The organism is Myxococcus sp. CA051A, from assembly GCF_013336705.1.
In the GTDB taxonomy this organism is placed as follows: Bacteria; Myxococcota; Myxococcia; order Myxococcales; family Myxococcaceae; genus Myxococcus; species Myxococcus llanfairpwllgwyngyllgogerychwyrndrobwllllantysiliogogogochensis.
In genome coordinates, this window is record NZ_JABUMS010000005.1 from 229,922 (window position 1) to 287,592 (window position 57,671).

A 57,671-nucleotide genomic window follows, 5' to 3' on the forward strand; every position below is an offset into this window, starting at 1 on the left:
TCGTGCAACTCGATGGTGGAACCGAACGAGGTCAGCGCGTCCTTCGGCTCCAGCTTCTCGGTCAGGGACGTGTCGACCTCCATCCGGAGCGGTCCCTCGCTGGCGACGAGCGCCTCCGGAGGCAGGGGCAGCGTGAACTCGATGCGCGTGCGCACGCCGGCGCAGCGGCCGTACTCCAGCGCGCGCATCAACTCCTTCACCAACCCAGGCAGCCCGGGCACCACCTGGTCCTCGTTGGGCACCTGAAGGTGCGGCGGGATGTAGTCGACGGGGATGGTCAGCGTGCAGGTCGCGGGCGTTATCTCCGTCCAGTCGAGGCGCACGTCCGCGCGCGGCGTGGCTCGCACGGGCAGGGCCCACGCCACGGCGGCGTCCCGTCGTGTCTGGGACCAGCTCGTGAGGTAGGAGTGGACCTGTTGTTGATCCAGCGTGTCGTAGCGCCAGTGGTTCTCGCCCAGCGCCAGGTCGGGGACGTGCTGGTCCTCCTCGAACACGGAGAAGCGGGACTCGGGCGCATCGAAGCGCGTGAGGACGCCCGGGTCCGTCAGGGCGGAGAAGCGGGTGGGGTGCGTCCGGATGACGGGGTTCTTCACGGGGTCCACGGGAATGCCGTCGATGAAGGCGGCTCGCTCGTCGCGCAAGGTCAGCGTGGAGTTCAGGGGAACCCGGCCCAGGAAGATGAGGTCCAGCCCGGACTGCTCGTGGCGGAAGACGGGCACGGCGATCTCCTTCTCCGTCGCCTTGAGGGAGATGGCCGGCGATGCGACGTGGAGCCCTCCGTTCGTGGCGATCAGCCGCTGGCCCCCGCTCACGTTGCGGAAGCTCGCGCTCGAAGGCGTCGGGGGATTGTCCTCCAGTTCGACGCGAATGGTCCGGTAGGTGCCATCCGTGCGCGGCACGGAGAAGAGGCCGACCGCGAGCTTCCCCTCCCAGGTAATCACCGGTGGCTGCCGTGCCATGTAGACCAGGGACACGAGCCGGAGCAGCGCGCGCGCGGAGGCCATGCCGGTGCGGTGCAGCTCCACCACGGTGGCGACGCGCTGGCGGAGGTAGTCGGCGGACTCTCCCCGGCGAGGCAGCAGGTTGTAGAGCGCGGCGAGCTGCCCCAGCTCCGAGTCCGCCTTGTTCGCCAGCGACTCCGCGACGGGAAAGCCCCGCGCGAGCGCGTGCCAGCGGGAACGCATCAGCCGCGTCAGGCCTCCCTCCATCTGCTCCAGCTCCTGGGCGAGCGTGGAGAAGAAGAGGTTGAGCTTCGTTCCGGACTGCAGAACGGGCGGCAGGTAGCCCACCATGCGACGTCTGCGTTGGTCCGCGCTCATCCGACACCCACCAGCTCTGCCCCGCCGAACTGCAGCCGGACGTCGGCTCGCACCAGGAGCTGGGTGACCTGGGCGGGCACGACATGGGCGGGATTCGTCGCCAGGACGAGCGTCGCGGTGATTCCGGTCTCCAGGGTGACGTCGCAGCCCAGCAGCGCTTCGATGCGCGCCTGCGTCTTCAGGCTCTGCTGCAGGGAGTCGAAGGTGAGCTTCGCCTCGCGACCCATCTGTGCGTCCTCGGAGAGCCGCGCCGCGTACACGTCCAGGGCGCCTCGCAGCGCCTCGCGCACCTGCTCGGCCGTGCGCGCCTCGCCACTGGACAGCGAGACGACCAGGTCCAGCCGCCACGTCGGCGCGCGCAGGCGGGTGATGCGCGGCGGCTTGAGCTCCAGGTCGATGCGCGCGGCCTCCAGGGGCTCCAGCTTCCAGTCGCGGTTGGCGCCATACAGTCGGCCCGCCGTCTCCTTCACGAGGACCTTCTTGATGGGAGGTCCGGGGTCGGTGCCCCAGACATACGTCTCCACGGACAGCTCGTTCACCCTGCGCACCGCGGGGTTGCCGAAGAGCAGGGCCTCCAGCTTGCGGCGACTCACGGGCGCGCCCACGGGCAGCTCGTTCATGTGGAGCGCGAGCGTCTGCTGGAGCTCCCGGCGGAGCCGGTCGAACGTCACCTCGTCCATCTCCGGGTTGGTGGGCTCCACCTGGAAGTCCACCTGGAAGAAGACGGTCTTCGCGTAGCGGAGCCGGACATGGATGCCGGCGGCCTTCGTCTCCCGGATGGCGGACTCGACGCGGACCACGCCCTCGACGTCCGACTCGAAGTCGGTGTCGCCGACGAGGACATCGACGACGCCCGGAGGCGCGTCGGCGGGCTCCCTCACCGTGACTTGCTGCACGCCCTGCTGGCGCACGGCGGCGGCGATGGACTCCAGCGTGCCCTTCTCGCCATCCCGCAGCGCGGTGCGAGCGCGCGCGCGGAGGTTCTCGTCCGTCTCATCATCCGAGCCGCGCCGCAGGGGGGCCGGATTGGTGACGGCCTCGATTCCCAGGATGGGCCTGGGCATCAGCGTCAGCCGGAAGGGGTTGATGACGGGAGGCGCCTCGGCCGCGGCCCCGGCGTCATCCTGGATCTCCTGCACGGGAATGAGGACGCGCGTGTCGCCCTTGCGCAGGGTGGCGTCCTCGAGCGTCTCGAAGAGGGGGAGCGGCTTGCCGTCCGCCGCCAGGCCCGTCAACTGCCGTCCCGCGGGAATGCCGATGTCCTCCGGCGCGGGGGCGGCGCGGCTGAGCTCCACCTCGCCGGTGAGGCGACCTGCGCGTGCGCGCTTCAGGCCCAGCACGGCGACGACGTTGTCCAGCGCGGCGCCTTCCGCCGTGTCGAGGTAGCCGGAGCGGTGGGCCAGCTCCATCATCGCGTAGAAGGTCGCCATCTCCCGTGCGTAGGCTTCGGCCAGGGTTCGCGCCATGCCACCGGCGTTGGGGTCCGTTCCCGGCCCCATGTTCTTCAGCAGCCGTTCGACGATGGCGCTGAAGGTGGTTGTCTCGGGAGGGATGAGGCTCAAAAGGAGATCTCCCACATCATCTTCATGACCATGTTGGAGCCGCGATTGACCTCCTCGAAGCGGACCCGGTTGAAGAGGATCTTCGTGGTCTCCCCCAGGGTGACTTGAATGCCGGCCTCGGTGAGCGGCTGCACCGTGGCGTCGGTGATGGCGGGCAGGGTTGCCGTCACGAGGGCGCGCACCAGGCTGGAGCCGTCACCCGGGTCGATGACCTCCACCTTGGGCGCGGGGTCCTCGGCCTCGGCCGCCGGGCCCTTCAGCACGGTGTCCCCGGGCACTGGCGCCTCGGTGCCAGTGCCCACGACGATGGACCATTTGACGGGCAGCCCGTTGACCCGGCCCATCAGCAGCTCCGCCACCAACCGCTTGCCCGCGGTGGTGATGAGGTTGGGGACCCGGCGCCGCTCCATCAGGGAGCCATCCAGGTTGAGCAGCTCGAGGGTCAGCACTCCGTTCATGCCCTGCTTTTCCTTGCCGTTCATCACGCTCTCCCGAAGTCGTGTCCGTACCCGTTGCCCACGCCGCCGCGCTCAACCCAGGTCGAGCGCCAATCCCAGCTCCACCGCTTCACCGCTGATGGCCTTGATGCGGGCTCGCACATCCACCGCGCCCGGCACATCCGCCCGGGCCGTGACGCTCAACTGCGTCACCTCGTCCACGCGCGGGTCTTCCTTGATGGCCTGCCGCACGTAGCGGCGCAGCAGGTCCAGATTGGCGCGATCCAACGGCTCGCCGATGAGGTCCGCCACGCGGCTGCCGTAGCGCTGGTGGCCCAACTGCTCCAGGTGTCCCCGGTAGACGATGAGCCGCATCGTCAGGGCCTGGATGAGGTTGTCCTTGCCGCTCACCGTGGTGGCGCCGTCGTCCGTGGACCAGTCCAGGTCCACGCCGCCCGATTCGTTGAACTTCAGGCGCAGGTCCGTCTTGAGCTCGTCCGCCATCAGAGCAACCTCCCCGGGCCCGCCGTCGCCCCGGGCGAGCTGGGAATGCCCGGGGAGACCTTGAGGCGCGTCATCATCTGTGTGAGCGCGTTGGACAGCGTCTCGGCCATGGCGCCCGCGAGGTCCGGCGCGTTCTCGCCCCGGATGCCACCGGCCATGAGGAAGCCCAATGCAATCGGCTGGAGCATCGGCTTCGCGGGAGCGGCGCCCATGAGACTGCCGGGCGACGACGTCACGAAGCCCGCGATGGCGATTCCCGGCGCCACCATCACCTGGACGGTGAAGAGGATGAGGGCCTGCTCCACTGTCTGGGCAATCGCCTTCGCCAGCGCGTCCCGCTGCTCGCCGTTGATCTTGTTCGACGCGAGCAGGCCCTTGGCGATGGGCTCTATCTGCGACGCGCTGGGGCCCCCTGCCGGCGGTGGCAGCATCATCCCGGGCCCCGCGGTGCTGCCCGCGCCCGGTGGCGGCGGCGCGGCGGCGGGGATTCCCGGCGTCACCATGGCCATGGAGGCGAAGAGCGTGAAGGCCTGGCCGCAGGCGTCACCGAGCGCGGTGGCCAGGTCCGGAGCGTTCTCTCCCCGGAGGCTCGCGGACTGCATCGCGCTCTTCGCCAGGGCGCCTATTTCGCTTCCGCTCGGTGCAGGCATGGTTACTTGGCCTTCACGTCCTTGGAGCCCTTGAGCGGAGCGCCGGTGAAGTAGCACTTGTGGCTCATCTCGGTGATGACGCCACTGCCTCCCTTGCCCAGGTCGATCTTCCCGGACGCGTCCACCGTGCAGTCCGTGCACTTGAGCTGCACGTTGCCTTCCACCTCCAGCGACAGGTCCGTCTTGCCCTTGATGGTGATGACGTCGTCCTGCTTCACCGTCACCACCGTCTCGCCGGCGGTGATGACCACCGACTGCTCCTGGTCGATGGCGATGGACGTCTTGCCACCCGGTGGCGAGACGACGCGCCACTCGTCCGCTTCGTGAATGGGCGGGTTGAGCTTGTCCGAGTACAGGCGTCCGGTGATGACGGGGCGGTTGGGGTCGCCGTTGAGGTAGGTGATGACGACGAGGTCTCCGGCGTGCGGCGCGCTCACCATGCCGATGTGCGGCGTGGCGATGGGGACGCGGCGCAGCTCCAGGCCGCTCTCGCGCAGCTTCACGTGGCACTCGTGGTTGTTCGCGTCGCCGTCCGCGTGCGGGAAGGCGCTCGTCACCACTCCCAGGTCGCCCAGGCGCAACGACGCCAGCTCGTCCCGGATGATGGAGCGGATGATGGTGACCAGGTCGCTCACGTCGTGCCTCCCGCGAGCAGCGGCATGCTGCCTGCACCCAGCGAGAGAGCGGGTGTCGTGGGCGGCGGCGCGGCGAGCAGCGCCTCACCGAGCGCCTTGAGCGTCGCCTTGACGCCGATGACGGACTCGCGAAGGGACGTCAGGGACTGCTTGGGCAGATAGCCCTGGAGGATGACGACGGCGCCGGCGCGAATCTTCTCCAGGACCAGGTGCGCCGCGTGGGCCGCGCCGGCGAGCGGGGCGAGCGCCTCCATGCCCATGTCGCGCATCTCCTGCTCGGACTTGTCGCCAATGGCCTTCAGTCCCTCCAGCGCGGGGTCCAGTTTCTCCAGCAGCTCAGGGATGGCCGCGACCTGCTCCAGCTTGGCGATCCACCCGATGATGAGGTTCAGTGCATTGCCCAGCGCGTCGATGCCCACCTTCACGGGGGCGCCGATGCCGAACCTGCGCACCAGGCTGACGATGGCGTTCACCGTGTCCGTCTTGAGCAGGTTGTCCACGGCGATGACGAGTCGGGTGATGCTGTCGACGATATCGGCGGTCGTGCTCACGGAAGGTTCTCCAAGTCCTTGAAGGGTCCGAGCGGATCGAACCCGCCGATGGCCGCGCCCAGTGCGCCGGCTTCCTTGCCCACGGCCTGGAGCTTCGCGAGGAAGTCCCCGGCGCCCGCGATGCCCTTGACGATGTCGAGCGCGGCGCCCAGGTCCAGCCCGGTCATCTGCTCCAGGATGTTGATGCCCTCGGTGGCGAGCTTCTCGATGAACTCGCCCAGGCTTCCGGCCTGGCTGAGCGACTGCACGAAGCCGATGATGGCGCCGGGGTTCACCTTGCCGAGCGCGCCCAGCAGGCTTCCGAAGTTCTTCCCCGTCAGCGAGCCCTTCGTCCCGTTGACCACCGAGCCCAGCTCGTCCGGAGACAGGTGGCCGAGCAGGTCCGGGTTCGCGTCGACGGCGTCCATCAGCGACTCGGGGTTCTGGAGCACGCCCGCGGCGTCCGTGGAGCCCTGGGCCCAGGACTGCGCGTCGTCGGCCACCGCGTCGTTCACCGCGCCGACGCCCGCGTCCTGGGTGGCGGGGGGCTCGACGTACTCCTTGACGCGCAGGAAGAAGCTGAAGCGGTTCTGGTGTCCCGCGAGCTGGCGGACCTGGAAGTCCGCGATGAGGACGTCGGTGAGGTCCGCTCCGGCGATGGCGTCCGAGGCGAACGACATCGGCGTCGCCTTCATCTGCGCTTGTCGCAGTTCCTCCAGCGCCGCTTGCGGGTCCTCGCCAAGGAGGAGTCCTTCCATGACGACGGTGACGGGCTCACGGCCCAGGTCCTGGAAGACGGAGCCGGACTGACCGGGCACGCGCTGCTGCACGAGGTTGCGCGCGTCCTCGGTGTAGATCTGCGTGAGCCCGATGAGTTCGATTTTTCCGATGCGGACGGGCATGTCAGAGTTCCATCCGGGTGGTGAAGCCCGTGCGGGCATTCAGGGTGTGACGCACCGAGCGGACGCGAAGCACCTTCCCGGACAGCAGGGCCTCCACGGGATGGCCCTCCGGGATGTCGTCCACCTTGATCAAGTCTCCAGGCTTCACGGCGGGCGCTCCCAGCACCTCGATGAAGCCGTGCAGCGGACGGGCGGCCAGCGCGCCCACGCGGGCCTTGGCCTGGGCGGACGCGTCGGCGCCCGCGCGGACCGAACCGTCCTTCACTTCGCGCGAACTCTTTCCCGTGGAACCCGCCTGCACCTTGCCGCTGGTGCCCAGCGCGGCCTTGCCGTGGACGGAGGCCAGGTCGTCCACCAGCCAGTGCGCCTTCTTCTCGCCCTGGGAGCTGGCCGCGCCTTCGCCCCAGACCTCGAAGCCGTCGATGGCGGGGAGCGGCTTGCCCAGCTGCGTGCGCAGCACCTGGGCGTCGTAGGCGAACGTGTGGTCCGCGCCGCCCTGCTTCGGCGCCGTGAAGTACACCTTCCCCTGGCCGTCCGTGAAGACGTCGAAGCCGCACTGCTCCCCGAGCTGGAGGATGTGCCGCAGGGCGCGAGGCCCGCGGTGCAGCACGTAGCTGGGGAATGTCGGGCCGTCGTCGATGGTGCCCGACGTGCCGCCTGCCTTCTTCACCAGCTCACGGACGATGGAGCCCGCTGACATCTGCTCGTAGGCGCCCGACACGTCGAGCCGCGCGAGCTTCGCCAGGGCATCTCCGCCGATGACGATGGACGTGTCCGGCGCGGCGCGGGCTTCCAGCACCAGGCCGGTGAAGACGGTGACCGCGCCATCGCCGCCATCCAGGGCGATGGTGGTGGTTTCTCCAGGAGGCGGGAGCGCCGCGTCGGAGGGAACGAGCTCCACGGTGCACCGGCCGCCCGCGCCGTCCATGGTCAGCTCGCTGGTGATGGAGCGGATGAAGGCCTGTCCCTGGCGGGCCTTGTTGGAAGCCCGGAGGGAGCCAATCGTCACGGAGTATCCGATGCCGGCCATGGGCTCAGACCTCCAGTCCGTGACGGCGTGCCGTCTCGCGAAGGATGTCCACCAGCGCGTCTTCCAGCGTGCGCCGATCCATGCCCGCCGTCGCCGTCTCCGTGCCCAACTGCACGTTCACGTTGAACGTGTTGCGAACCGCCGCGTTCGCACCGGAGTCCACGGCGGGAGTCGAGGCGGGACGCGAGGAGCGCTCGACGGTAAGGGCCTCGTGGGTGACTTGCTGGGCTCGCTCCAGGACGGGCGTCAGCCCCTGGCTCACCTGGCGCACGACCTGGGATGTGGCCAGCGCGGCCGGTGGCACCGCGCGCTCCGGCTCGGGCGACGACGGAGGGGCCACGGGCGCGGCTTCCGTGGGCGGAAGGAAGGTGAGGCGGGACCTGGGTCGTGAGACGGCGGGCGCGGCGGGACGCACCACGGGCGTGGACTGCGCGACTGACCCTGGCGCCCGGAACGCGGCGGGAGTCGATGACAGCACGCGCATGACGGGCGGCGCGGACGGGAGGCTCGTGTGAGCCTCGACGGGTGCGGAGGGGGGACGCGGGGTGACCCCGACCGGAGTGCTCGCCTCGTAGCGAGGTGCGTCCGCTGTCACTTCGCGAGCCGCGGGCGGCACGTTCGAGGAAGCATCTTCGCCGCGTGCGGGCAGGGGACTGGCGCGCTGGAGCGTGGGGACGCTCTCGCTCGCCGAGGTCTCGGCGGGGAGCGGCATCGGTCGCATGAGTCGCACGACCTGTCGCTTGGGCGACCGGGGCTCGGTGGCCTTGATGGAGACGCGGAGTCCCTCGGACGAATCGCTGCTCGTGGCGAGCGACTCCGGAGGGGCACTCAGGGGGGACGAGCTGGCTGTTGATTCGACGCCATCGCTCGGAGTCCGAGCCGCGACAGGCGCTTCGTCCGTGCGCCTGTCCCCCATGCCCGAGCGCTTCGACGGACCCGCCGAGAACTCCGAGGGCAACGAAGTCGATGCGCCCGCGTGGAGGGTGGTGGCGTCGAACTTCATCGGGTGGCTCGCACCGGAGTTCACCGCGTGCGTGTCGTCGCCGGGAGCCATCTCGGAGACTCGCGCGTCGCTCGCGAGGGGAACACCGGCGCGCTTCCCGGACGAAGGCAGGTCGTGCGCCGGAGAGGAGGAATGACCCTCATCGGACGTGGGCGCACGACTCACGGACCTCGAGACCTCGGAAGCGGAGACCGGCGTCACCGCGGGCCGCGAGGGCGCGACGGACCGGGGAGCGATAGGGGCCGAAGGGACGCTGATGGGCTCAGGTCGAGCGACGAGAGGCCCGGAGGGGCGCTGTCCATGAGGACCCGGAGCTGCATCCACCTCGCCGCTGGACCGTGAAGGCGAGAGGAGACCGGTGGGCCGAGCCGTCGCCGGTGCCTCCACTCCGGGACGCACAGTGGTCGCATCGCTGCCGGAGGTCGGTGCTGACGCCTCGTCAGGTGAAGGCTCGCCTTGCTCCGAAGCATGAGGAGCAAGCTTGACGCCGAGCTGTCGGGCGACACCTTCGAGTGCTCGAAACGCCGGGCGGGCCAGTCGCGCGGTGAACTCGGTGGTGGTGAACGTCGTGCGCATCAGTCGTCCTCCACCTGAATGACCACCGCGTCGGGAAAGTCGGAGAGTCTCCTCGGCCGCGAAGTCGGGGCCGGGGCGGGAGCACCAGGCTCCGTGAGCTGCAACATCGCGAGCAGCCGGTCCACTTCGGCGGCGGGGGTTGCCCAGACCTGGGAAGGTGTCCACCCCAGGGCACGACAGAGCTTCAACGTCACTTCCGCGAGGACCCGGGCTTGTTTGCCCGAGGCACGCATCGTGCGGTCTTCATCGCGCTCGTCCCCCGCGTTGAGCGCGACCACGGCGTCCAGCAGCGCGGCGGTGCTGGCCCCATCCAGTTTCTCCAGGGGCTCCGTGGGAAAGTGCTCCACGACGGAGCTGGAGAGCATCGAGCGCAGGTAGCGCTCCAGGCTGAGTTCCCTCGAGCCATCGGGCTGCGACGTCAGGCTCTCTTCGAGCGCGCGGGAGCGCTCGGAGAACGTCCAGGGCCGCAGTCGGGCACGCACCGCCCCCGCCTGCACCCAGCCCGGTGGAAGCGTCCCGGGCGAAGGCTCCTGTGCCCCGCCCGAGGCCCACCACAACGCCAGGGGTGCCAGCTCCGCGTGGAGCGACTCCGGCACCCCTGAGTTCCGCAGCACGTCGGCGGCGAAACCGTCGGCGTCGAAGGCCAGTCCCGCGCCATCGAGCCTCGCATGAAGGTCGAGCGCCCGCAGGTGCGCCTCGAAGCTCCACGGATGGAGCGCGAGACGTTCGCCCGTGGAGCACTCCACCTCCAGGGGCCCGGAGTTGACTCCGGGGTGGAGGTGGAAGGTCCGGCCGTCGATCTCCAGGGAGATCGGCGCCGCACCGGACTCCGTGCGTGAGCTGGCGGGCGACTCCCTCACGGACTATTCCTCGCGGATGCGGGTCGCCGTGAAGGCGTACGTCGTGGCGGCGCTGCCGTGCGCGTCCATCTGGAAGGACTTGCCCTCGACGAAGCAGTCGTCGAAGGACAGGGTGCGCGTGTCGTCCGTGCCCTCGGTGCGCTTGAGGTTCGCCACGAGCTGGAACTTGCCGCGCTCGGAGAGCAGGGTGTCCAGCTTCACGGCCGCGGAGCGGATGACCAGCTCACCGACGACGGTGCGCAGGCCGAAGATGACGTCGACGCGCTCGTTGGACCCGATGGCGCGGATGTCCTCGCGCTCGGTGACCACTCGGAATGCGATGGATTGGAGGCCGTCCACGGCCTCTCCGTCGACGAGGATGCTGCTACGGTTGGCTGAGAATACCGTTGGCATCGGTGCGTTCCTTCATCAGACCTGGACCGTGATGGTCGCGTAGATGTAGTCGATGGCGCGGACGGGTCTGACGGCCATGTTGACCCTGACGATTCCGAGCGCGAAGTCCGCCTGCGAGGAATAGACCTCCACCTTGAAGGCGGGATCCTTCCCGTCGGTGGAGGGGACGATGGCGCCGTCCTTCTGCATCTGCACCAGCGCCTCCACCAGCTTCTGCTTCAGGGCGCTGCGCCCGTCGGCGTTGTTGAGCAACCCGATGAACAGGTCGCCCACCATCTTCAGCGTGCGCACCGCGCGGTCCGCCACGCGGCGGACGTTGATCTGATCTCCGTCCGTCGTCAGGCCACGCACGACGATGGTGCCCCGACCGCGCTCGGTGACGACGGGGACGACGAAGGCACGCAACAGCGCCTTCTGGTCCTCCACGCCCACCAGCAGCTCGTTCAGTCCGGAGACGCGCTTGAACGTGGGGGACTGGTGCGGCGCCAGGCTCCCCACCATGCCGGCGACCGCGCCCACCGTGCCGTGAGGCGCGACGAGCACGAACCGGTCGCTGACCAGGTTGGCGGCGAGCTGCGTGTTCTCCGCCATCGTCCCGGCGGGAGGAACCTGTCCGAAGCCGAGGCGGCCCTTGCTCTCGCTGCTCAGCGTGTTGCAGTGGCTGATGACGTCGCCGTAGATGCGCGTCAGCTTGGTCCGGTCGGAGAAGTCCTGCACCGCGGCCAGCACCAGGTCCACGTCCGGCTGGTCCTTCAGTCGGCCCAGCGCCGTGGCGTAGTCGTCCGGCGTGGCGTCCTTGCCCGTGGCCAGCGTGTACGTGCCCGCGGTGGGCCAGCCCACGCCCTTCGACGTGTCGATGCGGATGAACGACGAGGTGTCCAGCGACGAGGTCAGCGACGCGGAGTTGACGTTGCGCAGCACCTCCACCGAGCCGCTGGAGGGGTGGGTGACCTCCAGGTCGAACGACACCGACAGGTCGATGTTGTCACGGTAGGTGACCTTCAGCGTGATTCCGTTGGCCCACAGGCCTGGGACTCTCGCGATGAAGGTGGCGCCAAACTTATCGCCGACGTGTCCCGGCGGATATTTGCTGTTGTCGGCCGCGACGGCGATCGTCGCGGCGGTGCCCGCGGTGGCGGGCAGGGGGGAAATCACCAGCTCGGAGACGCCATTGTCCAGCGCCTGGCGCGCCTCCGGGAGGCTGTAGGCGCTCGCGCGCCCGGCCACCTCCAGGAAGCGAGACCAGCTGCTGGCTCGGACGACCTTGCCGTTGGCTGACTCCAAGAAGCCTGTGATTCCAAGAACCCCAGACGGTGCAAGCTGTTGGGGCAACACTTCCTTGACGACCGTGACCTGGACACCAGGAATGATGAGACCTGTGGCCATACGCTCCCCGACCCTCGCCAGCGAGGGGGTGGAAATCCCTGCTCCGGGTGCAGGTTCCCTGGACCGCGTGCCTGGGCTTGCGCCCACCCCTGATGGGGGACGGTCCTATTCATAGACACTGATTTGAGAAAAGCGTGCGCAGGGCCGTGACGACACGCTGGAATTCCTGGCGGCGAGCCATCACGCCCGCGACACACCAGGAGATGCGACAGACGACAGGGGTTGAATCAGGGATTGGTGGCGGGAATCTGCACACCCGTCTTGCGCAGCGCGGCGATGGTGGTGGCCGCCAGCGTGGAGAGCTCGCCGATGATGGCCTTGCCCACGTTGAGCAGCAGGTCGACGATGGCGACGATGTGCTCGACACCCGCGCCCACGAAGTCGACGATGATGTTCAGGAAGCGCTGTCCCGTCAGCGCCAGGTTCCGCGCGGAGTCAGGCAGCAGGTCCAGCGTGGAGTTCACCAGGTCTCGGCCCGCTTCCAGCACGTCCTTGATGGACGTGACGACCTGCGGATCCATCAGCGGCTTGATGAGACCTTCGACTTGTTTGAGCACCGAGCTCAGTACATTGCGTACCGGCGTCCAGATGACGGAAATCTTGTCGGTGATGCTCTTGAATCCCGTACCGCTCACGGCCAGATACAGTTTGTACAGCGCCTGTTCGACCTGGATGGCGATGTTGTCCACTGTAGCCAAAGCGTCGGAAACGTTCGCCGCTGCGTCTGCTGCCATGGATATGTCCCCCTCAAGTGAAAATGAGTGCGCTCATGCGAAACATGAACGCATGCGCACAGTATGTTAGCGAACACTCCGGTTTCAAGGGTTTATCAGGTAGGGCACGAAACAACGGTTCGGCCCTACCATTTCCGGGTTGTCATTGCTGACCCTGGCTCAAGGTGACGCAGGGGGTCGAGGGGCGCGGGGTGGATGAAGGGGAGGTGACCCCGCGCCCCTCTGAGAACCGTCGCTCAGGGGTCCGGCAGGAGGAACGGAATCCGGTAGGCGCGCGCGGCGGCGGGGAAGCCTCCGGAGGTTGCGGCGGCGACGTAGTCGGTGAGATTGGGGAAGGCATGGTCGCGATCAGCGACGCCGCCCAGCCCCAACCACGACGCCAGGGTAAAGCCGTATTGGTCCACGGAGAGTGAAGGCAACCAGCGGCCCTTGGCGTCGACGGAGTCCAGGTTGTTCACGGCGCCGGCGGACAGGTCCAGGTTGGGGAAGGTGCCGTGGAGGCGGCGGCCCTGCACCCGGTCTCCCAGGACGATGGCGTGGCTGCCCCAGCCGTGGTCGGAGCCCTTGTCTGAGTTCTCAGCCAGGGTCCGGCCAAAGTCGCTCATGGTGAAGAGCGTGGACTGGGGAGGATTCACGCCGAAGACGCCCTCGGTCTTCAGGCGGGTCATCGCCTTCTGGAAGGCGTCCAGCGCGAAGTCGACCTGGAGGAGCAGCGCCGTCTGCGTGGCGTCCTGGCCCACGTGGGTGTCGAAACCGCCGAGCCCCACGGAGAACATCTGTCGGCGCACGCCCAGCCCTCCGCTCGTGGACGGCACGGCGCCGGCGACCAGGTCGCGTATCACCTGGTAGAGCTGCGTGTGCAGCGTCCAGCCCGTCGCGCCTTGCGGCGGGGTGAAGTAGCCGTCGATGTCGAGCCGCGCCTCGTTGGGAAGCGCGTCCCACGCGGCGGCGCGCGCGGTGGCTCGCGCGGAGGCGAAGGTCTGCGCGGTGGTGAAGACACCGCCGTAAGAGGCCTCCAGCGTGACGCCCCGGTCCAGGGCCACGATGTCCGCGAGTGCCTCCGAACGCAGGGTGTTGAAGTCCGCGTCGGACGTCCCCTTCATCTCGAGCACGCCCGAAGAGGACACCATCATCGGCTGTCGCTCGGCGCCTCCGGAGTACAGGGCCTTGCCGCCGAAGGAGGTCACCTCCGGATAGTCACCGGGGTTGTGCGTGTGGAGGCGGTCGGCGGTGCGTCCGCCCCAGCCGGTGGCCTTGCCCTCCAGCGCTGGGGGCAGGTCCACGGTGGAGGGGTTGGAGATGCCGCTGGCCCAGGCGTCCTGCTGGTCGCTGTGCGAGAAGAGGTTGTCAGGGCGGGGCACATCGCCCAGCTCGTAGTTGACCTTGCGCATGGGGAGGGTGAGCGGCCCCACGTTGCAGACGAAGGCCGCGCGCTCCTGCTCGAACAGCGCCTGGAGCTTCTCCAGCGAGGGATGGAGCCCATAGGCGCCCGGCGCCAGGCCCACGGGGTTGATGGGCCGCAGGTCGTTCAAGGGGATGCCGAGCGTGGAGCGCGCGTCGAGATATTGCGCGTGGATGCCGGCGTCCCGGGGGACGAGGACGTTGTTGGTGTCATTGCCACCCAGCAGAAAGACACACACCGTCGCGCGGTAGCCGGCGTAACCGGACAGCGTCGCGGCGGCGGCGTTCCCGAGCCAACCGGGCATCGGGGAGGAGACCGCCAGATATCCCAGGCCCAGCGAGGTGCCACGGAGGAATTGTCGTCGTGAGAAGCTCATGGGCTACCTCTGGATCTGGAATTCGGGAGCGAGGGACGTGAGGTAGACGGCGAGCTTCTTCCTGCGCAGGGTGTCGCCGGCATCCGGGTGGGAGATGGCATTGAGGACGATGTCTCGCAGCTCCGGAGACATGGTGCCGTGCAGGAAGTAGCGGTTGAGCCACTGCACGGTGTCGCTGGAGTTGACGGGGAGGATGTCCAGGTCGATGAGGACGCCCGCGTTGGCCGTGGCCGCCGCGAAGAGCAGGTCATGCGTCACATTGGCGCGCGCGGTGACGGTGGCCGTGTCCAGGATGGCGAACTCGGGACCGAGCAGACCTCCTCCTCCCGGGGCGGGCGCGTTGGGCGGGTAGTAGCTGAAGACAGACGGAGGCTGGGGCACGTATTGCCCCATGGATTGGCTCCAGGAGCTCAGCTTCGCGCCGGGGTCCAACGTGCCCGTCGTGTCGAGCGTCCCCTTCAGGCCGCGGACGAGCGTGGTGACGTGGAGCGCGGGCGAGCGCAGGTGGCCGAAGGTCGCGAGCTGAGTGGCGGGAGGCACGGGGCCCCGGGCCTCGTCGTGCTGGAGGATTCTGCGGATCACCGCGCGCAGGTCTCCCCGGACGTCGCTGCCGTTGTTCTTGAAGATGTTGACCACGTCCTGCACGTACTCGGGGCTGGGGTTGCTGGTGACCAGATGCTGGATGAGATGCTTGCAGATGAACGGCGGCAGGTTCGGGTCGTCGAAGACGTTGTCGAGCGCCTCTTTCAGGTGCTGACGAGGCGTGCCGTTGGCGGTGGTCCACACGCCCCGGAGCAGCTCCTTGGACGTGCTGTTGTGGTTCACCGCGCAGTCCATCATCGGCGCCGCGTAGGTCGGCGGATTTGTCCGGCCGATGGTCGGGCAGGTGGGGCCGGCATAGGTCCAACCGGAGAGGGCGTGGGCGAACGCCTGGACCTGCGCCTCGGTGTAGGAGGGCGTCGTGCGGCCCAGGTTGTCGAGCACCGGGGTGCCGTTCTCATTCAGCTTGTGGAGGCCGAGTGTGAAGAGCTGGAGCATCTCCCGCGCGTAGTTCTCGTTGGGCTCGATGGGCTGGCCATTGGGCTTGAAGGCCCGGTTGTTGGCCATGTCCAGGTACGTGCCCATGGCGGGGTGCAGCGTCACGTCCTCCAGGAGCTGGCGGAAGTTGCCGAACGCGCGCTGGGACAGGAGGTTGAGGTAGCTGGCCATCGCCACGCGCGGCTCGGGCTCCGGCGTGGACATGACGTTGGGGATGCCGTTCTGGGAGACGACGAGAATCTGGCTCAGGGCGAAGGCGATGCGCAGCCGGAGCTGGTCCTGTCCATGGACGGCATGGAAGAAGAACTGCGAGCCCAGGTCCTTCGTCGCAAGGCCGTCGAAGGTGGAGCGCGGCGCGGCGAATTGGTCGGTGATGGCCTGACGGATGCCCACCGTCATGACGTGCTCGACGGTGTCGATGGGCGGCGTCGGGGCGCCAAAGGCCTGCCGGGGTCCGAAGGTCGCCTGCTCCAGGAAGCGCAGGGTGTTGGGCTCGGTGGGCGTCTCGAGGGGCTCGGCGTGCTGCTCCTGTTGTCCTGGCGCGTCGAGCGGTGGGGTATGGGAGGTGGGCGGGCCCTCGTCGGGTGCGCATGCGGCCACGCACACGGCGAGGGTGAGAGTGAGACGTCGAATCATCCGGAGGTACTCCTTCAGTTGGTTCGCGAAGGGGGAGAGGACTCCCCCGGGAACAAAAACACTGAAGTCCGGAAATAGTTGCGCTCCCCGGTGCGAATTCCGAAGGGCCTGGAGGGGCCACGGGGCCCGACTCCTCGGCCCATGGGGGCTACCAGGTGATGGCGTCCAGGTGGACGGTGCCCGTCCAGCCGCTGTTCGTCGTGAACTCGACACCGAGCTGGTAGAGCGGCGTCGTGCTGTTGGTGGGCAGGGCCACCGTCACGGTGTTCCAGGTTCCCGTCTGGAGGCTGCCCATCGCCGTCCAGCGCCCTGTGTAGCGCCAGCCGCCTGGCTCTCCTTCCAGTGCGAAGGGCTGGATGGCGGTGATGCCACTGCCGCTGGGAATCCAGACGCGGAACGTCACGGTTGCGCCGCGAGGGACGGGGGCGGTGAGGACGGACACGACGCCCGTTCCCGAGGTCCCGCTGAAGGGCACCGCGAGTGAGCGTGTCCCCGCCTGGGCTCGCGCCGTGGAGGACGTCGCGGCCTTGAGTGGAGCGCCCGACGACGACCAGCCCTCGGTGCTGGACTCAAAGCCGTAGCCGCGAGCCGCGCTGCCGCCGTCGCTCGTCCCGGCGTCGGTGCCACCCGAGCCGCCGTCACGTGTTCCGCCATCGCTCGTCCCGGCGTCAGTGCCACCCACGCCGCCGTCGCGCGTGCCGCCATCGCTCGTCCCGGCGTCAGTGCCACCCACGCCGCCGTCGCGCGTGCCGCCATCGCTCGTCCCGGCGTCAGTGCCACCCACGCCGCCGTCGCGCGTGCCGCCATCCGAGCCGCCGTCGCGTGTCCCGGCATCGGTGCCCGCGTCGGTCCCTCCACCCGAGCCGCCATCAGTGCCCCCTCCTGAGCCGGGGAGCGAGGTGCCCGTGGCGGGGAGGGTCAGTCCACCCGCGAGGAGGAACGGGGCCGCGTGAGTCTTGAGGTAGGGCTGTCCATCCGCGCCCAGGTCATTCGGATACGAACTCTGTCCGCCCGCGCCCGCGCCGAAGAGGAGCGCGATGACGCCCGTGTTGGCGAACTTGCGGCGGTGCGCGTCGCCGCTCGTGCCGAAGAAGTATTCGGTGCGGTTGTCGCGATAGCCCGCGCGGGTGCTTCCGTCGTTGTTGATGTTGCGATGCTGGGAGTTGCCGAGCGGAATCTGCCAGAGCACCCATCGCTTGCCGGTGGTCTGGTTCATGAGCGTCAACCACTGCGCGTAGCGATTGAAGGAGCGCGAGGAGATGGAGGCGTTGTCACTGGCATCCCACCAGACGTCCTGGGCCCGCGTCAGCTTGTAGAAGTCCGCGTCCCGGTCCAGCGGGTCTCCGACGAGCACGTCGTAGGTGGCGCCCGTCACGTTGGTTCCAAGGCCCATGGGTTTGAGGAAGTTGACGACCTTGTCCACCTCGGGCTGGAGCGGGTCGGTGACGGAGCAGCAGGAGATGTCCTTGCCGCTGGCCCACGCGGAGATGTGGATGCCGAGGATGACGTTGTTGGCGCCCACGGACTTGCGGAGCTGGAGGAAGGCGAGGCCCCAGCCGGCCACGGTGTTGGGGAGGCTCGCGAGCTCGGGCATTCCCGTGGCGGCGACCGCGGCATAGGCGTTGGGATTGGAGTTCGTCTGGAACTGGAGGAGCCCCACTGCGTCCGGTTCGATGTGGAGCAGCACCGGCTTGCCGAGCTCCTTCGCGCGCTGGAGCAGAATCTTCAGGTCGCCGAAGTAGCCGCGCATCGTGGCCGCGTTCTGCACCTTGGCGAGCGACTCGCCCTCACCACCGCCGGGCTCGGCGAACAGTTGGTAGAAGACGGGCGCGGGGAGGAAGCCCTGGGTCTTGGACTCATCGAGGAAGGCCTTCCCCCAGCTTCCATCGGGTTGCCCCCAACCCCAGTTGTCCACCCAGCCCTTGGTGAAGTAGCGGTAGCGCACGTCCCAGGGGACGCCGCTGTCTCGCATCCAGTTCTGACCTGCTTCCTCGAAGAGTCCCACGGCGAGGCGATTGGGCATCCCCGTGGGAACGGGGCCCTTCACACCCGGTGGTTGTGATTGAGCGAGGGCGGGCGACACGGCGGCTGTCAGCCACGCCAACGCCAGCACGGCGAGGTTTCGTCGGAGCGTTGGTTTCATGCCCCTGACTACAAATGGCTGCCAGTCGACAAACCGGTTGCCCGCACCCAGCGTCGGGACGCCTGCCCTCCGTACCGACGGGCGAGCCCCCGCATTCGCGGCCCAATCAACGAGCGACGGCCGTCATCCGCCGGAACCGCTCCTGGGCTCCGAGCGAGGAGTCATGCGCGAGGTTTCACGGGCCCGGGCAGGCAAGGCCAGGCTCGGGGGCATCCGAGTCCTGGTGCGCCAGGAGGCAGCGAAGGGCCTCCGGGTCCACGGCGTCCGCCAGGTACGTGCGTCGCCACAGCAGCGCGGCCACGCGCTGGGGCATCTGCGGGTCTTGCGCCACCAGGGCTCGGCGCACACCGTTTGCGCCCGTGGGCACGCTGGCCGCGGCGGCCTCGAGCTTCGCGACCTCGTCGGGACAGCCGTCGGGGCAGTTATAGAGAAACACCGCGTGCCCGTGCTCCAGGTTGTGGACGTAGAGGCAGCGAGACACGGGCTCCGCGTAGACCCCGCAGCGCGCCACGTTGCCGCAGTGCGGGCCGGAGTTCGGTGGATTCTCTCCGTTGCCGCAGGCCGGGCTGTCGCAGACGGCCAGGTGGCCTGACGACGTCTGCGCGGAGAGCGGGAAGCTGTACTGCTCGCAGCCGCGAAGTTCCCCGTCATCCGAGGAGTCGCACGCGGACAGCGACACGAGCGCGAGCAGCGAAGGGAGTACGACGAGGGCGTGTTTGAGTGGCACGGCCCTTGTCATATCCCATCAGCCCGGGAACGCGCCTCGCCGCTCCACGTCTTGAGCGCTCAGTCCTGGAAGGCCCACGGCCTCCGCGAAGCGGAGGAAGTCGGGCTGGGGCAAGCTCCCACCCGTGGCGTGGGCGTGGCCCGCTGTGAGCGCGTCTCCCAGCGCGGAGGGCGCCAGTCCCTGGAGGAGGGTCATCGGGTCTCGGGTCGCCTGGCTGCGCAGCGCGAAGTCCACGTGCCCTGGCAGGTAGCCCGTGTTGGCGGCGATGACCAGATGCTCGGGAAGGCGCTGCGCCCACCTCACGGCCACCAGGGGATGTACCAGGGCCTCGGAGCTGAACAGCAGGAGCGCCACGTTCGTCGCGATGCGTGGAGGTGTCTTCGCGCAGCGTTCGACTTCCCGACGCACTTCCAGGCGGCAGTCGCGCAGTTCGTCCACGCCGGGCACGTGGCCATCCGCGACGTCCTTCGCGTTGCGTGCGCGCAGGAGGACCTCCAGCGCCCTGGGTGCGGCGAAGCGCGCGGAGCGTCGTGCGGCGTTCACCAGGGACACCGTCTCCACCACGGCCTTGCGGTTCGCGCGTCGCAGCGCGTCCTTGAGGAACGGCATGGGCGCGTCGGTGCCGAGCGCGCCGGCCGTGCCGAGCACCGCGAGCCACTCCAGCGGCCCGGGCACGACGAGCGGTGACACGAGCACATAGGTGAGCAGGCTGGTGCTCGCGGCGGGCTCATGGCCGTGCGCGGAGAGGAGCCGAACCTCGGCGGGAAGCGGCTCGGTGTCTCGATGACGGTCCACGACGAGCGTGGGGAGGAGAGGTGTCGCCCGGCTGCCCATGGCGAGCACGATGAGGGCTTCGGGCGAGGAGGCGCGGACCCGCTCGAGGAACCCTGGCGAATGGGCATGCTCTCCCTTTCCCGGCACGCGGAGGGCGCCGGATGCACCCAGCGCTTCCAGCGCACGGACGATGAGCACGCCGGACGCGAGCCCATCCACCTCCGAGTGGGGCACGACGAGCACCCGCTTCCCGCGCTGTTGTTCCATGAAGCGACGGGCCTCGGTGAGTGCGTCCTCGGGCGCGGGCCAGGTCGGGTCCTTCGTGTGTCCAAGCAGCATGGCTTCAAAGCTGTAACGCGGCCTGGGGACTCGGGAGGGAGAGGGCAGGGGACTCGCCTGCTCCACGGGCGGGCCCTGGGGCGCGTGTCGTCCCTTTCGTCCGGGGCGCTCGATGGCGCTTTCGCGTTGCGTCAGCCGGTGACGAGGCCGGACGCCGACGTGGTGGGACGGGTGCGCAGGTGCCAGAGGGCCTACTTTCGGGATGTCATTGGCCGGCGGTTCCTCTACGGTCCGCCCCATGAAACGGACCCGACTTCCGCAGTCATTGCTGCGCTCGGCCCTCGCGGCCATGGTGCTGACCGCCGTCCCGGGCTTTGCCCAGGCGCCCGCCGCGAAGGCCACGCCCGAGGAGGCGAAGCAGTTCGCCGAGAAGGTGAACGCGGACCTCAAGCGGCTATGGACGAAACAGGCCACCGCCGAGTGGATCAAGTCCACGTACATCACCGATGACACCGAGCGGAACGCCGCCTACGTCAACGAAGAGGTGCTCGGCTACGTCAACGGCGCCATCAAGGACTCGCGCCGCTTCGACGGCCTGAAGCTCGACGCGGACACCGCGCGCATGCTGCACCTGCTGCGCGTGTCCCAGGCGTTGCCGGCGCCCTCGGACGCGAAGAAGCGCGCGGAGCTGGCGACGACGGCCGCGAAGCTGGAAGGACTCTACGGCAAGGGCAAGTACTGCGGCGCCGACGGCAAGGGCAAGTGCAGGGATTTGGAGGAGCTGTCGGACGTCATGGCGGAGAGCCGTGACTACAACGCGCTGCTGGATGCGTGGCAGGGCTGGCACTCCATCTCCAAGCCCATGCGCCCGCTCTACCAGCAGCTGGTGAGCATCTCCAACGACGGCGCCAAGGACATCGGCTTCAACGACCTGGGCACGCTGTGGCGCTCCGGCTACGACATGCAGCCCGCCGAGTTCGAGAAGGAGGCCCAGCGCCTGTGGGGCCAGGTGAAGCCCCTGTATGACGACCTGCATTGCTATGTGCGGGGCCGGCTGGCGAAGCAGTACGGCGCGGAGAAGGTGCCTTCGGGCAAGCCCATTCCGGCGCACCTGTTGGGCAACATGTGGGCCCAGGAGTGGAACAACATCTACCCCCTGGTGGAGCCGTTCCCCGGTCAGGCCAGCCTGGACGTGGACTCCGAGCTGAAGAAGCAGGACTACGACCCGCTGAAGATGGTGCGGCTGGGTGAGAAGTTCTTCACCTCGCTGGGCCTCAAGTCGCTCCCTGAGTCCTTCTTCGAGCGCTCCCAGTTCACCAAGCCGAAGGACCGGGACGTCGTCTGCCACGCCAGTGCCTGGGACGTGACGTACGAGAACGACCTGCGCATCAAGATGTGCATCAAGCCCACCGAGGAGGACCTCGTCACCATCCACCACGAGCTGGGTCACAACTACTACTACACGTACTATTACAACCTGCCCGTGCTCTATCAGGCCGGCGCGAACGACGGCTTCCACGAGGCCATTGGCGACGCGCTGACGCTGTCCATCACCCCCGCCTATCTCCAGCAGGTCGGTCTGCTGAAGGAAGTGGCGAAGAACGACAAGAACCTCATCAACCTCCAGATGAAGGACGCGCTGGAGAAGGTGGCGTTCCTGCCCTTCGGCCTGCTGGTGGACCAGTGGCGCTGGGAGGTCTTCTCCGGCCGCGTGAAGCCGGCGGACTACAACAAGTCCTGGTGGACGCTGCGACAGAAGTATCAGGGCGTGGCCGCGCCGGTGGCTCGTTCCGAGCAGGACTTCGACCCGGGCGCCAAGTATCACGTGCCGGCGAACGTCCCCTACACGCGGTACTTCCTGGCTCGCATCCTCCAGTTCCAGTTCCACAAGGCGCTGTGTGAGGCTTCAGGTTTCAAGGGCCCGCTGCACGAGTGCTCCATCTACGGCAACAAGGAGGCCGGAAAGCGGCTCCAGGCGATGCTGGAATTGGGCGCGAGCAAGCCCTGGCCGGAGGCGCTCCAGGTCGTCACTGGAACGCGGAAGATGGATGCGACACCACTGCTGGATTACTTCAGCCCGCTGCGTCAGTGGTTGAAGGCCCAGAACAAGGGCCAGAAGTGCGGCTGGTAGCCTGCTGAAGTGGACTTCCCGGGGAAAGGCCGCATAGATTCCCCGGGTCCTTTAGGGTTCGCTCGGTAGGACCGGACGGCGGATTTTCGCGTCCGTGACGAAAGAAGAAGAAATCGAATGGCTACTGGTACCGTGAAGTGGTTCAACGATGCGAAGGGCTTCGGCTTCATCACCCAGGACGGCGGTGGTGAGGACGTGTTCTGCCACCACACCGCCATCAACATGGATGGCTTCCGCACCCTCCAGGAGGGGCAGAAGGTGGAGTTCGAAGTGGCCCGCGGCCCCAAGGGTCTGCAGGCGCAGAACGTCCGCGCTGGCTGATTCCCGACGTCGTTCGCAACGACTTCCTGGATGCATCATGAGGGTCCGGCCTGCCAAGGTCGGGCCCTTCGTGCTTTCTGGTGCCTGCCCATGTCCTCTCCAAAGCCACGCTTCGTTTCCGCCGTCCGTTCCTGGCCTCTGTTGTTGGCATTGGGATGTGCCACCCCCGCACGGCCCCCTGTCATTGCGCCGAAGGAGTCCCGAGCCATGAAGCCCGCGTTCGACCTGGCGGCGGTGAAGGCCGGACTCGTGGCGAAACATGGGGAGGCGTCGCGCGAGCGCATCGAGCGGGGCGTCGATCAGGTCGCCCTGCAATGGCGGGCCGAGGACGGAGACCTGTCTGTCTTCGTGAGTGAGCAGTTCGTGTCGGACGCGCGGGTGTTGGACGCGACGTTCGCCCGGTTGGAGCGGCTGTTCGAGCAGTTGGATGGGCACATGCTCGAGCTGGGGCGCGAGACGCAGTGGTACACGGACCTGGACCTGGGGCCGCTGTTGCCGGTGGAGCCGTTGGTGGCGGCCTATGACCCGTCCTCGCACGTCACCGAGGACCTGTTCCGCGCGAAGGTCGCCTTCGTGGTGCTGCTCAACTTCCCGCTGACGACGCTGTCGGAGCGCACGGAGAAGGGGCCCACGTGGACGCGCAGGCAGTGGGCGGAGGCGAGGCTCGCCGGGCGCTTCAGCATGCGGGTTCCCGCGGATATCGCCCAGGAGTCCTCGCGTGAGGTGGCGGCGGCGAACCTCTACATCGCCGAGTACAACGTGTGGATGCACCACCTGCTGGACGAGCGCGGCGAGCGGCTCTTCCCGAAGGGGCTGCGGCTCATCAGCCATTGGAACCTGCGCGACGAGCTGAAGGCGGACTACGCGGACCCGCGAGGGCGCGGGAAGCAGCGCATGATCGTCCAGGTGATGGAGCGCATCATCACCCAGACGATTCCGGCGGCCGTCATCGACAACCCGAGGCTGGACTGGAACCCATACACCAACGTCGTCGCGGTGGCGCCGGCGGACACGGTGGAGGCGGATGCGCCATCGAAGGAAGCCAAGGCGGACGCGACGCGGGAGCAGGACGTGCGCTACGCGCGGCTGCTCGCCATCTTCCAGGCCGCGCGCAGGGCGGACCCGTTCGTGCCGGTGGCGCCCACGCGCATCGCTCGCGCCTTCGAGCTGGGTCGGGAGCTGCCCGAGGAGCGGGTGAAGGCGCTGCTGACGCAGGTGCTGGAGTCCCCGCTGGTGCCGCGTGTGGCGAAGGAGATTGAGACAAGGCTGGGCCGGAAGCTGGAGCCGCAGGACGTCTGGTATTCGGGGTTCAAGCCGGGAGCCCAGCGGCCGGAGTCGGAGCTGGATGCGTTGACTCGCAAGCGCTACCCGAGCGCGGAGGCGTTTGCGCAAGACATGCCCCGCATCCTTCGCGGCATGGGGTTCAGCGCGCAGAAGGCGGACTGGCTCGCGGCGCACATCCGCGTGGATGCCTCGCGGGGGGCGGGACATGCCCAGCAGGCGATGCGCAGGGGGGACTTCCCTCGGCTGCGCACGCGCGTGGAGAAGGAGGGCATGAGCTACAAGGGCTACAACATCGCGGTGCACGAGCTGGGGCACAACGTGGAGCAGGCCTTCAGTCTCTACGGCGTGGACCACACGTTGCTCACGGGTGTCCCCAACAACGCCTTCACGGAGGCGCTGGCCTTCGTGTTCCAGGCGCGGGATTTGGAGCTGCTCGGGCTGGGCAAGCCGGATGCGGCCAGCGAGCGGGAGCGGGTGCTCGGCGACTTCTGGCAGACGTGGGAGCGCTCGGGCATCGCGATGGTGGACATGGGCGTGTGGCACTGGCTGTACGCGCACCCGGAGGCCACCGCCGCGGAGCTGCGTGAGGCGGTGGTGTCGATCTCCCGCGACGTGTGGGCTCGCTACTTCGCGCCGGTGCTGGGGGGCGAGGGGACGACGCTGCTCGCCATCTACAGCCACATGATCAGCTACCCGCTGTATCTGCCGGACTATCCGCTGGGGCATCTCATCGCGTTCCAGATTGAGGAGCACCTGTCGCGCAAGGGGCCGCTGGGCGCGGAGTTCGAGCGGATGGCGACGTATGGCTCGGTGACGCCGGACGTGTGGATGACGCATGCGACGGGCGCGCCGGTGAGCGCGGAGCCGCTGCTGCGGGCGACAGAGGCCGCGTTGAAGGGGAAGCCGTAGTCCCACGCGGTGGTAGGCTGCGCGCCGCACATGCCCATCAAGCGTCGACTCAAGGAGCTGCTGGCCCAAGGACTGGTGAACGGAGGTCGGCGGCTCGGGCTGCTCGACGACCCTCGGCTGTTCCAGGTCTTCGAGCGGAGCGGCTACCACGTCACGCCGAACCACTTCTATCAGCCCATCCCCGACACAAGCTCGCTGCCGGAGTCGCTCTGGAGCGCGCGCTCGGAGCTGGTGGGCGTGGACCTGCGCGAGTCCAGGCAGCTCGAACTCCTGGAGCGCTTCTCCACGCAGTATCGCGACGAATACACGGCCTTCCCGCGCGAGCCCACGGGCGTCCCGCACGAGTTCCACCTGGACAACAGCGCGTTCGGGACGGTGGACGCGGAGCTGCTGTACTGCCTGGTGCGGGAACTCAAACCGCGCCGGCTCTTCGAGATTGGCTCGGGCTGGTCCACGCGGCTGGCGGCGCAGGCGTGCCGGGTGAATGAGTCACACGGCGCGCCCGCTTGTGAGCTGGTGGCGTTCGAGCCCTATCCGAGCGACGTGCTGCGCGCGGGCTTCCCCGGGCTGACGCGCCTGGAGCCGATGAAGGCGCAGGACATTCCATTGTCGGAGGTGGCGAGGCTGGAGGAGAACGACGTCCTCTTCATCGACTCGAGCCACGTGTTGAAGGTGGGCAGTGACGTCCAGGTGGAGTTCCTGGAGCTGCTGCCCCGGTTGAAGAAGGGCGTGGTGGTGCACATCCACGACATCTTCCTGCCGGCGGAGTACCCCAGGGCCTGGGTGCTGGAGCACCGGCGCTTCTGGACGGAGCAGTACCTGCTCCAGGCGTTCCTGTCCTTCAATGACAGCTTCGAGGTGCTCTGGGGCAGCAGCTTCATGCACCTGACGCATGCGGACCGACTGCGTCAGGCCTTCCCGTCGTATCGAGGCACTCCCGTGGACTGGCCCGGGAGCTTCTGGATTCGTCGGGTGAAATGAGCCGCGCGGCTTACCGCCGAGACGTGTCGCCGGGGATGTCCACCAGCTCCACGTCGAAGACGAGGACGGCGTTGGGCGGAATGCGCGAGCCCGGAGGAGGGCGCTCGCCGTACGCGGTGGCGCCGGGGCACGTGAGCTTCGCCTTGCCGCCCACCTTCATCCGCGCGACGCCCTGGGTCCAGCAGGCGATGACGCCGTTGAGAGGGAACTCGACGGGGATGCCGCGCTTGGCCGACGTGTCGAACACGGAGCCATCCACCAGTCGCCCTTCGTAGTGGACCTTCACGGTGTCGGTGACGCGGGGGCTCTTGCCGTTGCCCGCCTGCGTCTCGCGATAGATGACGCCCGTGGGCAGCTTCACCGCGCCGGGCTCCTTCGCCGCGCGCTCCAGCGCCGCGTTGCCGGCCTGGGACTGACGCGACTTCGCGAACGCCTGAATCTTGGGCGCGTACTCCTTGGGCTCGACGGTGGCAGTGCCGGCCATTCCGTCGGCGACGCCGCGCTGGAGGATGAGGACTTCTTCTGGCGTGAGGGCGAAGAGGGAGAGGTCCTTCCCCACGCTGACGCCGAGCGCGTAGATGGTCTTTCCGTCCTCGGAGAGTTCCCCGGGAGGAGGAGTCGGGGCCGAGGGAGCCTTCGCCGTGGGCTCGGACTTCTTCGCCGCGCCGCCACCCTGGGCGTGTGCTCCCGTGGTGCCAAGCACCAGGGCGAGTGTTGCCATGCACATCGTCGTTCGCATGCTTCCACCTTTCATCATGTGGGCTGGAATATAGGGCCCACGCGCTCGCGCCCAGCACGGAGTGGTGGGTCGTTTTCTTGCGAGTTCAGCACCTGCCTCTACCCTGCATCCAGGTTGCTTCAACCCCGGAGCAACCTGTTGCACGCAGCGGAGGCGACGGAGCGATGAGCGACAAGCGGAAGGCGAAGCGGGCGCCCCTCGACATCTACCTGAACAAGTACATGGGCGGCGTGCCGTACATGTCGCGGGCCGCGGACATCAGCCCGGAAGGGGTGAGTCTGGCACGGTTGATTGAACCCCAGCACGAAGCCAAGCGCGTGGGCCTCCAGTTCCAGCTCCCGGGCTCGGAAGAAATCATCTACGCGGAAGGCGAAGTCGTACGCGAGTGGGTGGAGCTGTCCACGGCCAAACGCGGCGAGCGCTCCGGCGTGAAGTTCACCCTCCTCACCGAGCGGCACCGGAAGATGATCGACGCCTACGTCGACCGTCACGGCCGCCCGGGCAGCGAGAACTGACGCGACGCGTTGCTCCTCGGAGGTTGTCTTGACTTCCAAGGAGGCGGGCTCCTTGAATGGGCAGCCATTCTGCCCTGGGACTACCCAAGGTATCGGGTGAGGACGGGAGGAGCTCCATGCGGCATTTGCGATGGGCGGTGTTGCTGGCCGTGCCTCTGTCGGCGTTCGGCCAGGGCAAGGCGGCGAAGCCCGTCCCCACCGTTGAGGTTGTCCGTCCGGTGGGGAGTGTGGGCGTGAATTGGGAGGGGCAGGTGCTTCGGGCGACCGGGGCGGGTGCTCCCGATTTGAAGGCGGCGAATCCGGGGCAGGCGCGCCTGGGGGCCGAGCGCTCCGCGAAGCAGGATGCGTCCAAGAATCTCCTCGAGCAGGTGCGCACGCTGCAGTTGAGCGCGGGGCGGAGCGTCGGCGACGAGATGGTGCGGAGCGAGGTGCGCGAGCGGGTGGAGACGGCGGTCCGTGGCCACAAGGTCGTCGCCAAGCGTTTCTTCTCGGACAGTGGCGTGGAGCTGGATGTGGAGGTGCCGCTGGCGGCGATTACGTCCGCGCTGGTGGTGCCCGCACCGGGAGCGACCATCGTCTTCAACAGCGCGGGCGCGAAGAAGTACACGGGCCTCGTGGTGGATGCGCGAGGGTTGGGGCTCAAGCCCGTGCTCGCGCCCCGGCTGCTGGATGCGGCGGGCAAGGCGCTCTATGGGGCGGGTGCGCTCGCGAGCGAGGTCCGCGAGTCCACCGGTGTCGCCGCGTGGTTCAACAGCCTGGATGCGGCGAAGAAGGCCGCGCTGGTGGGAGAGAAGCCCATGGTGGTGAAGGCCACCGGGTTGAAGGGCTCCGACCTGGTGCTCGCCTCGGATGACGTGAAGACGCTGGGAGAGGTCAACACGGGCTTCCTGGCCGAGGGCCGTGTCGTCATCGTCACGCAGTAGCGCGGATGCTGGCTCCCGAGGCCCGGTTCCGCGCGGCAGGGGACTTCGGTGGAAGGTCGACAGGGTGATGGGGTGAGTGGTGCGCGGGTGGGACGGTGGCCGAGGTACGGCGCGGGATTGTTCCTGCTGTCACTGCTGGGGTGCGCGGGGCAGCAGGAGCCCGACTCGATGGCGCGGGCGCGCGAGCTGATGGCTGGTGCCCAGGGCACGAGCGGAGACGTGGTGCTGCGGTGTGAGCCCGATGACGCCGAGGTGTATCTGGACGGCGTGCTCCAGGGCGCGTGCAGTGACTACGCCGGCAATCCCCGGGGGCTGACGCTGGGGACGGGCCTGCATCAAATCGAAGTGAAGAAGCAGGGGTACTGGCCCTATACGACGTACTACGAGCCCAGTGGTGCCCGGGCGAGGCTGACCATCCAACTGCGCTCCTCGGAGAGCGCGCCCGGGGGAAGCACTCCGTGACGGGTGTCGCCGGTTCGCGGCGGGGATGTCCAAGGGGGCTGCCTGCCGTTCATCCAACCAGGCGGGACCGCGCCACGGATGCCCTCGTGGTTTCCCTGGAAGCCTGGGCGATGATGCGCCGTGGGTCCGGGCCTTTCCGTCCGAACCCTGACGGGGCCTAAGCTGGACGCTTTCGGGATGCGCAATGACGGCTTGAAGAAGCCGTAATCCACGAACGATTCGTGGAAGAGGAGTGGGTCATCGGACGCCGCAACAACAAGAAGAGCAGCCCCGGGTCGGTGAGCCAGGCGCCGGTGCCTCCCGTGCTTCACTCCGTGAAGGAAGCGCCGTCGCCGCCGGTGGCAGCGGTGCCGGAGGTCGAGCTGACGGAGGTCGAGGCTCGTCGCATCGACCTGTGGTGGTCGGCGGTGATGGTGGGCTCGCTGGGATTGGTGTTCGCGCTGCTGGCGGTGTTCGGCGGCGTGGCGGTGCCGGTGCTGCTGGCGCTGTCCGGAGCCTACATCTTCAATCCGATGGTGACGGCCCTGGAGCGCAGGGGGTTGGATCGGACGCTGGGGACGACGGTGGTCTTCGTGGCGGGGACCCTGCTGATGGTGGGCGCGGTGCTCTATCTCGTCCCGGTGTTTCGTGACGAGGCGCTGAAGCTGCCGGACTTCTTCCGTCGCGCGAGCACGCAGGTGGTGCCTCGGCTGGAGGGGTTGCTGGGGCGCTCGGTGCCGGACCTGGTGCGGCAGCGCACCACGGAGTTGGGACAGCAGGCGTCGGACCTGGTGCAGAGCGCGGGCCCCGCCGCCGCGCGCCTCCTGGCGGCCTTCGCGGGCAACACGGCGCGGTTCGTCGTGACGCTGCTGGGGCTGGCGGTGGTGCCGGTGCTGGCCTTCTTCTTCCTGCAGGACTACCCGCGACTGATGGGGCGGCTGAAGGACCTGCTGCCGCGACGCGCGGTGGGGCTGGTGGGACGTCGCTTCGCGGAGGTCGACGAGGTGCTGTCCGCCTTCGTGCGCGGGCAGTTGACGGTGGGCGCGATGCTGTCGGTCATCTACGCCGCGGGCCTGTCGGTGGCGCGCATCGACATGGCCATCGTCATCGGGGTGATCGCCGGGTTTGGCAACATGGTGCCGTACCTGGGGACGGGGCTCGGAATCGTGCTCTCGCTGGTGGGGTTGATGCTGTCGTGGCAGGGGCCCTGGCAGCTGGGCGTGGTGGCGGGCACGTTCATCTTCGGCCAGATGCTGGAGGGCTTCGTCATCACCCCGCGCATTGTCGGAGAGAAGGTGGGGCTCGCGCCGGTAGCGGTCATCATCGCCATCCTGGCGTTCGGTGAGCTGTTCGGCTTCGTGGGCATCCTCCTGGCGGTGCCGGTGGCGGCCATCCTCAAGGTTGTCTTGAGCGTGGTGGTGCAGCGCTACCAGCGGACCTCGCTGTACACGGGCGAGGCTCGCTCGAAGTGATCGGCGTGGCGGTGTTGCTGGCGGCGGTGCTGGCGCAGGCTCCAGGCCCCGCCAGCCTGACGCTGCCCCACTATCGGCTCCACCTCCGGGTGGATGAGTCGGTGGATGCGGATGCCCTGCGCTCCCTCGCTGGTAGCGGGACGGTGCTGTGGCTGAGCACCCGTTCGAACATGTTGCGAGACTCGACGCTGGAGGCGCTCAAGAGCTTCCCCGAGGTCTATGTCCAGGTCCGTCCACCGCTCCTGGAGGCGCATGCGCGGCAGCTCGGGCGGGCACCCCGGGTGGGGCTCTGGGTGGATTCGTCGACGCTCGACGCGTCGGGCTGGCACCACCGGCTGGGGCCCAGGGCCGTGGCGGTGGAGGTCCGTGGGGTGCTCGATGTGGACGTCGCCAGTCGCGTGGCGGACGTGAGGCCCTCGCGGGTGGCGTGGTTTCCCGGGCCCGAGGATGCGAGCCTGGCGGGCTGGGGCGAGTTCGTGCAGCTCCCGGGTGCGAAGCTGCTGGGGCCCATCGCGCTGGGTGGGCGCGACGTGGCTCTCGGCGCGTGGCCCTGGAGGTCTTCGGCGTCGAGGGTCTTGTTGTGGACCGACGCGAAGGGGAGGGCGCTGGGAAGCGCTGTCCGGCGGATCCGCGTGAGGGAGCCCTTGGATGAGGTGACCCTCGTCGCGCTGTTCGTCAAGGAGCCGGCCACGGAGCTGGAGCTTGAAGTGGGCGCGGACCCGGAGTCCCTGGGTTATGCCCGGGCCTGGGTCGAGCGGCTGGAGGCCGCGGTGAGCGGGAGCGCGCGGTGACGAAGCTGGAGCAACTGCATCAGGAGATTTCGTCGTGCCGGAGCTGTCCCCGGCTGGTGGAGTGGCGCGAGGAAGTCGCCCGGGTGAAACGCCGCGCGTACCGCGAGTGGACCTACTGGGGGCGGCCGGTGCCGGGCTTCGGAGATCCGCGGGCGAGGCTCGTCATCGTCGGCCTGGCGCCGGCGGCGCATGGGGCCAACCGGACGGGGCGCATGTTCACCGGAGACAGGTCCGGGGACTTCCTCTTCGCGGGACTGCACCGGGCGGGGTTCGCGAACCAGGGGACGAGTGAGCACCGGGAGGACGGGCTGGCGCTGAGGGATGCCTTCATCGTGGCGGCCGCCCGCTGCGCTCCACCGGAAAACAAGCCGCTTCCCGAGGAGCTGGCTCGCTGTGCGCCGTTCCTGGATCGGGAGATGGCCCTGTTGCCCGCCCGGGTGCTGCTCGCCCTGGGGGCCATCGGCTGGAACGCGGCGCTCGCCTCGCTGGAGCGGACCGGAATGAAGTTCGGATCACCGCGCCCCGCGTTCGGACACGGGGCGGAGCTGGCGCTCCCGGATGGGCGGATCCTCCTGGGCTGCTACCACGTCAGTCAGCAGAACACGCAGACGGGGCGGCTGACGCCGGCCATGTTCGATGTGGTGATGGCGAGGGTCCGAGCGCTGATCGCAGCGAAGCCGTAGGGACGCGCCGGGAAATTGGGAAGATCGGATGCGCAGTCGCGTGTTTGCTTGACAGCTACGGGAGCCCGCTGTTATTCCCCGCGCCACCTCAGCACCGGGTCGTTAGCTCAGCGGTAGAGCACTACCTTGACACGGTAGGGGTCAGTGGTTCGATCCCACTACGACCCAACACAGTTGATGTGATCTCCAGCGGGCGGCACGGCTTTCAAGAGCCCTGCCGCCCGCGGTTTTTCCGAGGTATCGCATGTCCGACATGATCACGGTCACCCTCCCCGACGGCAGTCAGAAGCAGGCCGCCCGGGGGACCACCATCGCGGACTTCGTTCGGGAGAGCATCGGTGCCGGCCTGGCGAAGGCCGCGCTGTTCGCTCGGGTGAACGGTCAGGACATGGACCTGGCCCGGAAGCTCGACGAGGACGCGAAGCTGCAGATCTTCACGCCCAAGAGCCCGGAGTCCCTGGAGCTCATCCGGCACGACGCGGCCCACGTGGTGGCCAGCGCCGTCCAGAAGCTCTTCCCCGGCACGCAGGTGACCATCGGTCCCGCGACGGAGGAGGGCTTCTACTACGACTTCTTCCGCGAGAAGCCGTTCACGCCCGACGACCTGGAGAAGATCGAGGCCGAGGCGAACGCCGAGCTGAAGCGGGACCTCGCGTTCGTCCGGACCGAAATCTCCATGGACGACGCCATTCGCCTCTTCGAGGAGAAGGGCGAGAAGTTCAAGGTGGAGATCGTCAAGGACATCGCCGCGCGCGGCGCCAAGACGCTCACCCTCTACACCCACGGCGACTGGGTGGACTTCTGCCTGGGGCCCCACGCCCCGAGCACCGGGAAGATCGGCGTCATCAAGATCCTCTCGTCCAGCGGAGCGTACTGGCGCGGTGACCACCGCAACCCGATGCTCCAGCGCGTCTACGGCACGGCCTTCTTCGACAAGAAGGCGATGCAGGAGTACCTGACGCGCATCGAGGAGTCGAAGAAGCGCGACCACCGCAAGCTGGGCAAGGAGCTGGACCTCTTCCACTTCCACCCGTACGCGCCCGGCGCCGCCTTCTGGACCCCGAAGGGCACGACGTTCTACCAGACGCTCTCCGACTGGATGCGCCGGCTCACGGCGAATGACGGCTACGTGGAGATCAAGACGCCCCTGATGTTCAACAAGGGGCTCTGGGAGACGAGCGGCCACTGGGGCAAGTACAAGGAGAACATGTTCCTCGTGCTCGACAGTGAGTCGGGTGAGCATGACTTCTCGCTCAAGCCGATGAACTGCCCGTCGCACCACCTGTTCTACGGCTTCAAGAAGCACAGCTACCGCGACCTGCCGCTGCGCCTGCACACCCAGGACGTGCTGCACCGCAACGAGGCGGCGGGCTCGCTCGGCGGCCTCACCCGGGTGCGCCAGTTCGCGCAGGACGACGCGCACATCTACTGCACGGAGGCGCAGATCACCGACGAGGTGAAGCGCTTCGTGAAGCTGCTGGACCACGTCTACAAGGCGGTGGGCCTGACGTACGCGGTGAAGCTGTCCACGCGTCCGGAACAGCGGCTGGGAGATGACTCCCTGTGGGATCGCGCCGAGGCGGGCCTGAAGACGGCGCTCGAGTCGCTGGGCCTGGAGTACGAGCTGGCCCCGGGCGACGGTGCCTTCTACGGCCCGAAGATCGACTTCACGGTGTCCGACAGTATCGGGCGCCGCTGGCAGCTGGGCACCATGCAGCTGGACTACCTGGCCCCGGAGCGCTTCGACCTGTCCTACGTGGGCGAGGACAACGCGCTCCACCGGCCCGTCGTGCTCCACCGCGCCATCTTCGGCTCCTTCGAGCGCTTCACCGCCATCCTCATCGAGCACTTCGCGGGGGCCTTCCCGGCGTGGCTGTCGCCCATCCAGGCGGTCATCGTCGTCGTGGCGGACCGGCAGGCGGACTACGCGCGCAAGGTGCGCGACACGCTGCGGGCCAAGGGCTTCCGGGTGGACTTCGACGACCGCGGCATGTCCCTCAACGCGAAGATCCGCGAGGCGCAGCTCCAGAAGATTCCGTTCACCCTCGTGGTGGGCGACAACGAGGTCGCCGCGGAGGGCGTGGCGCCCCGCCGGTACGGGGGCGAGGACCTCAAGAGCATGAAGCTCACGGACTTCGAGGCCCTGTTGGCCAAGGAGACCGCCCTGCCGTAGGCCGTTGGACGGGGTGGTCCGTGCATTGCGGACAGGTCTTGACTCCCCGTCATGCCCAAGTATCTTGGGGCACTTTTGTAGGAATCGTCGCACCCAGCCCGAAAGGGCAGGGGGCGCGGGGACGGTAGGTCGACGGCTTGGCGTGCGGTCGGCGGTAGCCATTCCAGTTGAAAAGAAATAGTGGTAGAGGCTGCCGGCTCCCGCCGTGGCCTTGGGTGAAAACGCCAGAGGCCGTGACGCTGACGGCACGCTGTAAGGAAGGAATCAGGACGATGCCGAAGTTGAAGACCCGCAGTGGCGCGAAGAAGCGCTTCCAGGTGAAGAAGAGCGGCAAGGTCAAGCACGGCAAGGCCTACGGCAAGCACCTCTTCACTCACGCCAAGACGCCGAAGCAGAAGCGCGGCAACCGCGGCACCAGCCATCTTCGCGACATGGATGCGAAGAAGGTCATCAAGGAAATGTTCCCCTACGGGGCCTGAGCCACGGCTCGGCAACCTCGTGGCCCTTGGCGGAGCGGCGTGAAGCCGGCACCGCGCGGGGGCTGACAACCTACGCAGTCCGGAGTGAGTGAAACATGCGCGTCAAGAAGGGTGTAAAGGCTCGTCGCCGTCGCAATAAGATTTTGAAGCTGGCCAAGGGTTTCCGCGGCCGCCGGAAGAACTGCTTCCGCCGGGCGAACCAGGCGGTTGAGCGCGCCCTGGACTACGCCAGCCGCGACCGCATGCAGCGCAAGCGGGACTTCCGTCGCCTGTGGATCGTCCGCATCAATGCGGCGGCCCGCACGGTCGGCCTGTCCTACTCGAAGCTGATCGCCGGCCTGGCGAAGGCGAAGATCAGCCTGGACCGCAAGGTGCTGTCGGACATGGCCATCGCGGACCCCTCGGGCTTCGCGGCCATCGCCAACATCGCGAAGGCGGCCTGATTCACGCCGGTCCTCCCTGAGGGCCAGCGACAGAGCGGGTGAGGTGGCCTTCACGGGCCGCCCGCCTGCGTGAGTAAACGGGCTGCCTCTCCAGGGCGGCCCTTTTTTTTGCCCCGATGGGCCATGCGTCCAGGGGCCGTGCAACGGAGGCGACAAGGCCATGCGGGACAGGTTGCAGGCGTTGGCGGAGGCCGCTCGGCGGGAGATCGCGGGGGCGTCCGAGTTGCCCGCGGTGGAAGCGCTTCGGGTCCGTTACCTGGGCAAGAAGGGCGAGCTGTCCGGAGTCCTTGGCGGCATGGGCAAGCTGCCCCCCGAGGAGCGACGGGCGCTGGGTGAGGTGGCCAACATCGTCAAGGCGGAGCTGGAGAAGCTGCTCGCCGAGGCCACGCAGCGCGCGGAAGACGCCGCGCTGGAGGCCCAGCTCCAGGGGCCCGGGCTGGACGTGACGTTGCCCGGTCGCGCGGTGGCGCCGGGGAGCCGGCACCCGGTGTCGAGGACGATGGAGGACATCGTCCGGACGTTCTCCCGGCTTGGCTTCGACGTGGCCGCGGGCCCCGAAATCGAGCTGGACTACTTCAACTTCGAGGCGCTGAACCTCCCGAAGGACCACCCCGCGCGGGACATGCAGGACACGTTCTACGTGGACGAGCCGTCACTGGGGCACGCGAAGAAGGCGGACAGCTCCGTGTTGCTGCGCACGCACACGTCGCCGGTGCAGGTGCGGTACATGCTGCAGCGCAAGCCACCCATCCGCGCGGTGATGCCGGGGCGGGTGTACCGCCGCGACTCGGACATCACCCACACGCCGATGTTCCACCAGGTGGAAGGCCTGCTGGTGGACAAGGACGTGACGTTCGCCGAGCTGAAGGGCTCGCTGGACGCGTTCGTGAAGGCGTTCTTCGGCTCGGACACGCGCACGCGTTTCCGCCCGTCGTTCTTCCCCTTCACCGAGCCGTCGGCGGAGGTGGACATCTCCTGCACCTCGTGTGGCGGCAAGGGCTGCCGCGTGTGCAAGCAGACGGGCTGGTTGGAGGTGCTGGGCAGCGGGATGGTGCACCCCAACGTGTTCACCTCCGCGGGGTATGACCCGGGCGAGGTGACGGGCTACGCGTTCGGCATGGGCGTGGAGCGCATCGCCATGCTGCGCTACCGCATCGACGACCTGCGGATGATGTTCGAGAACGACGCTCGGTTTCTCGAGCAGTTCTGAGTCCTTCGGGCGCGGCCGCCCGAGCCTCCCGCCTGGCGGGGTGGCGTGGTCGCGCTCCTGTCTTCGTCCCGAGAGCAAGAGGGTGGACCTGTGAAGATTTCGGTGAAGTGGCTTGGCGACTACGTGGCGCTGCCGCCGTCGGTGGACGAGCTGGCGCGCAAGTTGACCGCCGCGGGCCTGGAGATCGAAGGCCTGGAGCGTCCGGGTGATGGGCTCCGAGGCGTGGTGGTGGCGCAGATCAAGGAGTCCGTGCAGCACCCCAACGCGGACAAGCTCTCCGTCACGCAGATTGACGCCGGGGGCGGCGCGCTGGTGCAGGTGGTGTGCGGCGCGAAGAACTACAAGGTCGGCGACAAGGTGCCGCTGGCCACGGTGGGCACGAAGTTGCCCAACGGGATGGAGATCAAGCAGGCCGCGCTGCGAGGCGTGGACAGCTCCGGCATGCTCTGCTCCTCCAAGGAGCTGGGGCTGACCGAGGAGTCCAATGGCCTGCTCATCCTGTCGCCCGACTTGAAGCCGGGCACACCCATCGCGGAGGCGCTGGGGCTGGATGACGTGGTCCTGGAGGTCAACGTCACGCCGAACCGGCCGGACGCGCTGAGCCACCTGGGCGTGGCGCGCGAGGTGAGCGTGGTGACGGGGGCGGCATTGAAGGTGCCCCAGCCGAAGCTGACGGAGTCGGGGACGCCGGCGTCCCAGAGCGCCAAGGTCCGCGTGGAGGACTCGGTGCGCTGCCCGCGGTATGCGGCGCGCGTGGTGGAGAACGTCACCATCAAGCCGTCGCCGCAGTGGATGCAGGACCGGCTGAAGGCGTGTGGCGTGCGGGCCATCAACAACGTGGTGGACATCACCAACTACGTCAATCTCGAGTTCGGGCAGCCGCTGCACGCGTTCGACCTGGACAAGCTCGCGGGGCAGGAGATTGTCGTCCGCGGGGCGAAGAAGGGCGAGAAGCTCACGACCCTGGACGGCAAGGAGCGGACGCTGGACCAGGAAGAGCTGGTCATCTGTGACCGGGACCGGCCGCAGGCGCTCGCGGGCGTCATGGGTGGCGGGGACAGCGAGGTGACGGAGAAGACGACGCGCCTGTTGCTGGAGGCGGCGAACTTCCTGGGCTCGGGCGTGCGCCGGGCGGCGAAGCGTCATGCGCTGCACACCGAGGCGTCCCATCGCTTCGAGCGTGGGGCGGACCTGGACGCGGTGGTTCCCGCCATCGAGCGGGCGGCGCAGCTGCTCGTCGAACTCGCGGGCGGCACGGTGGCGCCGGGGTTGATCGACATCTATCCGGCCGAGAAGCCGCCGCGTCAGGTGACGCTGCGCTTCGCCCGGGTGGAGAAGGTGCTGGGCGTGGCGGTGCCCGAGGCGGAGGTGCGGCGCATCCTGGAGGCGCTCGGCTTCCAGAAGCTGTCGGAGAGCGCGGGGCAGGCGACGTACTCGGTGCCTCGGGCGCGGGTCGACGTGGAGCGCGAGGAGGATCTACTGGAGGAGGTCGCTCGCGTCTTCGGCTACGACAACATCCCGGCGAAGTTGCCGCGCGGGCTCGCCTCACTGGCGCCCGAGCCGGCGCACTCCGAGGCGGAGCGTCGCCTGCGGCAGGCGATGTCGGGGGCGGGGTTGGACGAGGTGGTGAACTACTCGTTCGTCGCGCCCAAGAGCCTGGAGGTCCTGGGCCTGAAGGAGCAGCCAGTGGCGCTGCTCAACCCGCTGAGTGTCGAGCAGTCGGTGATGCGCACCAGCCTGCTCCCCGGGCTGCTGGAGAACCTGTCGCGCAGTGTCCGGCACCAGGTGGAGTCGGTGTGCCTCTATGAGACGGGCCGCGCCTACTTCCGGGACTCGGAGGGCGGGCAGGGGACTCGGCCGGCGGCGCGCGAAGTGAACCGCGTGGCGGGCCTGGTCTGGGGCCTGCGAGGTGGCGGCCGGAGCTGGACGCAGAAGGATGCCCGGGCGGACTTCTACGATGCCAAGGGCGCGGTGGAGGCGGTGCTCGGGGCGCTGCGTGTGGACGGCGTCACCTGGTCGCTCGGCGGGCCTGCGGCGTACCACCCGCGTGCCAGCGCGGAGGTGAAGTTGGCGGACGGCACGGTGCTGGGCCATGTGGGGGAGCTGCACCCTCGCGTGGTGAAATCGCTGGGCCTGCCCGAGGGAGTGTTCGTGTTCGAACTGGACACGGAGCCGCTGTACTCGGCGGCTCGGCTGGTGCCCGAGTACCACTCGCTGCCCAGGTTCCCCGCGGTGCTCCGCGACCTGGCGGTGGTGGTGCCGGTGGAGCTGGCGAACGACTCGGTGCGGAAGGTGATCCTGGAAGTGGGGCGTCCCCTGGTGGAGGACGCGCTGGTGTTCGACGTGTACACGGGCAAGCCGATTCCCGAGGGGAAGAAGAACCTGGCGTACGCGCTGCGCTACCGCTCGGCGGAGCGGACGTTGACCGACGTGGAGGTCACGGAGGCGCACCAGCGCATCATCAGCGAGGTGAACCAGCGCCTGGGTGCCTCGCTGCGTGCCTGAATTCCTGAATGAAGTCAGAGGGTTGACTTGCCTTCGGGAAGGCTGCCACAGTATTTGGGCGTTCACCGTGCTGAGGGTGGGGGCATCCCGAGGATTCGCATGACGAAGGCGGACATCATCGAGGGCGTCTACGAGAAGGTCGGCTTCTCGAAGAAGGAGTCGGCCGAAATCGTGGAGCTCGTGTTCGACACGCTCAAGGAAACGCTGGAGCGCGGCGACAAGATCAAGGTCTCCGGGTTCGGCAACTTCCAGGTGCGCCAGAAGAAGGCGCGCGTGGGTCGCAACCCGCAGACGGGCAAGGAGATTGAAATCTCGGCCCGTCGGGTGCTGACCTTCCGGCCGAGTCAGGTGTTGAAGAGCGCCCTCAACGGGGAGGCCCCGCCGGAAGATCACGCGGAGATCGACGCGCGCGAGGAAGCGGCGGCGGACGCGGCCGAGGCCCGGGGCGAGGACTTCGACGAAGAGGGAATGGAAGATTCAGAAGGGTGAGTTTTCCCACCGCGACCTGCTGCTCCTGCTTGACCTGAGCGTTGTGTAGGGGCATAAGGGCGCACCGTTTCACGACGGCGGCAGCACAAGCGGTTTCGGGGCGTAGCGCAGCCTGGTAGCGCACTTGCTTGGGGTGCAAGTGGTCGCAGGTTCAAATCCTGTCGCCCCGACCATCGAAGGCCCTGGACTCCTAGGCGAAAGCCGAGAAGTCCAGGGCCTTCACCTTTTTGTCACGGCTTCGACGCGGCGGTGGCGTCCCAGCTCGGAATCTTCTTCTCGGCGAGCTCGCGGAAGGAGGGGAACTCCACTTCCTGACAGTGGCGGGCCCCCTTCTCATCCGGACAGCCCGCGGCGGCGTAGGTGAGCGTCTTCTGCATGGCGCGCCAGTAGTCGCCGCCCCGGAACAGCGCGAAGTGGTGGCCCATGTTCCACGGCACCCGCCCGAAGTCCTCGTAGGCCGCGTGGAGAGCCTTCTGGTAGTCCTCCTCCATCTGCGCTCCCGTGCCCCCCTTCGAGTTGTATGCGTCGTCCATCGAGTACGTGAGCGCACCCTTCATCCACATCAGCGGGAACTGGGCCATTCCCAGTCCGGGCTCCTTCGTCATGCGCCGGGGCGGGCCCAGCTTCCAGCTCGGGCTGCTGTCGTACGCGTAGCCGCGCGCGGACAGCACCCGGTAGAGGGCTGAGTTGAAGTGCAGGAAGGGCGCGCGGAACCCCACCACCCGGTACGGCTTGAGGTTCTCTCGCTGGGGCTTCCCCTCCGCGTCGAACAACACCTTGCCTTCATGTTCGATGGGGAAGGCCGGAGGGGGAATGCAAACGTCCGTCGCGGTCGTCCACGTCGGGCTTCCGCAAACCAATCCCGCCACGCAGGGTGTATTGGCATTGCAGGTCGTGCTGCACACGCCCACGTCCTCGGTCAGGTGCAGGCACGTACCGCCCTGGCAGTCCGCGTCGGCGCCGCACCGCGCACCCGGCTGTCCCGCAGCCGCCGTCTTCAAGGGCTCCCACTTCGGGAACACCGCCTTGCCCTTCGCATCGACGACGGGCTCGAAGAGGTTCGCCTCCACCAGCGCGTGGAACTCGTCGATCTCCTTGCGCCAGGCGTCATCAGTCCATGTCTGCCCGGACGCGTGGCGGACCGTGTGGTTCGCGACCTCGTGCCCCTCGTTCAGGGCCTGCTGGGTGAGGGCCCACCGCACGCGGGCCTCTTCAGCCGTCGTCGGCACGTCGAGCGGATCAATCGCCACACCCTGCACCGTGGGGTCGTAGTACGCGGTGTTGATGAAGTAGGTGTAGTGGAGCGGCTTGCCTGTCTCCCGCTCCAGCTTCCGGGCGAACCCCAACGTGTCGAGCCACATCGCGAAGCGCTTGCTCCCGTCGAATGAGGCGGTGACTTGCAGCGGGTGCGCGCCGAAGTCCGTCTCCATCGGCTCGCCGAAGGGGGCATCGCGCTTCTTGCAGGATGCCGCCACGCAGACGAGGACGGCGAGGAGTGACATCCGCGTGAGGCGCGAGCGGACAGGGGCGACAAGCATGGGGGCGTGCTCCAGGGCAGAAGCCGTGAAGCGCGTAGAATAAGTCAAAGCCGTGAACACGGCTATTCAGGAAAATGTATCATTCGGTCCTCGCCAGGCGGTCCGGGGCTTCCGGGCACGAAGTGGAGGGAACGGGTGAATCTCAGTGTCGTCATGCCGTACTTCAAGCGCATCCGGGAGTTTCAGAGGGTGCTGCTGCTGAACGCGCCGTACTTCGCCCGGCCAGGCACCGAGGTGGTCATCGTCCTCGACGAGCCGAGCGAAGAAGGGGAGGTGATGCGCCTCGTCCGCGACTTCCCCTCCATCCGGTGGCGCATCATCGTCAACGACTTCGACCACCCCTGGCGGCCGCCGTGTCGCGCCATCAACGTGGGGGTGCGCAATGCCATCGGCGAGCACGTGCTCGTCATGTCGCCCGAGTCCGCCTTCGTCACCGACGTGCCCGCCATCGCGCTCGCGCATATCGCGGCCAACCCCGGTACGGCGGCGCTCGGCCACGTCGCCTTCGCGACGTTCGACCAGGTGGAGTCCGCCGGAGGTTCTCTCGCGACGGCGTTCACGGAACCCGTGACGATCTACGGCTCCATCTGCGTGGCCCGCGAGCGCCTGAATGCCATCCATGGCTACGACGAGAGCTTCGACCAGTGGGGCGGTGATGACGACAACCTGCGCGTGCGCCTCATGATGACGGACACGTACCTCTTTCCGCTCGAGGACATGCGCATCCTCCACCTGTCCCTCGAGCCCCGGCAGGTGCGGCAGGCCAGCGCGATGCCTTCACCCGAGTACACGCAGCGCATCTTCAGCCCCTCGTCGGCGCAGGCGAACCCCGAGGGCTGGGGTGAGAGCTTCAAGCGCATCGCCTTCGACTGGCGGCGATAGGAGATGGGACACCCCATGCTCGTGGCGGTCCTGCAGCTTCGGAACGAGGCGTACTACCTGCGCGGGTGCCTGGACCACCTGCGCGACCATGTGGATGCCTTTGTCGCGCTGGACGACGGGTCGACGGATGAAACGCGCGCCATCCTCGCCGCCGAGCCCAAGATGGCCGACGTGCTCACCAATCCGCCGCGTCCCGACGAGGTGGGCTGGGATGAGCCCGGTAACCGCTCCCGACTGCTGCGGCGGGCGAAGGAGCTGGGCGCCCGGTGGGTGCTCTGCGGTGACGCCGACGAGCGCTTCGAGCAGGGCTTTCTCGCGCGGCTGCCGGAGTACCTCCTCAAGGCGGAGAAGCAGAACCGACCCCTCGTGGCGATGCGCTACCGGGAGCTGTGGGACGGCGTCGCGCAGTACCGCGCGGATGGCCTCTGGGGCAGGAAGACCCGCTGCTGCGCCTTTCCCCTTCCTGATGCGATGACCTTCGGAGGCCGGCGCCATACGAAGTTCCATGGCGTGTGGTACCCCGAGCAACTCGTGGGGGCCCGGCACCTGATGTTGGACCACGGCCTGTATCACCTGCGCATGGTGAAGCCGGAGGACCGCATCGCGCGGAGAGACCGCTACGTCCGGTTGGATCCGGAATCGCGCTTCCAGCGCGTCGGGTACGACTACCTCACCGAGACGCGAGGCGTGAAGCTCAAGCCCATCCCTCCGGGCCGGGAGTATGCGTTCCACACGCTCCCCGAGGATCTCCGGCAACAGGTGCCCGCCGCATACCTGGACGGAAGGCCGGCCCCATCCGCCAGCGGGCTCACCGGTTGGCTGCGCCGGCTCTTTTCCTCGTAACTCCTCGTACCTGGACGGAAGGCCGGCCCCATCCGCCAGCGGGCTCACCGGTTGGTTGCGCCGGCTGTTCTCCTCGTAACTCCTCCGTCAGGGCAGGCCAGCCCCAGCCCCTGTCGGTGAAGGCCTGCTCTCGCGGATGAGGGCGTGCCCTGCGCGGGCGCCCGTTGCCTCTCAGAACTTCGGGACGGGGTTGGGGCCCGTGTAGTAGCCGAGCTCGCTGCGATAGCCGCAGGACTCCTCCAGCATCCGCTCCTCGGGAATCTCCTCGGTGACGACACGGAATGGCACGGGGGGCGGCTGCACGTCGGCGGGAGTGGGGATCCGCAGCGCTTCCTGCAGCGGGACTCCCTTCTCGAGGGCCTGGAACAGGACCTGATGGCGGAGGGCCAGTGACTGGTACTGCTCCGGGCCGAGCAGGCCGGAGATGAACATGCGCCACAGGACGGAGGCCTGCTTCTTTCGTGCTCGCTCGCGATTCGGTCCCTCCAGGGGCTGCCGCGGCGCGGGCGCGATGGCCGCCAGGAGCGTGCCCTCGAAGGCATCGAGCTGCGCGGGCTGCTTCTGGAAGTAGTACTGGCTGGCCTGTCCCACGCCCCAGACTCCGGGGCCCAGCTCCATGATGTTCAGGTAGAGCTGCAGGATGCGCTGCTTGGGCACCTCGCGCTCCAGGTCGCGGGTGAGGAGGATCTCCCGCAGCTTCCGCTCGAAGGTCTGCTCGGGTCCGAGGAAGAGGTTGCGCGCGAGCTGCATGGTGATGGTGCTGTGCCCGACGACCCGGCCATTCAAGCGGCCGTGTATGGCCAGCAACGTCTGCCGGTAGTTGAAGCCCCGATGCTGGAAGAAGATGGTGTCCTCCGCTTTCACCACCCCGCACACCAGCGCGCTGGACATGGAGGAGAGGGGAAGCCAGGTCACCGCGAAGTTCTCGGGGAGCTGTCCCTCGGAGATGGCCAGGCGCATGTAGTTGGTGCGCTCCGGGTTCTCCTCGCCCAGCCGGCTCACGGAGGGCAACTGATGCGACACCCAGGTGACGTACAGCGCGAAGGGAATGCCCACGATGGCGAGCAGCACCAATGTCCCGCGCGCGAGGCGCCGGAACACGCCGCGCCGCTTGGGCTTGGGGGAAACGGACCGGTCAGGGGCGCTACGGGGGCTCTGAGACATGATGCTGGCAACCCTATTCTCGTGGTCAGCTGTCAGACTTCGTTGCCGGTGATGCCAAGCGTGCGGAACAGCGGGGCCAGCGTCCTCTCGAGCAGGGCCTGCTGCCCGGCATCGAGCGCGTCGCGGCCGCTCCCCACCTTGCCCTCGCGGATGAATCCCTCCGCGCTCAAGCCTCCTGGCATGGGCGGCGCGAAGCGGGCGTTGTGCCGCTTCATGTACTCGAAGCTCGTCTTCTCCAGGATGTCCGGCAGTCGCTCTGGAGGAAGTGGAAGCGCGAGGAACGCGGAGACGCGCCGCACTTCTCGCTCGCGGTCTCTCACGAGATCCTCGTAGCGCACGTGCAGGACGTTGGGCGCCCGGCGGTTCGGCCACCAGGACCTGAGGTGGGACGACCACCCGCGGTTCTTCATCTCCCGCTGGAAGAACTGATCGAAGTCCAGATGCGCGCCATGGGCTCTGCACACGTGGTGGTAGTAGGACACCAGGGTGTCGGACGCCGCACGCGTGACGTAGATGACTCGGCTGTTGGCGGGAGGCCTCAGCAAGCCATGGCTCAGGTGCGTCTTGAAGATGCGGGGCGAGGGCAGTCTGGCCAGCACCTGCTCCGCCTGGGGCTTCGTCCCGAGCTGCTCCAGGAATGGGGACACCTGGAGGATGTGCTCGAACTCGCCACGCCCCTCGTGGATCAACTGGAAGACGATTTGCTGCATCCACGTCGTCCCGGCCTTGGCCGCGGTGGCGATGTAGATGTCCCCAGGGCGGGGCTTGAGCCAGACGTAGCGCACGCGCAGCCACGAGCGCGCCGACCGAAGCGCCCACCGTGCGCGCATCAACCCGCCAACCAGACCCCTCATCGGGTCCGGTGCTGGCCGGGTCGGACGATTCGTGACGCCGTGCCGCTCACTCATGCTCACCCGGCCAAGCCTTCCAGAGCTGCATAGTCAGAACATCGCAATATTCAGGCGATTTCTGAATTTACTTTCTTGCCCGTCATTCGCGACGCAGTGGGCCGCGACACGGAGGTGCGGGAGGGAGTCTCCAGGCACTCGCGCCCATGCCTCTACGCGCTGCGCTTGAGGGCGTACCGGTGCGTGACGAGCGCGGGCATGCGGTTCGCCACCAGGTAGAGCGGGTCGATGTTCCGCAGGCGCTCCTGTGGGGGGCGGGTGCGCATGTACCGGGTGACGAGGTGAAGCTCGGTGCAGCCCGCGATGAATCCGTCCACGCCATGGGCCCGGACCAGCCGCTCGCACAGGACGGCCGCCTCCGTGACGTCGCCGTGTCGCTTGAGCCGGTAGATGGCGTCGTGGAGTTCGACCTGCTCCGCGGCGCTCGTCCAGGTCAGGTGGGGCTCCGCCGCGCGCCAGCGCTCGCTGCGCTCGAAGACGCGCGCCGCGCGGGTCCCCTGGCTGGAGAGAATCAGCCAGCGCTTCCCCTCCGCGCTCACCTCGTCGAGGGTGAGGTCCACGAGCGACACGGTGAGGTCGCGCAGCGGCGCGGGGATGTGTTCGAGGAAGTGGTGCATCGTGATGCAGGCGATCACCATGCGCCGCGCACCCATGTCCCGCAGGCGCATCAACGCGCCCTCGAGCCATCGCGCCACCAACGCCTCCTGGCCCTGGATGATCGCCTGGGTGCGATCCGGCACGTTCGGGTCCGACAGCAGGACACAGGCCGGCCCCGACTGCTCCACCTCGAACGGGTTCTCCTCGTAGATGGTCTTCAGGAACTCGGCCGACGCCAGGGGCCCGAGGCCCCCCACGATGCCCAGGAGCTCGCTCGGCGCCGGGACCGCGTCCCACATGTTCGTCCGCGCGGCAGGCGGCAGCCCAAGGCTATCCAAGGTCTCGTCTCACCGGATGTCTAATCTTGCAGGTTTGAACAATAATCCACGAAAAACCATTCTACAATCCGTTCGATCCAGATCGACCTCCTCGAAGGATTCAGATGGCCACCATCCTCCTCGCGCCGCTGCCTGTTCCAGGCCACGTCAATCCCAGCTTGCGGATCGCGCGGTCGCTCCAGCGCGGCGGTCACCGGGTCATCTACCTGGGCATCCTGGAGATAGAGGACGAGGTGCGCGCCGAGGGGTTCGAGTTCACGCCCCTGTTCGAGGACATCTTCCCCAAGGGGAAGCTCACCGAGCTGCGAGCGACCGCAGCGCGGCTGAAGGGCCTGCGCCTGCTGTGGTTCCTGCGCACCCAGGCTCGTTGCTTCAACGAAGCGCTGCGTCGGATGGTCGAGGGGGAGGTCGATGCCCTCCTGGCCCGACTTCAACCGGACCTCCTCATCTGCGACGAGAAGCTCCGGCACCTCGCCATCATCGGGCACGGGCTCGACGTCCCCGTCCTGCAGATGAACGTGACGATTCCCCCGGAGTTCATTCCACGCCCCGAGGGCGCCTCGCGGGGACCGGGGCGTGGCGCCGCGATGCCGGGTGAGCGACTCCTCATGGCGCTGGGGCTCTTTCCCCGCCTTCGCCCGGCCCTGCTGGCGTTGGCGCGCAAGCACCGCTACCCGCTGAAGAACATCAAGACCGTTCCGATGCTCGACCGGAGCCTCTCGCCCGAGCTGCTCCTCTGCCCCAAGGAGTTCGCCGAGGTGCGGGTGCGCAGCCCCCCCGGGGAGTATTGCTACATCGAGCCGTGCATCGACCATGAACGCCGCGAGCCCGAGTTTCCCTGGGAGCGCCTGCGCGAGGACCGACCGCTGGTCCTCTTCGCGCTCGGGACGCTCGCCGCGACCTCGAAGCACAACCTGCGCATCCTCCAGGAGGCCTTCCTCGCGGCCGCTCGCCGCCCGGAGCTTCAGTTCGTCATGGTGGTGGGCTCCACGATGGAGCCCGCGATGTTCGACGTGCCGCCCGGCGTGATCGCCGTGAAGGTGGCGCCGCAGCTCGGCCTGCTTCGGAAGGCGGCGGTGATGGTCAACCATGCCGGGACGAACAGCGTGAAGGAGTGCATCGCCTTCGGCGTGCCCATGGTCTCCATTCCACTCCAGTTCGATCAGCCCGACATCGGCCGGTTGATTGAACTTCATGGGGTGGGGCGCATCATCCCACCTCCAGAGGTCACCGCCGACCGGCTGCTCGAGGCCCTCGACGACGTCCTCCAGAATCCCGCGTACAAGAAGGCCTGCGAGCAGTTGCGGGTCCACTTCGTCCAGGCCGAGAGCGCACGGGGGGCCGCGGGCCCCATCGAGGAGTTCCTCGCGCGCCGCTCTGCCTCGGTGGGTGAGCGCCGCCGCCTGGCGTAGGCCTTTCGCGCGCTCACTGCGTCCGCTCGCGGACCTGGTCGGGCTCATTCGCATCCTCACGCCGTCTCGTGCCTTCCATGGGCGAGGCCCAGGGCGTGCGTGCGTCGCGGAAGCTCGGACAGGCGCTGGTCGGGGGCCGCGACGACGAACTCGAGCAGGGCCTGGAAGTCGTCCTGCATCGCCTGGATGCTCTCGTGCTCGAACAGGTCGGCCTTGTACTCGAAGGTACCGCCCAATCCTTCCGGTGCCTCCACGACGTTCAGCTTGAGGTCCGTCAGGGACCGGGTGCGATGGAGGGGGAGCGGGGACACCGACAGCCCGGCCACGGAGGTGGCTTGTGCGCGATCCACGCGGGTGAACGAGAAGCCGACCTGCCACGGGGGCGGCATCAGCTTGACCAGTTCGGTATGCGGAAGCCCCTGGTGCTGGAACGCCTCCAGGTACGTCGAGCGAGCCCGCCGGAGGACCTCGAGGAAGCTCGGGTCACCCGACAGGTCCGTCCGCAACACCATGTAACCGGCGAACATCCCCAGGACCTTCTCCAGTTCCATGCGCTGGCGGTTGGCGTGCGAGAAGCCGACCGCGATGTCCTCCTGCCCGGCGCAGCGCGACAGGACCACCTGGAATGCCGCGAGCATCAGCACGAACGGCGTCACGCCCTCCTTGCGGCAGAGCGCCCGGGTTGCCCTGGAGAGCTCGGGTGAGAGCAGGAACGGCTGGAGGCTGCTCACGATGCCCTCGTGCCGCTGGCGCGGGCGCCGGTAGGGAAGCGCCACCTCCAGGACTGGACTGGCGAGCTTCAGGGACCAGTAGGCGCGCAGCTGTTCCAGCGCTCCCCCGCGCAGCCAGTCGTGTTCCCAGCGGGTGACGTCGCGGTACTGCAGCGCGGGCTCGGGGAGCCGCGGCGGCAGCCCTTCACGGATCGCGGCGTAGACCTCCGCCAGCTCGCCCATGAAGAGGGACGTGGAGACGTAGTCGGTGATCGCGTGGTGCTGGTTGAGGAGCAGGACGTGCGTGTCGGCGGTGAGGCGGAACACCCAGGCGCGGAGCAGCGGTCCCTGGGCGACGTCGAACGAGCGGTGCTGCGCCTCGTCGATACGCCGCATGAGCTCCGCCTGGCGCTGTTGCTCCGGCAGGTCGCCGAGCTCGACCACCTGGAGCCGTGCTTCCCCCTGCGAGGCAATCCGCTGCATCGGAGTGCCGTCGATGAAGGGGAAGCTCGTGCGGAGGATCTCGTGGCGCCGGACGAGCAGGTCGAAGCCTTCCCGCAGTGCTTCCGTGTCGAGCGGGCCGTCCAGGCGGAACGCCGCCGGGGAGGAGTTCGCGAGGTCCTCGGGCCCCTTCTCCTCGTCCGACCAGTAGACCTGCTGGCGCGGCGAGAGGGGCAGCACCTCGCACGGTGGCGTGGCAACGACTGGCGGGACGCGCGGCCCGGACGTGCCTCCGAGTGAGTCGATATGCGTGGCGAGCGCCGCCACGGTGGGCTTCGCGAAGAAGTCGGTCAGCGACAGCTCCAGGCCGAAGACTCCGCCCACGCGCGTGGTCACCTGGGTGGCCATGAGCGAGTGTCCGCCCAGCTCGAAGAAGTCATCGTCGACGCCCACGGGCCCGCACTGGAGGACGTCGGCCCACACCTCGGCGATGAGCTCCTCGGTGGGCGTGCGGGGCGGGGTGCGCTGGCGGATGTCCTCAGTGCCGGGCGCCGCCTCGGGAGCGGGGAGCGCCTTGGCGTCGACCTTTCCGTGGGGCGTCAGCGGCAGGGCCGTGAGGACCACCCACGCGGACGGCACCATGTAGTCGGGGAGCCTCTCGCGCAGGAACGCACGGAGGTCCTCGACGGCGAGCCGCGTGTCCTCCCGGGCGACGAAGTAGGCCACGAGCCGCTTGCCTCCCGCCGCGTCGGCACCGGCCACGACGACGGCCTCGTGCACCCCGGGGGCCTGCCCGAGCACCGCCTCGACCTCCCCCAGCTCGACGCGGAAGCCGCGGACCTTCACCTGGTTGTCGACGCGGCCGGAGAACTCGAACTCGCCCGACGGCAGGGCGCGCACGAGATCTCCCGTCCGGTACAGCCGCTCACCGGGGGTGAGCGCGAAGGGGGACGGGATGAACCGTTCGGCGGTGAGGTCCGGGCGCTCCAGATACCCACGCGCCAGTCCCACGCCACCCACGTACAGCTCGCCGGTGCTCCCCAGGGGAACCGGTTGGAGGTGGGGGTCGAGGACGTAGAGCCGCACGTTCGGGAGCGGACGGCCGATGCTCGGCCGCTCGACCTTCACGTCAGGGCTGATGCTCGCGCACACCGTCACTTCGGTCGGGCCGTAGGCGTTGAGGAATCGCCGGCCCGGCTTCCACCGCGCGGCGAGCTCCGGCGTGCACGCATCGCCCGCGGAGATCACCACCCGCAGCGTGTCCAGCGCTCGCGGCTCCAACTGCGCGAGCACCGGCGGCGTGAGCGTCACGGTGGTGATGGCCTCCCGCTGAATCAGATCGCGCAGGGGCGCACCGGGCATCAGCTCGTCACGGAGAGGCAGATGGAGGCAGCCGCCGCCCAGCAGGGTGGCGAAGACCTCGGAGACAGACGCGTCGAAGCCGAGCGCGGCGGCCTGGAGCACCCGACTCCCGGGCGCGATGTCGAAGGCCGCCACCTGGGCCAGCGCGGTGTTGCACAGGCCCCGATGAGCGAGCAGGACGCCCTTGGGCTGGCCCGTGGAGCCCGAGGTGAAGATGACGTAGGCCAGGTTCTCCTGCGTCACGTCGACCGACGGCGCGCTCGTGGGGTGGCGGGCGATGTCCGTCCAATCCGAGTCCAGGCAGACCGGGAGCTCCGAGCGGAGAGGCAGCTCGTCGAGGACCGCGTCCTGCGTGAGCAGCACCGACACGGCGGACTCCCGCAGCAGCAGGGAGAGCCGCTCCGTGGGGTAGCCAGGATCCAATGGGACGAAGCTGCCCCCCGCCTTCAGCACGCCGAGGAGGGCCACCACCAGCTCCAGCGAACGTTCCAGGCAAACGCCGACGCGCAGCTCGGGCCCGACGCCGAGCCCACGCAGGTGGTGCGCGAGCTGGTTGGCCCGGCGGTCCAGCTCCCCGTACGTGAACGCGTGCCCCTGGAAGGACACCGCCGACGCTTCCGGTGTGCGGCGCGCCTGCTCCTCGAAAAGGTGGTGCGCGCAGCGGTCCTCCGGGAGTTCGGCGTCCGTCGCGTTCCACTCGACGAGCAGCCGGTGGCGCTCCTCGTCGGCGAGGACGGGCAGGGCGGACAGCCGCAGGTCCGGCGCGGTGACCACCGCCTCCAGCACCCGCTGGTAGGCCGCGGCCATGCGAGCGATCGTCGCCTCGTCGAAGAGGTCGGTGCTGAACTCCCACAGCCCGACGAGGCTGCCCTCGAACTCCTCCAGGACGAGCGTGAGGTCGAACTTGGACGACGCGTTCTCGAACGCCACGCCGCTCAGACTCAGGCCCGGGAGCTGGAGCTCCGTGAACGGCTGGTTCTGCAGCGCCAGCTTGACCTGGAACAGCGGCGTATGGCCCAGGCTCCGCTCGGGGTTGACCGCTCGGACGAGCTCCTCGAAGGGCAGGTCCTGGTTCGCGTACGCCTCCAGCGCCGTGTCACGCACGCGCGTCAGGAGCGCGCGGAACGTGGGGTTGCCGTCGAGCTGCCCGCGGATGACGAGCTGGTTCACGAAGAACCCGATGAGCCCCTCCAGGTCGGCATTGTTGCGGCCGGCGACGTCGGTCCCCACGGTGAGGTCTTCCTGCCCCGTGTAGCGCGAGAGCAACGCCTGGAAACCGGCCATGAGGGTCATGAACAGCGTGACCCCCTCCGTCCGGCCCAGCCGCTTCAACGCCTCCACGAGAAGCGGCGGTAGCGTGGCCCGGTAGTGGGCGCCCCGCAGGCTCTGCGCTACCGGACGCGGACGGTCCGTGGGCAGGGCCAGCACCGGCGGCACGCCCGCGAGCCGACGACGCCAGTACGCGAGCTGGGCCTCCAGCACCTCGTCCCGCAGCCAGCTCCGCTGCCAGTGCGCGAAGTCGGCGTACTGCAGCACCGGCTTCGGCAGGGGCGAAGGCTGACCCGCGACGAAGGCGACATAGAGCGCCATGAGGTCCCGGACGAGGATTCCGCGCGACCAGCCGTCCGAGATGATGTGGTGCATCGCGAACACCAGCACGTGCTCCGACTCGGACAGTCGCAGCAGCGAGAGGCGCAGCAGCGGGCCTTGTGCCAGGGCGAAAGACCACCCCGTCTCCTTGGCGACGAGCCGGGCGACCAGGTCTTCGCGCTCGGGCTCGGGGAAGTCCGACAGGTCCACGCGCCCCAGCGGCACCTCGAGCTCGGCGGCGATGCGCTGCACCGGCTCCTCTCCCACGAACTCGAAGGTCGTGCGCAGGCTCTCGTGGCGCCGCACGATCTCCGCGACGCAGCGCTCGAGCACGTCGGCGTCGAACGCCCCACGAACTCGGATGGCCCCCGAGATGTTGTAGGCCGGGTCGCCGGGCCGCAGTCGATCCACCACCCAGAGGCGCTTCTGCGCGAAGGACAACGGCAGCCCTTGCGTGCGAGGTGCGGGCACGAGCGGCGGCCTGCCCCTGGCCGACTGCCTGCTCATCGCGAGTTCGTCGATGCGCGCGGACAGCGCCTCCACGGTGGGGTGTGTGAACAGCTCCCGCAGTGGGACCTCGACTCCCAGGGCCACACGCACGCGCGACACGGCCTGGGTGGCCAGCAGCGAGTGCCCGCCCAGGTCGAAGAAGCTGTCGTGAATCCCCACGCGCTCCACCGACAGGAGCTGGGCCCAGAGTCCGGCGACAATCTCCTGGGTCGGTGTCCGCGGCGTCACGGAAGGAGCCCCGCTGTCGGCCCCACCGCGCCGCCGGGCAGCCGTCGCCGCGGGCATGAGCGCCGCCCGGTCCGCCTTGCCGTTCGGCGTGCGTGGCAGCACATCGAGGAGCACGTACGCAGAGGGGAGCATCGGCTCGGGCAGGCGGGCCGCGAGGAACGTGGTGAGTTCGGTATCGCTCGGAGCCCCGGCGTCGCTGGCGACGATGCAGGCGACCAGCCTCGTGTCACCGTCCTGCTCGGGAACAGCGAGGACCACGGCCGCGCCCACTCCCGGGCAGCGCGTCAGGTTGGATTCAATCTCGCCCAGCTCCACCCGGTTTCCACGCACCTTCACCTGGTCGTCGCGCCTGCCGACGAACTCGAGCGCACCGTCAGCGCGCCAGCGCCCGTAGTCGCCCGTCGCGTAGAGGCGGGCCCCGGGCCGGTTCCCGTCCGGGTGCGGCACGAAGCGCTCGGCGGTGAGGTCGGGCCGCCCGAGGAAGCCATGCGTCACGCCGTTGCCGCCGATGTGGATGTGGCCGACGACCCCGGCGGGCACACGCTCGCCGCGGGCATCGAGCAGGACCACCTCGGCGTTGTCGATGGGCCGCCCCGCGGGCACCACGCCCACGAGGTCCTGGGGCGTGGCGATGTGGAACGTGCTCGTCAGCGTGCACTCGGTGGGGCCGTACTGGTTGACGATTCGCACGTGCGCACCGAACACCGCGCGCGCCCGCTCCACGTCCGTCGCGAGGAGCCGCTCGCCACTGCAGAGGATCAGCCGGACCGTCCCCAGCTCGCGCGGCCGGGTCCCCGCCGCCGCCAGGAGCAGCCGGAGCAGGCTGGGCACCACGCTCGGCAGCAGCGTGACGCGGTAGCGCTCGATGGCCGCGAGCAGTTCCTCGGGATCTCTCCCGCGATCGCCGTCGGCGAAGACGACGGGCGTGCCCATCAACACCGGCGCCAGCATGTCGCGCAGCGAGGCGTCGAAGGAAGCCGAGGCGAGCTGCAGCGCGACGTCACCCGGGCCGGGCTGATAGGTGTGCTCCAGGTAGTCGACGTAGTTCAGGATGCCGGCGTGGTGGCCGATGATGCCCTTGGGCATGCCGGTGGAGCCGGACGTGTAGACCAGGTGCGACACGTCATCGCCCTGGAGGTCGGCCGGACGCGGCGACGCTCCCGGTGAATCGGTGAGCGACTCGACGAGGACCGCGCCTTCCCGCCACGCTTCCGGGAGTTGCTCACGCCGAGGCCCATCCGTGACGACGACCCGGGGGCGCGCGTCGCCCAGCATGTAGGCCACGCGCTCCGCCGGGTAGCCCGGATCGAGCGGCACATACGCGCCGCCGACTTCGAGGACGCCGAGCAACGTGGCGAGCAGCTCGGGGGAGCGGGGGAGGAAGACGGCGACCGGCGTCCCTCGTCGGACCCCGTGCCGTGCCAGCTCGTGGGCCACGACATGGGCGCGGAGGGCGAGGGCGTCATAGCGCACGGTGCGCTCGCCCATGAGCGCGGCGGGCGCCGCCGGCGTGTGGTCCACCCACGCTCGGAAGCGCTCGAGGATGGACCGGGGCGAAGGTCGCTCACGCCGGCCCGACTCCAGGTGCGCGAGTTCACGCTGCTCGTCCGCGGACAGGAGCGATACGGTGTCCAGCCGCTGGTCGGGGTTGGCTGCCGCGGCCTCGAGGAACATGCGCAGGTGGCCGAGCAGGCGCCGCGCGGTGTTCGCGTCGAACAGCGCCGTGGCGTACCGCAGTGTCCCCTGCAACCCGCTGGCGGTCTCCGTGAAGGACAGGCTGAGGTCGAACCTGGCCGGCTCTTCCGGCGCGCCGACAGGGCGCAGCTTGAGACCCCCGGGCAGGGCCAGCTCTGGAACCGGCGCGTTCTGCAGGATGAGCAGGACCTGGAACAGCGGCGAGCGACTGCGGTCGCGCGGCGGCGCCAGGGCTTCCACCAGCTTGTCGAAGGGGATGTCCTGGTGGGCGTAGGCCGCCAGCGTCACCTCGCGCACCCGACCCACGAGTTCGCGGAACGTGGGGTTGCCCGACAGGCGCGTACGCAGGGCGAGCGTGTTGATGAAGAAGCCGACGATGCTCTCGAGCTCGACGCGGTTGCGCCCGGCGATGGGGGTGCCCACGACGATGTCGTCCTGCCCCGAGTGACGGGCCAGGACCGCTTGGAAGCCCGCGAGCAGGACCATGAAGAGCGTGGCGCCCTCGCGCCGGCCCAGCTCCTTCAGCCCGTCGGTGAGCTCACGAGGGAGGTCCAGCGGATGACTCGCCCCGTCGTATGACGGTGTCGCTGGCCGGGGGCGATCCGTCGGCAGCTCCAGCGCCGGCGGGGCTCCCGCGAGCCGCGTTCGCCAGTGCGCGAGCTCCGCTTCGAGCACGTCGCCCTGGAGCCGCTCCCGCTGCCAGCGGGCGAAGTCCGCGTACTGCATGGTGAGCTCGGGCAGGCGGGGCCGCCGCCCGGCCGCGAAGGCCGTGTAGAGCTCCGCCAGCTCACGGATGAGCAGGCCGAGTGACCACGCGTCGAAGATGCTGTGGTGCACCGTGAGGGTGACGACGTGCTCGCGCGCGGCCAGCTTGATGAGTCGGGCGCGCAGGAGCGGTCCCTTCTCCAGGTCGAAGGGCCGGCGTCCCTCTTCCTCCGCGACGCGGCGTGCCTCGTCCGCGCGCGTGTCGTCGGAGCGATCGCGCAGGTCGGTGACGGGTACCTCCAGGTCGAGCCGGCGGGCGATCACCTGGACGACCTGGTCCCCCTCCTCGACGAAGGTGGTCCTGAGCGCCTCGTGGCGAGCCGCCAGTGCATCGAGGCTCCGCCCCAGGGCGCCCACGTCGAGGTCACCGTCACATTGGAGCGCCGTGTGGATGTTGTAGACGGACGTGCCCGGCTCCAGGCGCTCCCAGAACCAGAGGCGCTGCTGGGCGAAGGACAGTGGGGCGCGGGACGGTGTGGCGCCCGCTGTCGTGGGCGCGGGATCTGGGCGCGTCTCGGGCCCGCTCCGGCTTTGGGTGATCGCCTCCGCGAGGCCGGCGACCGTCGGGGTCTCGAACAACGTCCGGATCGGCAGCTCGACCCGGTAGGTCTCTCGCAGGCGCGACAGCAACTGCGTCCCGAGCAGCGAGTGCCCACCGAGATCGAAGAAGCTGTCGTGGCGGCCCACCGGGGTCACGCCGAGGAGCTCCTGCCACATCGCCGCCAGCTCCTGTTCCAATGCGTCGCGAGGGGCCACGTAGCCGGTCGCGAGCTGGGGGCGCGCATGCGACGACACCGCGCTCGCCGCGTCCCCACGCGCCGCCACCGGCTGGACCCAGGTGGCCAACCGCGTGGAGAGGTCTCCGGTCGATACGACCCAGCGCGGAACGTCGCCGCGGAGCACGCTCCGGAACGCGGCGACGCCCTCGGCCATCGTGAGCGCCAGCATCCCCTCGTCGAGCGTCTCCTCGTCGCCCCAGCCATCCCAGTCCACGCTGAGCCAGGGCGTGGACTCGCTCCGGTTCTGGCGGGCAGCGAAGGCGTCCATGAACAGGTTTGCCGCCGCATAGGCCGCGAACCCGATTCCCCCCAGCACCGCCGCCAGGGAGGATTGCAGCAGCACGAAGTCCAGCGCGCGGCCCCGCAGCGCGCGTTCGAGCGCCAGGACTCCGCGCACCTTCGCGTCGAATTGCTCCGCATGCCGCGCGTCACCAGGGTCCAGGACCGGGACGTGGGCCCGCTCACCCAGGCTTCCCGCCGAGTGGATCACCCCGTGGAGGGCTCCGAAGCGCGCCTCGGTTCGCGCGAGGACCTCCGCGACTTCCTCCGGGCGGGAGATGTCCGCGCGGAGCACAAGGACTTCGCCACCGCGCTGCTCGATGACGAGCAGTTGGCGGATGCGCCGCGATGTTTCGTCGTTCGAGCCATGGGAAGCCAGCCACGCCTCCCACGCTTCGCGCGCGGGAAACGCTGACCTGCCCACGAACACCAACCGCGCCTGGAACGACGTCGCGAGTTCCTCGGCCAGCGTCAGTCCGATGCGCCCGAGCCCACCCGTGATGAGGTAGACACCGCGCTCACGCAGCCGGCCCTGTCCCCCCTCTGGCGGGCGCGCGCGCTCGTAGGTCTCTGCCCAGCGGCGTCCACCCCGGTACGCGATGACCGGCTCGGCCGTTTCCACGCGGAGCTCGTCCACCAGCAGGCGCGTGAGCCGCGCTCCACCCACCTCCGTCGGGGCGACGTCGATTGTGCGCACGTGCAGGGCGGGGGACAGCTCCTGCGGCAGGACCTTGCATGCCCCCACGAGGAGCGCGCTCGCCGGACACAGGGACTCCTCTCCCGTGACGTCCTGGGCTCCGGCGGTGACCACGATGAGTTCGACAGCGGCCCCTGCCTTCCGCGTGTGCAGTGCGCTCGCCAGATGCAGCAGATCATGGAACCCGTTCACCGCCCGATCCACCGTGGACGCCTCGTCCAGCGAGGCCACGGCGACGCTCCCCAGGTGGACGACCCGCTCGGGCTTCCATCCATCCGCGTCGAGCTCCGCGAGCAGGCGCGTGTAGCCCTCCGGCTGTCCCTCGGCCACGGTGAAGCGGCGAGGTCCCTGGCGGCCGTAGGCGTCCGTCGTGGCCACCCTCACGACGTCCCCGCCCGTGGCCTCCAGGCGGTCGGCCATCGCGGGACCGAGACGCTCATCGAGCATCACCAGCCAGCGTGTCGCCGCCGTGCCCGAGCCGGGCCGCACCGCGTGCTTCCAGCCCGGGACGTAGAACCAGTCGGCCAGCGAGCCCTGCTTGCGCACGAGCCCCGGTCCTGTCACCGCCCGCGCCTGGGTGAGCCCGGCACCGGCGCGCGGTTCAATCCAGTAGCGCTCGCGCTGGAACGGGTAGGTGGGCAGGGGCAGCCGGCGACGGTGCTCCACGGGCTGGAGCCCGTTCAAGTCGAGCGCGGCCCCGGCGAGCCACAGCTGTCCCACCGTCTCCAACACGCGCGTCCGGTCAGAGACCGACTCGCGCGGGTGCCGCAGGGTGGACAGGATGGTGCTCGGCCCTGACGACCGTGCCGCCTGCCTCACCAGCGCGCCGAGCGTCGTGCCAGGACCGACCTCCAGGAACACGTTCGCCGTGTCCTCGAGCAGCAGCTTCGCTCCGTCGGCGAAGCGCACGGCCTGGCGCAGGTGCTCCACCCAGTAGCCCGGGTCCGTGGCCTCCTTCTCGGTGATCCAGGCGCCGGTCAGGTTGGAGACGTAGGGACGGCGAGGCCGCGACAGCCGCACACCACGGACCTTCGCGGCGAAGGCCTCCAGGATGGGGTCCATCATCGCCGAGTGGAAGGCGTGCGACGTGTGCAGCCGGCGGAACTCGACCTTCCGCCGGGTGAGCACCGCCTCCAACGCCTCCACCATCTCCGTGGGGCCCGAGGCCACGCAGAGCGCGGGCCCGTTGACCGCGGCGAGCGACAGCGCGGGGCCGAGCAGGGGCCGCAGCTCGACCTCGGGGAGTGCGACCGAGAGCATCGCGCCCGAGGGGAGCGACTGCATGAGCTGGCCGCGCGCCGTCACCAGCGCGAGCGCGTCGTCGAGCGTCATCACTCCCGCGATGCACGCGGCGACGTACTCGCCAATGCTGTGACCGAGCATCGCCTGCGGCGTCACGCCCAGCGACATCCACAGCTTCGCCAGGGCGTACTCGATGACGAAGAGCGCGGGCTGGGTCACCGCCGTCTGGGTGAGCCGCGCCTCCGCGGCCGAGGGGTCCACGTCGGACGGTGGGAACAGCACCTCGCGCAGGTCGAAGCCGAGCAGGGACTTCAGGCGGGTGCAGCAGTCATCCACATGCTTGCGAAAGACGGGCTCCGACGCGTGTAACTCCTGCCCCATGCCCACGTACTGCGCACCCTGGCCGGGGAACAGGAAGACGATAGGGCTCGTGGAGTCCTCCTGGAGGGTGGTCCGCAGGCGCTGGGGGTCTCTCGCCTCCAGCGCGGCGCGAGCATCCTCCGCGTCACGGCAGACCAGGACACGGCGGTGCGAGAACCGCTGGCGCCCCACCTGCAGCGTGTGCGCCACCTGGGCGAACTCGGCCTCCGGGTGCTGCGACAGCCAGGTCTGGAGGTTCGAGGTGGCGGCCTCCAGCGCGGGCGCGGTGCGCGCCGACAGCGTGAGCAACTGCCATGGGCGACTGGAGGACGTCGAGGAAGGCCTCGCGGGCGCCTCCTCCAGGATGACGTGCGCGTTCGTCCCGCCAATGCCGAACGAACTCACTCCGGCCCGGCGCGGCGTGCCGTCGCTCTCCCACGGCCGCAGCGTGTCGTTGACGAAGAACGGGCCGCTCGCCAGGTCGAGCTTCGGGTTGGGCTGCTCGAAGTGGAGGCAGGGCGGCAGCTCCCGGTGCTGGAGGGCGAGGACCGTCTTGATGAGCCCCGCGACGCCAGCTGCGGCATCGAGGTGCCCGATGTTGGTCTTGACCGAGCCGAGCGCACAGCGCGCCCGCGCACCCTGCGAGAGCCGGGCGCGGAACGCCTTGGTGAGCGCGGTGACCTCGATGGGGTCACCCAGGGGCGTGGCCGTCCCGTGGGCCTCCACGTACGTCACGCTCTCCGAGGGGACGCCCGCGATGCCCAGGGCCTCGGAGACGACCGCGGTCTGCCCCTCGATGCTCGGGGCGGTGTAGCCCAGCCGTGCCTCGCCGTCGTTGTTGACCGCCGAACCACGGATGACCGCGAGGATGGGGTTACCGTCCGCGAGAGCGTCCGCGAGGCGCTTGAGGACCACGACTCCCGCCCCCGAGCCGCGCACCGTGCCG

The 57,671-nt window shown here is 68.8% G+C and carries 43 protein-coding genes, 2 tRNA genes and 1 pseudogene (2 of these 46 running past the window's edge); 21 read left to right on the forward strand and 25 right to left on the reverse strand.

The features are described 5' to 3' along the window. From HUA74_RS17220 to HUA74_RS17310, 19 genes are all read right to left on the reverse strand, one after another. Window positions 1–1,319: the 5' portion of a hypothetical protein gene (locus tag HUA74_RS17220; RefSeq protein ID WP_174455373.1), read on the reverse strand. It extends 85 nt beyond the left edge of the window; only the first 1,319 of its 1,404 coding nucleotides appear in the window; the start codon lies at window positions 1,317–1,319; its stop codon lies off the left edge, out of view. Beyond that, the gene (locus HUA74_RS17225) at window positions 1,316–2,881 is read right to left on the reverse strand and encodes a baseplate J/gp47 family protein (RefSeq protein ID WP_141640591.1); all 1,566 of its coding nucleotides are present in this window, start codon (window positions 2,879–2,881) and stop codon (window positions 1,316–1,318) included. Before HUA74_RS17225 ends, HUA74_RS17220 begins: the two co-directional genes overlap by 4 nt. Continuing rightward, complete coding sequence (locus HUA74_RS17230; RefSeq protein WP_141640592.1) at window positions 2,878–3,363, reverse strand: hypothetical protein; 486 nt, start codon at window positions 3,361–3,363, stop codon at window positions 2,878–2,880. Before HUA74_RS17230 ends, HUA74_RS17225 begins: the two co-directional genes overlap by 4 nt. 48 nt (window positions 3,364–3,411) lie before the next feature. Beyond that, on the reverse strand, window positions 3,412–3,822 hold the full coding sequence (locus HUA74_RS17235; RefSeq protein ID WP_141640593.1) for a GPW/gp25 family protein: 411 nt from the start codon (window positions 3,820–3,822) through the stop codon (window positions 3,412–3,414). Next, window positions 3,822–4,472: a hypothetical protein gene (locus HUA74_RS17240; RefSeq protein WP_174455374.1), complete on the reverse strand. Its 651-nt coding sequence runs from the start codon at window positions 4,470–4,472 to the stop codon at window positions 3,822–3,824. Before HUA74_RS17240 ends, HUA74_RS17235 begins: the two co-directional genes overlap by 1 nt. 2 nt (window positions 4,473–4,474) lie before the next feature. Then, complete coding sequence (locus HUA74_RS17245; RefSeq protein WP_141640595.1) at window positions 4,475–5,107, reverse strand: phage baseplate assembly protein V; 633 nt, start codon at window positions 5,105–5,107, stop codon at window positions 4,475–4,477. Continuing rightward, window positions 5,104–5,658 carry a hypothetical protein gene (locus tag HUA74_RS17250; RefSeq protein WP_174455375.1) on the reverse strand — a complete coding sequence of 185 codons (555 nt, stop codon included), beginning with the start codon at window positions 5,656–5,658 and terminating at the stop codon, window positions 5,104–5,106. The genes HUA74_RS17245 and HUA74_RS17250 overlap by 4 nt, the downstream gene beginning before the upstream one ends. Next, window positions 5,655–6,539: a hypothetical protein gene (locus HUA74_RS17255; RefSeq protein ID WP_141640597.1), complete on the reverse strand. Its 885-nt coding sequence runs from the start codon at window positions 6,537–6,539 to the stop codon at window positions 5,655–5,657. Before HUA74_RS17255 ends, HUA74_RS17250 begins: the two co-directional genes overlap by 4 nt. Window position 6,540: 1 nt before the next feature. Then, window positions 6,541–7,569: a hypothetical protein gene (locus HUA74_RS17260; protein WP_174455376.1), complete on the reverse strand. Its 1,029-nt coding sequence runs from the start codon at window positions 7,567–7,569 to the stop codon at window positions 6,541–6,543. Between the two features lie 4 nt (window positions 7,570–7,573). Then, a complete protein-coding gene (locus HUA74_RS17265; RefSeq protein WP_174455377.1) occupies window positions 7,574–8,623 on the reverse strand; it encodes a hypothetical protein in 1,050 nt (349 codons plus the stop codon). Between the two features lie 524 nt (window positions 8,624–9,147). Continuing rightward, complete coding sequence (locus tag HUA74_RS17270) at window positions 9,148–10,008, reverse strand: hypothetical protein (protein WP_174455378.1); 861 nt, start codon at window positions 10,006–10,008, stop codon at window positions 9,148–9,150. A gap of 3 nt (window positions 10,009–10,011) precedes the next feature. Beyond that, window positions 10,012–10,401: a hypothetical protein gene (locus HUA74_RS17275; RefSeq protein WP_174455379.1), complete on the reverse strand. Its 390-nt coding sequence runs from the start codon at window positions 10,399–10,401 to the stop codon at window positions 10,012–10,014. A gap of 15 nt (window positions 10,402–10,416) precedes the next feature. Then, window positions 10,417–11,685 carry a phage tail sheath C-terminal domain-containing protein gene (locus HUA74_RS17280; RefSeq protein WP_254625099.1) on the reverse strand — a complete coding sequence of 423 codons (1,269 nt, stop codon included), beginning with the start codon at window positions 11,683–11,685 and terminating at the stop codon, window positions 10,417–10,419. 329 nt (window positions 11,686–12,014) lie between these two features. Further along, a complete protein-coding gene (locus tag HUA74_RS17285; RefSeq protein WP_141640603.1) occupies window positions 12,015–12,521 on the reverse strand; it encodes a hypothetical protein in 507 nt (168 codons plus the stop codon). A gap of 236 nt (window positions 12,522–12,757) precedes the next feature. Further along, window positions 12,758–14,299: a DUF1501 domain-containing protein gene (locus HUA74_RS17290; RefSeq protein ID WP_174455381.1), complete on the reverse strand. Its 1,542-nt coding sequence runs from the start codon at window positions 14,297–14,299 to the stop codon at window positions 12,758–12,760. A 3-nt stretch (window positions 14,300–14,302) separates the two neighbouring features. Continuing rightward, window positions 14,303–15,973: a DUF1800 family protein gene (locus HUA74_RS17295; protein ID WP_174455382.1), complete on the reverse strand. Its 1,671-nt coding sequence runs from the start codon at window positions 15,971–15,973 to the stop codon at window positions 14,303–14,305. A gap of 148 nt (window positions 15,974–16,121) precedes the next feature. Further along, window positions 16,122–18,116 carry a hypothetical protein gene (locus HUA74_RS17300; RefSeq protein ID WP_174455383.1) on the reverse strand — a complete coding sequence of 665 codons (1,995 nt, stop codon included), beginning with the start codon at window positions 18,114–18,116 and terminating at the stop codon, window positions 16,122–16,124. A 175-nt stretch (window positions 18,117–18,291) separates the two neighbouring features. Beyond that, a complete protein-coding gene (locus tag HUA74_RS17305) occupies window positions 18,292–18,807 on the reverse strand; it encodes a DUF3105 domain-containing protein (RefSeq protein ID WP_254614449.1) in 516 nt (171 codons plus the stop codon). Window positions 18,808–18,861: 54 nt separating this feature from the next. Further along, a complete protein-coding gene (locus HUA74_RS17310; protein WP_174455384.1) occupies window positions 18,862–19,956 on the reverse strand; it encodes a DHH family phosphoesterase in 1,095 nt (364 codons plus the stop codon). A gap of 238 nt (window positions 19,957–20,194) precedes the next feature. Here HUA74_RS17310 and HUA74_RS17315 point away from each other — a divergent pair, with 238 nt between their 5' ends. The 4 genes from HUA74_RS17315 (at window position 20,195) to HUA74_RS17330 (ending at window position 25,522) form a co-directional block, all read left to right on the forward strand. Continuing rightward, window positions 20,195–22,027: a M2 family metallopeptidase gene (locus HUA74_RS17315; protein ID WP_141640609.1), complete on the forward strand. Its 1,833-nt coding sequence runs from the start codon at window positions 20,195–20,197 to the stop codon at window positions 22,025–22,027. Between the two features lie 117 nt (window positions 22,028–22,144). After that, window positions 22,145–22,348, forward strand: a complete 204-nt coding sequence (locus HUA74_RS17320) for a cold-shock protein (protein WP_141640610.1) — start codon at window positions 22,145–22,147, stop codon at window positions 22,346–22,348. 207 nt (window positions 22,349–22,555) lie between these two features. Beyond that, window positions 22,556–24,541 (forward strand): hypothetical protein, encoded by a 1,986-nt coding sequence (locus HUA74_RS17325; protein WP_254625100.1) that lies wholly within the window; start codon window positions 22,556–22,558, stop codon window positions 24,539–24,541. 30 nt (window positions 24,542–24,571) lie between these two features. Next, complete coding sequence (locus tag HUA74_RS17330) at window positions 24,572–25,522, forward strand: class I SAM-dependent methyltransferase (protein WP_174455386.1); 951 nt, start codon at window positions 24,572–24,574, stop codon at window positions 25,520–25,522. 10 nt (window positions 25,523–25,532) lie between these two features. Here HUA74_RS17330 and HUA74_RS17335 read toward each other — a convergent pair whose 3' ends face one another. Next, on the reverse strand, window positions 25,533–26,249 hold the full coding sequence (locus HUA74_RS17335) for an FKBP-type peptidyl-prolyl cis-trans isomerase (protein ID WP_371817260.1): 717 nt from the start codon (window positions 26,247–26,249) through the stop codon (window positions 25,533–25,535). Between the two features lie 176 nt (window positions 26,250–26,425). On the opposite strand from HUA74_RS17335, the gene HUA74_RS17340 reads away from it, so the two are divergent. From HUA74_RS17340 to HUA74_RS17405, 14 genes and pseudogenes are all read left to right on the forward strand, one after another. Beyond that, the gene (locus tag HUA74_RS17340) at window positions 26,426–26,776 is read left to right on the forward strand and encodes a PilZ domain-containing protein (protein WP_141640614.1); all 351 of its coding nucleotides are present in this window, start codon (window positions 26,426–26,428) and stop codon (window positions 26,774–26,776) included. 116 nt (window positions 26,777–26,892) lie between these two features. After that, entirely contained in the window at window positions 26,893–27,699 is an 807-nt protein-coding gene (locus HUA74_RS17345; RefSeq protein WP_174455387.1) for a hypothetical protein, read from the forward strand. A 48-nt stretch (window positions 27,700–27,747) separates the two neighbouring features. Next, a complete protein-coding gene (locus tag HUA74_RS17350) occupies window positions 27,748–28,161 on the forward strand; it encodes a PEGA domain-containing protein (RefSeq protein WP_371817250.1) in 414 nt (137 codons plus the stop codon). A 293-nt stretch (window positions 28,162–28,454) separates the two neighbouring features. After that, window positions 28,455–29,612 (forward strand): AI-2E family transporter, encoded by a 1,158-nt coding sequence (locus tag HUA74_RS17355; protein WP_174455555.1) that lies wholly within the window; start codon window positions 28,455–28,457, stop codon window positions 29,610–29,612. A 5-nt stretch (window positions 29,613–29,617) separates the two neighbouring features. Next, window positions 29,618–30,403, forward strand: coding sequence for a hypothetical protein (locus HUA74_RS17360; protein WP_174455388.1), 786 nt, complete (start codon window positions 29,618–29,620; stop codon window positions 30,401–30,403). Continuing rightward, window positions 30,400–31,086, forward strand: coding sequence for a uracil-DNA glycosylase (locus HUA74_RS17365; RefSeq protein ID WP_174455389.1), 687 nt, complete (start codon window positions 30,400–30,402; stop codon window positions 31,084–31,086). Before HUA74_RS17360 ends, HUA74_RS17365 begins: the two co-directional genes overlap by 4 nt. A gap of 96 nt (window positions 31,087–31,182) precedes the next feature. Continuing rightward, a tRNA-Val gene (locus HUA74_RS17370) sits at window positions 31,183–31,254 on the forward strand. 76 nt (window positions 31,255–31,330) lie between these two features. Then, a complete protein-coding gene (gene thrS / locus HUA74_RS17375) occupies window positions 31,331–33,259 on the forward strand; it encodes a threonine--tRNA ligase (protein ID WP_174455390.1) in 1,929 nt (642 codons plus the stop codon). A gap of 272 nt (window positions 33,260–33,531) precedes the next feature. Further along, window positions 33,532–33,738 (forward strand): 50S ribosomal protein L35, encoded by a 207-nt coding sequence (rpmI, locus tag HUA74_RS17380; protein ID WP_141640619.1) that lies wholly within the window; start codon window positions 33,532–33,534, stop codon window positions 33,736–33,738. 95 nt (window positions 33,739–33,833) lie between these two features. Next, entirely contained in the window at window positions 33,834–34,181 is a 348-nt protein-coding gene (gene rplT / locus HUA74_RS17385) for a 50S ribosomal protein L20 (RefSeq protein WP_141640620.1), read from the forward strand. A gap of 160 nt (window positions 34,182–34,341) precedes the next feature. Next, complete coding sequence (gene pheS, locus HUA74_RS17390) at window positions 34,342–35,391, forward strand: phenylalanine--tRNA ligase subunit alpha (RefSeq protein ID WP_141640621.1); 1,050 nt, start codon at window positions 34,342–34,344, stop codon at window positions 35,389–35,391. A 90-nt stretch (window positions 35,392–35,481) separates the two neighbouring features. Further along, a complete protein-coding gene (gene pheT / locus HUA74_RS17395; protein ID WP_174455391.1) occupies window positions 35,482–37,896 on the forward strand; it encodes a phenylalanine--tRNA ligase subunit beta in 2,415 nt (804 codons plus the stop codon). 99 nt (window positions 37,897–37,995) lie between these two features. Continuing rightward, window positions 37,996–38,274, forward strand: a pseudogene (locus tag HUA74_RS17400) (integration host factor subunit alpha); the annotation flags it as partial. 207 nt (window positions 38,275–38,481) lie between these two features. Then, a tRNA-Pro gene (locus tag HUA74_RS17405) sits at window positions 38,482–38,558 on the forward strand. Window positions 38,559–38,615: 57 nt separating this feature from the next. Here HUA74_RS17405 and HUA74_RS17410 read toward each other — a convergent pair. Next, window positions 38,616–39,923 carry a polysaccharide deacetylase family protein gene (locus HUA74_RS17410; protein WP_174455392.1) on the reverse strand — a complete coding sequence of 436 codons (1,308 nt, stop codon included), beginning with the start codon at window positions 39,921–39,923 and terminating at the stop codon, window positions 38,616–38,618. 135 nt (window positions 39,924–40,058) lie between these two features. On the opposite strand from HUA74_RS17410, the gene HUA74_RS46830 reads away from it, so the two are divergent. Further along, entirely contained in the window at window positions 40,059–40,805 is a 747-nt protein-coding gene (locus tag HUA74_RS46830; RefSeq protein ID WP_174455393.1) for a galactosyltransferase-related protein, read from the forward strand. A 15-nt stretch (window positions 40,806–40,820) separates the two neighbouring features. After that, entirely contained in the window at window positions 40,821–41,648 is an 828-nt protein-coding gene (locus HUA74_RS17420) for a glycosyltransferase family 2 protein (protein ID WP_174455394.1), read from the forward strand. Between the two features lie 171 nt (window positions 41,649–41,819). Here the strand turns inward: HUA74_RS17420 and HUA74_RS17425 are convergent, their stop codons facing one another. The 3 genes from HUA74_RS17425 to HUA74_RS17435 form a co-directional block, all read right to left on the reverse strand. Continuing rightward, window positions 41,820–42,749: a biosynthetic peptidoglycan transglycosylase gene (locus tag HUA74_RS17425; RefSeq protein WP_174455395.1), complete on the reverse strand. Its 930-nt coding sequence runs from the start codon at window positions 42,747–42,749 to the stop codon at window positions 41,820–41,822. 95 nt (window positions 42,750–42,844) lie between these two features. After that, window positions 42,845–43,642 (reverse strand): sulfotransferase domain-containing protein, encoded by a 798-nt coding sequence (locus tag HUA74_RS17430; protein WP_174455396.1) that lies wholly within the window; start codon window positions 43,640–43,642, stop codon window positions 42,845–42,847. A 230-nt stretch (window positions 43,643–43,872) separates the two neighbouring features. Next, window positions 43,873–44,616 carry an aspartate/glutamate racemase family protein gene (locus HUA74_RS17435; protein ID WP_174455397.1) on the reverse strand — a complete coding sequence of 248 codons (744 nt, stop codon included), beginning with the start codon at window positions 44,614–44,616 and terminating at the stop codon, window positions 43,873–43,875. Window positions 44,617–44,759: 143 nt separating this feature from the next. Here HUA74_RS17435 and HUA74_RS17440 point away from each other — a divergent pair, with 143 nt between their 5' ends. Continuing rightward, window positions 44,760–46,067: a nucleotide disphospho-sugar-binding domain-containing protein gene (locus HUA74_RS17440; protein WP_174455398.1), complete on the forward strand. Its 1,308-nt coding sequence runs from the start codon at window positions 44,760–44,762 to the stop codon at window positions 46,065–46,067. Between the two features lie 56 nt (window positions 46,068–46,123). On the opposite strand, the gene HUA74_RS17445 is transcribed toward HUA74_RS17440, so the two are convergent. Then, on the reverse strand, window positions 46,124–57,671 hold the 3' portion of the coding sequence (locus HUA74_RS17445) for a non-ribosomal peptide synthetase/type I polyketide synthase (protein WP_174455399.1). It continues 731 nt past the right edge of the window; 11,548 of the gene's 12,279 nt are visible here — the last part of the coding sequence; its start codon lies beyond the right edge, outside the window — the gene reads right to left on this strand; its stop codon occupies window positions 46,124–46,126.

What these genes read in the sequence shown, in the direction of transcription:
- HUA74_RS17295 (WP_174455382.1), bottom strand. Translation starts at nt 15,973, where the DNA reads ATGATTCGACGTCTCACTCTCACCCTCGCCGTGTGCGTGGCCGCATGC.
- HUA74_RS17345 (WP_174455387.1), top strand. Translation starts at nt 26,893, where the DNA reads ATGCGGCATTTGCGATGGGCGGTGTTGCTGGCCGTGCCTCTGTCGGCG.
- HUA74_RS17235 (WP_141640593.1), bottom strand. Translation starts at nt 3,822, where the DNA reads ATGGCGGACGAGCTCAAGACGGACCTGCGCCTGAAGTTCAACGAATCG.
- HUA74_RS17315 (WP_141640609.1), top strand. Translation starts at nt 20,195, where the DNA reads ATGAAACGGACCCGACTTCCGCAGTCATTGCTGCGCTCGGCCCTCGCG.
- HUA74_RS17260 (WP_174455376.1), bottom strand. Translation starts at nt 7,569, where the DNA reads ATGGCCGGCATCGGATACTCCGTGACGATTGGCTCCCTCCGGGCTTCC.
- HUA74_RS17275 (WP_174455379.1), bottom strand. Translation starts at nt 10,401, where the DNA reads ATGCCAACGGTATTCTCAGCCAACCGTAGCAGCATCCTCGTCGACGGA.
- thrS (WP_174455390.1), top strand. Translation starts at nt 31,331, where the DNA reads ATGTCCGACATGATCACGGTCACCCTCCCCGACGGCAGTCAGAAGCAG.
- rpmI (WP_141640619.1), top strand. Translation starts at nt 33,532, where the DNA reads ATGCCGAAGTTGAAGACCCGCAGTGGCGCGAAGAAGCGCTTCCAGGTG.
- HUA74_RS17240 (WP_174455374.1), bottom strand. Translation starts at nt 4,472, where the DNA reads ATGCCTGCACCGAGCGGAAGCGAAATAGGCGCCCTGGCGAAGAGCGCG.
- HUA74_RS17230 (WP_141640592.1), bottom strand. Translation starts at nt 3,363, where the DNA reads ATGAACGGCAAGGAAAAGCAGGGCATGAACGGAGTGCTGACCCTCGAG.
- HUA74_RS17335 (WP_371817260.1), bottom strand. Translation starts at nt 26,249, where the DNA reads ATGTGCATGGCAACACTCGCCCTGGTGCTTGGCACCACGGGAGCACAC.
- HUA74_RS17310 (WP_174455384.1), bottom strand. Translation starts at nt 19,956, where the DNA reads ATGCTGCTTGGACACACGAAGGACCCGACCTGGCCCGCGCCCGAGGAC.
- HUA74_RS17285 (WP_141640603.1), bottom strand. Translation starts at nt 12,521, where the DNA reads ATGGCAGCAGACGCAGCGGCGAACGTTTCCGACGCTTTGGCTACAGTG.
- HUA74_RS17440 (WP_174455398.1), top strand. Translation starts at nt 44,760, where the DNA reads ATGGCCACCATCCTCCTCGCGCCGCTGCCTGTTCCAGGCCACGTCAAT.
- HUA74_RS17435 (WP_174455397.1), bottom strand. Translation starts at nt 44,616, where the DNA reads ATGTGGGACGCGGTCCCGGCGCCGAGCGAGCTCCTGGGCATCGTGGGG.
- rplT (WP_141640620.1), top strand. Translation starts at nt 33,834, where the DNA reads ATGCGCGTCAAGAAGGGTGTAAAGGCTCGTCGCCGTCGCAATAAGATT.
- HUA74_RS17255 (WP_141640597.1), bottom strand. Translation starts at nt 6,539, where the DNA reads ATGCCCGTCCGCATCGGAAAAATCGAACTCATCGGGCTCACGCAGATC.
- HUA74_RS17325 (WP_254625100.1), top strand. Translation starts at nt 22,556, where the DNA reads ATGAAGCCCGCGTTCGACCTGGCGGCGGTGAAGGCCGGACTCGTGGCG.
- pheS (WP_141640621.1), top strand. Translation starts at nt 34,342, where the DNA reads ATGCGGGACAGGTTGCAGGCGTTGGCGGAGGCCGCTCGGCGGGAGATC.
- HUA74_RS17290 (WP_174455381.1), bottom strand. Translation starts at nt 14,299, where the DNA reads ATGAGCTTCTCACGACGACAATTCCTCCGTGGCACCTCGCTGGGCCTG.
- HUA74_RS17300 (WP_174455383.1), bottom strand. Translation starts at nt 18,116, where the DNA reads ATGAAACCAACGCTCCGACGAAACCTCGCCGTGCTGGCGTTGGCGTGG.
- HUA74_RS17410 (WP_174455392.1), bottom strand. Translation starts at nt 39,923, where the DNA reads ATGCTTGTCGCCCCTGTCCGCTCGCGCCTCACGCGGATGTCACTCCTC.
- HUA74_RS17330 (WP_174455386.1), top strand. Translation starts at nt 24,572, where the DNA reads ATGCCCATCAAGCGTCGACTCAAGGAGCTGCTGGCCCAAGGACTGGTG.
- HUA74_RS17340 (WP_141640614.1), top strand. Translation starts at nt 26,426, where the DNA reads ATGAGCGACAAGCGGAAGGCGAAGCGGGCGCCCCTCGACATCTACCTG.
- HUA74_RS17420 (WP_174455394.1), top strand. Translation starts at nt 40,821, where the DNA reads ATGCTCGTGGCGGTCCTGCAGCTTCGGAACGAGGCGTACTACCTGCGC.
- HUA74_RS17430 (WP_174455396.1), bottom strand. Translation starts at nt 43,642, where the DNA reads ATGCGCGCACGGTGGGCGCTTCGGTCGGCGCGCTCGTGGCTGCGCGTG.
- HUA74_RS17320 (WP_141640610.1), top strand. Translation starts at nt 22,145, where the DNA reads ATGGCTACTGGTACCGTGAAGTGGTTCAACGATGCGAAGGGCTTCGGC.
- HUA74_RS17265 (WP_174455377.1), bottom strand. Translation starts at nt 8,623, where the DNA reads ATGGCTCCCGGCGACGACACGCACGCGGTGAACTCCGGTGCGAGCCAC.